At 73.0% G+C, this 57,340-nt stretch carries 51 protein-coding genes and 3 tRNA genes (2 of these 54 only partly in view); 37 read left to right on the top strand and 17 right to left on the bottom strand.

Features of this window, described 5'->3' with window-relative positions:
• The 3 genes in view from ACGFNI_RS15585 to ACGFNI_RS15575 are tightly spaced (at most 59 nt apart) and all read right to left on the bottom strand, a layout consistent with a single transcriptional unit that may run on beyond the window.
• Positions 1-85 carry the 5' end (the start) of a hypothetical protein gene (locus tag ACGFNI_RS15585; RefSeq protein WP_393684070.1) on the bottom strand. It extends 320 nt beyond the left edge of the window, so the window shows 85 of its 405 coding nt (coding positions 1-85); the start codon lies at positions 83-85; its stop codon lies off the left edge, out of view.
• A gap of 59 nt (positions 86-144) precedes the next feature.
• Positions 145-549 carry a TIGR03618 family F420-dependent PPOX class oxidoreductase gene (locus tag ACGFNI_RS15580; RefSeq protein ID WP_393684069.1) on the bottom strand — a complete coding sequence of 135 codons (405 nt, stop codon included), beginning with the start codon at positions 547-549 and terminating at the stop codon, positions 145-147.
• A 49-nt stretch (positions 550-598) separates the two neighbouring features.
• The gene (locus ACGFNI_RS15575; protein WP_393684634.1) at positions 599-1,171 is read right to left on the bottom strand and encodes a Uma2 family endonuclease; all 573 of its coding nucleotides are present in this window, start codon (positions 1,169-1,171) and stop codon (positions 599-601) included.
• 241 nt (positions 1,172-1,412) lie between these two features.
• Between ACGFNI_RS15575 and clpB the strand changes: the two genes are divergently transcribed.
• Entirely contained in the window at positions 1,413-4,070 is a 2,658-nt protein-coding gene (gene clpB, locus ACGFNI_RS15570; RefSeq protein ID WP_393684067.1) for an ATP-dependent chaperone ClpB, read from the top strand.
• A gap of 92 nt (positions 4,071-4,162) precedes the next feature.
• The gene (locus tag ACGFNI_RS15565) at positions 4,163-4,693 is read left to right on the top strand and encodes a YbjN domain-containing protein (protein ID WP_393684065.1); all 531 of its coding nucleotides are present in this window, start codon (positions 4,163-4,165) and stop codon (positions 4,691-4,693) included.
• 75 nt (positions 4,694-4,768) lie between these two features.
• Here ACGFNI_RS15565 and ACGFNI_RS15560 read toward each other — a convergent pair whose 3' ends face one another.
• Positions 4,769-5,953 (bottom strand): pyridoxal phosphate-dependent aminotransferase, encoded by a 1,185-nt coding sequence (locus ACGFNI_RS15560; protein WP_393684063.1) that lies wholly within the window; start codon positions 5,951-5,953, stop codon positions 4,769-4,771.
• A 169-nt stretch (positions 5,954-6,122) separates the two neighbouring features.
• On the opposite strand from ACGFNI_RS15560, the gene ACGFNI_RS15555 reads away from it, so the two are divergent.
• The 16 genes from ACGFNI_RS15555 to ACGFNI_RS15480 all read left to right on the top strand — a co-directional run bounded on the left by ACGFNI_RS15555 (position 6,123) and on the right by ACGFNI_RS15480 (position 23,446).
• Positions 6,123-6,374, top strand: a complete 252-nt coding sequence (locus ACGFNI_RS15555; protein ID WP_393684062.1) for a hypothetical protein — start codon at positions 6,123-6,125, stop codon at positions 6,372-6,374.
• A gap of 388 nt (positions 6,375-6,762) precedes the next feature.
• Entirely contained in the window at positions 6,763-7,281 is a 519-nt protein-coding gene (locus ACGFNI_RS15550; protein WP_393684060.1) for a DUF2617 family protein, read from the top strand.
• Positions 7,282-7,426: 145 nt separating this feature from the next.
• Positions 7,427-9,115 (top strand): polyamine aminopropyltransferase, encoded by a 1,689-nt coding sequence (locus ACGFNI_RS15545; RefSeq protein ID WP_393684059.1) that lies wholly within the window; start codon positions 7,427-7,429, stop codon positions 9,113-9,115.
• Between the two features lie 91 nt (positions 9,116-9,206).
• Positions 9,207-10,124, top strand: a complete 918-nt coding sequence (locus ACGFNI_RS15540) for an SRPBCC domain-containing protein (RefSeq protein ID WP_393684057.1) — start codon at positions 9,207-9,209, stop codon at positions 10,122-10,124.
• 80 nt (positions 10,125-10,204) lie between these two features.
• Positions 10,205-11,119 carry an aldose 1-epimerase gene (locus ACGFNI_RS15535; RefSeq protein WP_393684055.1) on the top strand — a complete coding sequence of 305 codons (915 nt, stop codon included), beginning with the start codon at positions 10,205-10,207 and terminating at the stop codon, positions 11,117-11,119.
• A gap of 90 nt (positions 11,120-11,209) precedes the next feature.
• A complete protein-coding gene (gene pyrE, locus ACGFNI_RS15530) occupies positions 11,210-11,752 on the top strand; it encodes an orotate phosphoribosyltransferase (RefSeq protein WP_393684053.1) in 543 nt (180 codons plus the stop codon).
• 167 nt (positions 11,753-11,919) lie between these two features.
• Positions 11,920-12,942, top strand: coding sequence for a class II fructose-bisphosphate aldolase (gene fbaA, locus ACGFNI_RS15525; RefSeq protein WP_393684051.1), 1,023 nt, complete (start codon positions 11,920-11,922; stop codon positions 12,940-12,942).
• Between the two features lie 135 nt (positions 12,943-13,077).
• Complete coding sequence (gene malX, locus ACGFNI_RS15520; RefSeq protein WP_393684050.1) at positions 13,078-14,823, top strand: maltose/glucose-specific PTS transporter subunit IIBC; 1,746 nt, start codon at positions 13,078-13,080, stop codon at positions 14,821-14,823.
• A 1-nt stretch (position 14,824) separates the two neighbouring features.
• A complete protein-coding gene (locus ACGFNI_RS15515) occupies positions 14,825-16,003 on the top strand; it encodes a MalY/PatB family protein (RefSeq protein WP_393684048.1) in 1,179 nt (392 codons plus the stop codon).
• A gap of 62 nt (positions 16,004-16,065) precedes the next feature.
• A complete protein-coding gene (locus tag ACGFNI_RS15510; RefSeq protein ID WP_393684047.1) occupies positions 16,066-17,598 on the top strand; it encodes an MFS transporter in 1,533 nt (510 codons plus the stop codon).
• 72 nt (positions 17,599-17,670) lie between these two features.
• A complete protein-coding gene (locus ACGFNI_RS15505; RefSeq protein WP_393684045.1) occupies positions 17,671-18,084 on the top strand; it encodes a DUF3151 domain-containing protein in 414 nt (137 codons plus the stop codon).
• A gap of 272 nt (positions 18,085-18,356) precedes the next feature.
• Positions 18,357-19,271 (top strand): tryptophan 2,3-dioxygenase family protein, encoded by a 915-nt coding sequence (locus tag ACGFNI_RS15500; RefSeq protein ID WP_393684043.1) that lies wholly within the window; start codon positions 18,357-18,359, stop codon positions 19,269-19,271.
• Positions 19,264-20,478 (top strand): kynureninase, encoded by a 1,215-nt coding sequence (kynU, locus tag ACGFNI_RS15495; protein WP_393684041.1) that lies wholly within the window; start codon positions 19,264-19,266, stop codon positions 20,476-20,478. The genes ACGFNI_RS15500 and kynU overlap by 8 nt, the downstream gene beginning before the upstream one ends.
• Positions 20,475-21,323, top strand: a complete 849-nt coding sequence (locus ACGFNI_RS15490; RefSeq protein WP_393684039.1) for an alpha/beta hydrolase — start codon at positions 20,475-20,477, stop codon at positions 21,321-21,323. Before kynU ends, ACGFNI_RS15490 begins: the two co-directional genes overlap by 4 nt.
• A 129-nt stretch (positions 21,324-21,452) precedes the next feature.
• Entirely contained in the window at positions 21,453-22,793 is a 1,341-nt protein-coding gene (locus tag ACGFNI_RS15485) for a sensor histidine kinase (RefSeq protein ID WP_393684037.1), read from the top strand.
• Positions 22,790-23,446: a response regulator transcription factor gene (locus ACGFNI_RS15480; RefSeq protein WP_227047091.1), complete on the top strand. Its 657-nt coding sequence runs from the start codon at positions 22,790-22,792 to the stop codon at positions 23,444-23,446. The genes ACGFNI_RS15485 and ACGFNI_RS15480 overlap by 4 nt, the downstream gene beginning before the upstream one ends.
• Positions 23,447-23,664: 218 nt before the next feature.
• Here the strand turns inward: ACGFNI_RS15480 and ACGFNI_RS15475 are convergent, their stop codons facing one another.
• Positions 23,665-25,311 (bottom strand): ABC transporter permease, encoded by a 1,647-nt coding sequence (locus ACGFNI_RS15475; protein WP_393684035.1) that lies wholly within the window; start codon positions 25,309-25,311, stop codon positions 23,665-23,667.
• Positions 25,308-26,255, bottom strand: a complete 948-nt coding sequence (locus ACGFNI_RS15470) for an ATP-binding cassette domain-containing protein (RefSeq protein ID WP_393684034.1) — start codon at positions 26,253-26,255, stop codon at positions 25,308-25,310. Before ACGFNI_RS15470 ends, ACGFNI_RS15475 begins: the two co-directional genes overlap by 4 nt.
• Before the next feature lie 94 nt (positions 26,256-26,349).
• On the opposite strand from ACGFNI_RS15470, the gene ACGFNI_RS15465 reads away from it, so the two are divergent.
• A complete protein-coding gene (locus ACGFNI_RS15465) occupies positions 26,350-26,862 on the top strand; it encodes a GbsR/MarR family transcriptional regulator (protein WP_393684032.1) in 513 nt (170 codons plus the stop codon).
• Positions 26,863-26,911: 49 nt separating this feature from the next.
• Here ACGFNI_RS15465 and ACGFNI_RS15460 read toward each other — a convergent pair whose 3' ends face one another.
• Positions 26,912-27,841, bottom strand: a complete 930-nt coding sequence (locus ACGFNI_RS15460) for a hypothetical protein (RefSeq protein WP_393684031.1) — start codon at positions 27,839-27,841, stop codon at positions 26,912-26,914.
• A 236-nt stretch (positions 27,842-28,077) separates the two neighbouring features.
• Here ACGFNI_RS15460 and ACGFNI_RS15455 point away from each other — a divergent pair, with 236 nt between their 5' ends.
• On the top strand, positions 28,078-29,364 hold the full coding sequence (locus tag ACGFNI_RS15455) for an adenylosuccinate synthase (protein ID WP_227047088.1): 1,287 nt from the start codon (positions 28,078-28,080) through the stop codon (positions 29,362-29,364).
• A 113-nt stretch (positions 29,365-29,477) separates the two neighbouring features.
• Here ACGFNI_RS15455 and ACGFNI_RS15450 read toward each other — a convergent pair whose 3' ends face one another.
• Positions 29,478-31,469 (bottom strand): serine/threonine-protein kinase, encoded by a 1,992-nt coding sequence (locus ACGFNI_RS15450; protein WP_393684029.1) that lies wholly within the window; start codon positions 31,467-31,469, stop codon positions 29,478-29,480.
• A gap of 425 nt (positions 31,470-31,894) precedes the next feature.
• On the opposite strand from ACGFNI_RS15450, the gene ACGFNI_RS15445 reads away from it, so the two are divergent.
• The gene (locus ACGFNI_RS15445) at positions 31,895-32,647 is read left to right on the top strand and encodes a DUF4956 domain-containing protein (RefSeq protein ID WP_393684027.1); all 753 of its coding nucleotides are present in this window, start codon (positions 31,895-31,897) and stop codon (positions 32,645-32,647) included.
• On the top strand, positions 32,644-33,438 hold the full coding sequence (locus ACGFNI_RS15440) for a polyphosphate polymerase domain-containing protein (RefSeq protein WP_393684025.1): 795 nt from the start codon (positions 32,644-32,646) through the stop codon (positions 33,436-33,438). Before ACGFNI_RS15445 ends, ACGFNI_RS15440 begins: the two co-directional genes overlap by 4 nt.
• Positions 33,439-33,487: 49 nt before the next feature.
• Here the strand turns inward: ACGFNI_RS15440 and ACGFNI_RS15435 are convergent, their stop codons facing one another.
• Positions 33,488-34,867, bottom strand: coding sequence for a sensor histidine kinase (locus ACGFNI_RS15435; protein WP_393684023.1), 1,380 nt, complete (start codon positions 34,865-34,867; stop codon positions 33,488-33,490).
• Positions 34,868-34,869: 2 nt separating this feature from the next.
• The gene (locus ACGFNI_RS15430; RefSeq protein WP_393684021.1) at positions 34,870-35,628 is read right to left on the bottom strand and encodes a response regulator transcription factor; all 759 of its coding nucleotides are present in this window, start codon (positions 35,626-35,628) and stop codon (positions 34,870-34,872) included.
• A gap of 121 nt (positions 35,629-35,749) precedes the next feature.
• Between ACGFNI_RS15430 and ACGFNI_RS15425 the strand changes: the two genes are divergently transcribed.
• The 4 genes from ACGFNI_RS15425 (at position 35,750) to ACGFNI_RS15410 (ending at position 39,388) form a co-directional block, all read left to right on the top strand.
• A complete protein-coding gene (locus tag ACGFNI_RS15425) occupies positions 35,750-36,253 on the top strand; it encodes a hypothetical protein (RefSeq protein WP_393684019.1) in 504 nt (167 codons plus the stop codon).
• Positions 36,254-36,416: 163 nt separating this feature from the next.
• The gene (locus ACGFNI_RS15420; protein ID WP_393684632.1) at positions 36,417-37,847 is read left to right on the top strand and encodes an aspartate aminotransferase family protein; all 1,431 of its coding nucleotides are present in this window, start codon (positions 36,417-36,419) and stop codon (positions 37,845-37,847) included.
• Between the two features lie 80 nt (positions 37,848-37,927).
• On the top strand, positions 37,928-38,605 hold the full coding sequence (locus ACGFNI_RS15415) for a GntR family transcriptional regulator (RefSeq protein ID WP_393684017.1): 678 nt from the start codon (positions 37,928-37,930) through the stop codon (positions 38,603-38,605).
• A gap of 132 nt (positions 38,606-38,737) precedes the next feature.
• Complete coding sequence (locus ACGFNI_RS15410; RefSeq protein ID WP_393684015.1) at positions 38,738-39,388, top strand: hypothetical protein; 651 nt, start codon at positions 38,738-38,740, stop codon at positions 39,386-39,388.
• Between the two features lie 30 nt (positions 39,389-39,418).
• On the opposite strand, the gene ACGFNI_RS15405 is transcribed toward ACGFNI_RS15410, so the two are convergent.
• Positions 39,419-40,210, bottom strand: a complete 792-nt coding sequence (locus ACGFNI_RS15405; protein ID WP_393684013.1) for an SLATT domain-containing protein — start codon at positions 40,208-40,210, stop codon at positions 39,419-39,421.
• 337 nt (positions 40,211-40,547) lie between these two features.
• Between ACGFNI_RS15405 and purD the strand changes: the two genes are divergently transcribed.
• The 3 genes from purD to ACGFNI_RS15390 all read left to right on the top strand — a co-directional run bounded on the left by purD (position 40,548) and on the right by ACGFNI_RS15390 (position 46,151).
• Positions 40,548-41,849: a phosphoribosylamine--glycine ligase gene (purD, locus tag ACGFNI_RS15400; RefSeq protein WP_393684011.1), complete on the top strand. Its 1,302-nt coding sequence runs from the start codon at positions 40,548-40,550 to the stop codon at positions 41,847-41,849.
• Positions 41,850-42,277: 428 nt separating this feature from the next.
• Positions 42,278-44,161, top strand: a complete 1,884-nt coding sequence (locus ACGFNI_RS15395) for a hypothetical protein (RefSeq protein ID WP_393684009.1) — start codon at positions 42,278-42,280, stop codon at positions 44,159-44,161.
• A 511-nt stretch (positions 44,162-44,672) separates the two neighbouring features.
• Positions 44,673-46,151, top strand: coding sequence for a N,N-dimethylformamidase beta subunit family domain-containing protein (locus ACGFNI_RS15390; protein ID WP_393684631.1), 1,479 nt, complete (start codon positions 44,673-44,675; stop codon positions 46,149-46,151).
• 28 nt (positions 46,152-46,179) lie between these two features.
• Here the strand turns inward: ACGFNI_RS15390 and ACGFNI_RS15385 are convergent, their stop codons facing one another.
• A complete protein-coding gene (locus ACGFNI_RS15385; RefSeq protein WP_393684007.1) occupies positions 46,180-47,094 on the bottom strand; it encodes a LysR family transcriptional regulator in 915 nt (304 codons plus the stop codon).
• Between the two features lie 100 nt (positions 47,095-47,194).
• On the opposite strand from ACGFNI_RS15385, the gene ACGFNI_RS15380 reads away from it, so the two are divergent.
• Positions 47,195-48,457, top strand: a complete 1,263-nt coding sequence (locus tag ACGFNI_RS15380; RefSeq protein WP_393684005.1) for an MFS transporter — start codon at positions 47,195-47,197, stop codon at positions 48,455-48,457.
• A gap of 67 nt (positions 48,458-48,524) precedes the next feature.
• Positions 48,525-49,424 carry a phosphoribosylaminoimidazolesuccinocarboxamide synthase gene (locus tag ACGFNI_RS15375; protein WP_393684003.1) on the top strand — a complete coding sequence of 300 codons (900 nt, stop codon included), beginning with the start codon at positions 48,525-48,527 and terminating at the stop codon, positions 49,422-49,424.
• Between the two features lie 60 nt (positions 49,425-49,484).
• On the opposite strand, the gene ACGFNI_RS15370 is transcribed toward ACGFNI_RS15375, so the two are convergent.
• From ACGFNI_RS15370 to ACGFNI_RS15355, 4 genes are all read right to left on the bottom strand, one after another.
• Positions 49,485-49,557 (bottom strand) — tRNA-Gly (locus ACGFNI_RS15370).
• A 394-nt stretch (positions 49,558-49,951) separates the two neighbouring features.
• Positions 49,952-50,024, bottom strand: a tRNA-Gly gene (locus tag ACGFNI_RS15365).
• Between the two features lie 90 nt (positions 50,025-50,114).
• Positions 50,115-50,186: transfer RNA gene (locus ACGFNI_RS15360), tRNA-Gly, on the bottom strand.
• Between the two features lie 118 nt (positions 50,187-50,304).
• Positions 50,305-50,625 carry an Lsr2 family protein gene (locus tag ACGFNI_RS15355; protein ID WP_393684001.1) on the bottom strand — a complete coding sequence of 107 codons (321 nt, stop codon included), beginning with the start codon at positions 50,623-50,625 and terminating at the stop codon, positions 50,305-50,307.
• Between the two features lie 299 nt (positions 50,626-50,924).
• Between ACGFNI_RS15355 and purS the strand changes: the two genes are divergently transcribed.
• The 3 genes from purS to purL are packed head-to-tail and all read left to right on the top strand — an operon-like array spanning position 50,925 to position 54,099.
• Positions 50,925-51,179, top strand: a complete 255-nt coding sequence (gene purS / locus ACGFNI_RS15350; protein ID WP_393683999.1) for a phosphoribosylformylglycinamidine synthase subunit PurS — start codon at positions 50,925-50,927, stop codon at positions 51,177-51,179.
• Positions 51,173-51,853, top strand: a complete 681-nt coding sequence (gene purQ, locus ACGFNI_RS15345) for a phosphoribosylformylglycinamidine synthase subunit PurQ (RefSeq protein ID WP_227049535.1) — start codon at positions 51,173-51,175, stop codon at positions 51,851-51,853. The genes purS and purQ overlap by 7 nt, the downstream gene beginning before the upstream one ends.
• Entirely contained in the window at positions 51,850-54,099 is a 2,250-nt protein-coding gene (gene purL / locus ACGFNI_RS15340) for a phosphoribosylformylglycinamidine synthase subunit PurL (protein ID WP_393683997.1), read from the top strand. Before purQ ends, purL begins: the two co-directional genes overlap by 4 nt.
• A 122-nt stretch (positions 54,100-54,221) precedes the next feature.
• Here the strand turns inward: purL and ACGFNI_RS15335 are convergent, their stop codons facing one another.
• Entirely contained in the window at positions 54,222-54,905 is a 684-nt protein-coding gene (locus ACGFNI_RS15335; RefSeq protein ID WP_393683995.1) for a DUF4232 domain-containing protein, read from the bottom strand.
• 203 nt (positions 54,906-55,108) lie between these two features.
• On the opposite strand from ACGFNI_RS15335, the gene ACGFNI_RS15330 reads away from it, so the two are divergent.
• The 3 genes in view from ACGFNI_RS15330 to ACGFNI_RS15320 are tightly spaced (at most 58 nt apart) and all read left to right on the top strand, a layout consistent with a single transcriptional unit that may run on beyond the window.
• A complete protein-coding gene (locus tag ACGFNI_RS15330; protein WP_393683993.1) occupies positions 55,109-55,627 on the top strand; it encodes an ArsR/SmtB family transcription factor in 519 nt (172 codons plus the stop codon).
• 31 nt (positions 55,628-55,658) lie between these two features.
• A complete protein-coding gene (locus ACGFNI_RS15325; protein WP_393683991.1) occupies positions 55,659-56,501 on the top strand; it encodes a peptidoglycan DD-metalloendopeptidase family protein in 843 nt (280 codons plus the stop codon).
• 58 nt (positions 56,502-56,559) lie between these two features.
• Positions 56,560-57,340, top strand: partial view of a sterol carrier family protein gene (locus tag ACGFNI_RS15320; protein ID WP_393683989.1) — the 5' portion only. The gene runs 35 nt beyond the window's last position; the window shows 781 of its 816 coding nt (coding positions 1-781); it begins with the start codon at positions 56,560-56,562; the stop codon falls past the right edge of the window.

Below are 57,340 nucleotides of genomic sequence, written 5' to 3'. Positions count from 1 at the left end.
CGCGGTCGTCGACCAGGAACGGTTCCTCGTCCAGCTCGGACAGCGGCATCAGGCAGGCGATCGCCGTGACACGGACCGCGTTCATCGTGCCCTCCGGGGCGTCGCGACGGTGGGGGCGACGATACCCCCGCCGGGGGCCCTGGCTCAGGCGCGGCCGAGCGCCTTGGTCACCGCGATCTCGATCATGACGCGGTCGGGGTTGGGGCCCGGCGTCCTGCCGTAGCGCTCGGCGTACCGGTGGACGGCGTCCGCCACCGCGTCGGCGTCCGTCCGCACCCGCGCGATGCCCTCAAGCGTCGCCCAGCGACCGCGGTCGACCTGGCACACCGCGACCCGCGCGCCGTCCGCGCCCGCGGCCCGGACGTTCTTGACCTTGGTGCTGCCCTTGCGGGTGATGATCCGCGCGATCCGCTCGCCCGCGTCGTAGGTGACGCCGACCGGGACGACGTGCGGGGTGCCGTCCGGGCGCAGGGTGGTCAGCGTCGGCATGAAGTACTCGCCCCAGAAGGTGAGGTACTCGGGGCTGAGGGCGGCGAGGTCGTGGGCCATGGGGGAAGCGTAATTGCGGCGGCGCGCCATGGGGAGGGCGCTCACGGGCTCAGAGGAAGTCGCCGGTCTCCAGGTCGAAGGAGAAGGGGGCGGGGAGGGCGATGGACTTGCCGAAGAGGGCGGTGTGGCGGGTCAGGTAGTCGCCTTTCTCCGGCTCGCTGAACAGGGTGGTCGCGGACTTGTCGCGGTCCACGAGGAGGTAGAGCGGGATGCCGGCGCGGGCGTAGCCGTGGCGTTTGGCGACGCGGTCCGCGTAGGGCTTGCTCGACGTCACCTCGACGACCATCGCAACGCCGTCGCTGGGCATCCAGGGGGGTGCTCCCTGGAAGAGGCGGAGAGCCTCCGGGGCGAAGGTGGCGTCGGGGATCACGTGGTCCGCGGGCCGGGCCCCGGTGCCGGAGAGGATGAGCCCTTTGTGTCCCGAGAGGTCCATGGGTGTTGCGGACTTCCGCAACACCTGTTTGAAGACGGTGCTCAGGTAGTACTCGTGGTCGCCGTCCGGCGGTGGCGTCGCAACGATTTCCCCCTCGATGAGCTCGGCCCTGAAGCCGCTTGGTGTGTCCAGGGCGAGAAACCCTTCGAGGAGGATGTCCGTCTGCGTAGGCATGGGCTCGTGTGCCATAGCCGTCATGCTGCACCTCCTTGTGCTGGAAGGCCAGCCTCCCCAACGGCCGCCGGTGGCGGAGCCTGGTCCGGCCCGGTTCACTCACACGTGTGGGCCCCTGCGTCCGGAAAAGTGCCGAGCGCAGGCCCCGAAACAACCTTGAGTGGAATAGACTCAACTTATCGCACGTTGGTGTGAGCAGACCGGCCTCGGGTCGGCCCCAGGATCACAGCACGAGTACGAGGAGGAACGCGCGAACGTGGACGCCGAGCTGACCAACAAGAGCCGGGAAGTGCTGAGCGCCGCCAACGAGCGGGCGGTGGCCGCCGGACATGCGGACATGACGTCCGCGCATCTGCTGCTCGCGCTCCTGGCGGGCCAGGCCGACAGCAACGCGAACATCACCGACCTGCTGGCCGCCGTCGGCGCGGACGCCGCAGCGCTGCGGTCGGGGGCCGAGCGCAGGCTCGCCGCGCTGCCCAGCGTGCAGGGCTCGACGGTCGCGCCGCCGCAGCCGGACCGCGAGCTGCTCGCCGTCATCACGGACGCCGCGCAGCGCGCCAAGGAACTGGGCGACGCCTACGTCTCCACCGAGCACCTGCTCATCGGCATCGCGGCCAAGGGCGGCGCCACCGGTGAGCTGCTGGAGCAGCAGGGCGCGTCCGCCAAGAAGCTGCTGGCGGCCTTCGAGGAGGCGCGCGACGGGCGCCGGGTGACCAACGCCGACCCGGAGGGCACGTACAAGGCGCTGGAGAAGTTCGGTACGGACCTCACGGCTGCGGCCCGTGACGGCAAGCTCGACCCGGTCATCGGCCGGGACCACGAGATCCGCCGCGTCGTGCAGGTGCTGTCCCGGCGGACGAAGAACAACCCGGTGCTGATCGGTGAGCCGGGTGTCGGCAAGACCGCGGTCGTCGAGGGTCTGGCCCAGCGCATCGTCAAGGGTGACGTGCCCGAGTCGCTGCGCAACAAGCGGCTGGTCGCGCTCGACCTGGGGGCGATGGTCGCCGGCGCGAAGTACCGCGGCGAGTTCGAGGAACGGCTCAAGACCGTACTCGCGGAGATCAAGTCCAGCGACGGCCAGGTCATCACCTTCATCGACGAGCTGCACACGGTCGTCGGCGCGGGCGCCGGCGGCGACTCCGCGATGGACGCGGGCAACATGCTCAAGCCGATGCTGGCCCGCGGCGAGCTGCGGATGGTCGGCGCGACCACCCTCGACGAGTACCGCGAGCGGATCGAGAAGGACCCGGCGCTGGAGCGGCGTTTCCAGCAGGTGCTGGTCGCCGAGCCGACCGTCGAGGACACGGTGGCCATCCTGCGCGGCCTCAAGGGGCGCTACGAGGCGCACCACAAGGTCGTCATCGCGGACTCCGCGCTGGTCGCGGCTGCCACCCTCTCCGACCGCTACATCACCTCCAGGTTCCTCCCCGACAAGGCCATCGACCTGGTCGACGAGGCCGCGTCGCGGCTGCGGATGGAGATCGACTCGTCGCCGGTCGAGATCGACGAGCTCCAGCGGTCCGTGGACCGGCTGCGCATGGAGGAGCTGGCGCTCAAGAACGAGACCGACGCCGGTTCCGTCCAGCGGCTGGAGAAGCTGCGCAAGGACCTCGCCGACAAGGAGGAGGAGCTGCGCGGCCTGACCGCCCGCTGGGAGAAGGAGAAGCAGGGCCTCAACCGCGTCGGTGAGCTGAAGGAGAAGCTCGACGAGCTGCGCGGCCAGGCCGACCGCGCGCAGCGCGACGGCGACTTCGACACCGCGTCCAAGCTGCTCTACGGCGAAATCCCCGGCCTGGAGCGGGAGTTGGAGGCAGCCGCCGAGGCGGAGGCCGAGCAGGAGGCGAGCAAGGGCGCCGACGACGGGAGCGCCACGGCGCCGATGGTCAAGGAGGAGGTCGGCCCCGACGACATCGCGGACGTGGTCGGCGCCTGGACCGGCATCCCCGCAGGCCGTCTCCTCGAAGGCGAGACGCAGAAGCTGCTGCGCATGGAGGAGGAGCTGGGCAAGCGGCTGATCGGTCAGCGCGAGGCCGTACGGTCCGTGTCGGACGCGGTGCGCCGCACCCGCGCGGGCATCGCCGACCCGGACCGCCCCACCGGCTCGTTCCTCTTCCTCGGCCCGACCGGCGTCGGCAAGACCGAACTGGCCAAGGCGCTCGCCGACTTCCTCTTCGACGACGAGCGGGCGATGGTCCGCATCGACATGAGCGAGTACGGCGAGAAGCACTCCGTCGCCCGGCTGGTCGGCGCCCCGCCCGGCTACGTCGGCTACGAGGAGGGCGGCCAGCTCACCGAGTCGGTACGCCGCCGCCCGTACTCCGTGGTGCTCCTGGACGAGGTCGAGAAGGCCCACCACGAGGTCTTCGACGTCCTCCTCCAGGTGCTGGACGACGGCCGGCTCACCGACGGCCAGGGCCGCACCGTCGACTTCCGCAACACCATCCTCATCCTGACCTCCAACCTCGGCTCGAACTTCCTGATGGACCCCCTGCTCAAGGAGGATCAGAAGAAGGAGAAGGTCCTGGAGACCGTCCGCGGCTCCTTCCGTCCGGAGTTCCTCAACCGCCTCGACGACGTGGTGGTCTTCCACCCGCTCGGCACGGACCAGCTCCAGCGGATCGCCCGGATCCAGCTCGACCACCTCCAGGGCCGCCTCGCCGACCGCAGGCTGACGCTGGACGTCACCGACCAGGCCCTGACCTGGCTCGCCTGGCTCGGCAGGGAACCGGTCGACGGCGCCCCGGCACCGGACCTGTCCTACGGGGCCCGCCCGCTGCGCCGCCTGGTCCAGACGGCCATCGGCGACCAGCTGGCGCGCGCCATCCTGGCGGGCGAGGTGCTGGACGGCGACACCGTGCGGGTGGACGTCGACGGCGACCACCTCTCCGTGGAGCCGGCCCGCGCGGCCGTCTGAGCGGCGCCACGCTCCGCCCCGCCCCGTTCGGCTTGCCAGGACGGGGCGGGCATGGCGGAGAATGGCGCAGACCATACGAAGGGAAATCCACGGTGAGCATCGACCCGTCCTCGATTCCGAATTTCGGGGGCCAGCCCGAACCGCAGCCGTCGGGGCCTGAGGGGCCCGTCGTGCCCGACCAGGACTTGGTCAAGCAGCTCCTCGACCAGATGGAGCTGAAGTACGTAGTCGACGAGGAAGGCGATCTCGCCGCCCCGTGGGAGCAGTTCCGCACGTACTTCATGTTCCGTGGGGAGGAGGAGCAGCAGATCTTCTCCGTCCGTACGTTCTACGACCGCCCGCACGGCATCGACGACAAGTCGAAGCTGCTGGAGGCGATCGACGACTGGAACCGCCGGACGCTGTGGCCCAAGGCCTACACCCACACCCACGACGACGGCACCGTCCGCCTGATCGGTGAGGCGTCGATGCTGATCGGCACCGGCGTCGCGCTCGAACACTTCGTGTCGAGCACCGTCAGCTGGGTCCGCGCGTCGATCGAGTTCGACAAGTGGATCGTCGAGCAGCTCGGCCTGGAGTCCGAGATCGAAGGCGACGAGAAGCCGGGCGACGACGAGGGCTGAGACCCTCTTGCCGACCACGGTGCGCGCGGGCCCCCGGAGCGATCTGCTCCGGGGGCCCGCGCGCGTCCGGGGCCGTCAGCCGGCCAGGGTCTTCAGCCGCGCCGCCGCGTCCTGGAGGACGTCGGTGCTCTTGCAGAACGCGAAGCGCACGAACGGGGCGCCCTCGTCCCGGTGGTCGTAGAAGACGGCGTTGGGGATGGCGACGACGCCGGCCCGCTCGGGCAGCGCCCGGCAGAAGGCGAAGCCGTCGTCGAAGCCGAGGGGGCGGATGTCGGTGGTGATGAAGTAGGTGCCGGCCGGGCGGTAGACGCCGAAACCGGCGTCGGCCAGGCCGCGGGCCAGGATGTCGCGCTTGGCGCGCAGGTCGTCCCGCAGCGCCGTGAAGTAGCCGTCGGGCAGCGCGAGCGCCTCGGCGACGGCGTACTGGAAGGGGCCGGCGGAGACGTAGGTGAGGAACTGCTTCGCCGAGCGGACGGCGCTGATCAGCTCGGGGGCCGCGGTGACCCAGCCGACCTTCCACCCGGTGAAGGAGAAGGTCTTGCCCGCCGAGCCGATGGTGACGGTCCGCCCGTGCATGCCGGGGAAGGACGCGAGGGGCAGGTGCTCGCCCTCGAAGACCAGGTGTTCGTAGACCTCGTCGGTGATCACGAGGAGGTCGCGTTCGCAGGCCAGGCGGGCGATCTCGGCCAGCTCGTCGCGGGACAGGACGGTCCCGGTGGGGTTGTGCGGGGTGTTGAGGAGGATGAGGCGGGTGCGGTCGGTGACGGCGTCGCGCAGTTCGTCCAGGTCGAGTGCGTAGGTGCCGCTCTCCGGGTCCGGGCGGAGGGTCACCGGGACGCGGGTGCCGCCGGCCATCGCGATGCAGGCGGCGTACGAGTCGTAGTACGGCTCCAGCGCGATGACCTCGTCGCCCGGCTCCAGCAGGGCCAGCAGCGAGGCGGCGATCGCTTCGGTGGCGCCCGCGGTGACCAGGACCTCGGTGTCGGGGTCGCAGGTCACGCCGAGGTGGCCGTAGAACCGCTGCTGGTGCGCGGCGACGGCGGTGCGCAGTTCGGGGACGCCGGGGCCCGGCGGGTACTGGTTGCCGCGGCCGTCGCGCAGCGCGCGCACCGCGGCCTCCCTGACCTCTTCGGGTCCGTCGGCGTCGGGGAAGCCCTGACCGAGGTTGAGGGAGTTGGTCCGTACGGCGAGCGCCGACATCTCGGCGAAGATCGTCGTGCCGAACTCGGCGAGGCGGCGGTTGAGCAGCGGTCGGTCCATGCGCGCCATCCTCCGCCGAACCTCTGGAGTTCCTCAACTGCGCATGGGGATCAGGAATGCCGGGAAGCAGCCCCGGACGAACAAAGAACACCGGTGTCATTCGCCTTGTGGCGGGGCGCCGGACGGGGCGGGTGCCTCGCTTCGGGGGAGCGGAAGGGGTGTGGGGCGGATGGGTTTCGTCGTCTTCATGGTGGTGGTCGTGGTGGTGCTGGGGCTGGTGTCCCTGCTGTCCCGCGGTGGTGCCGGAGCCGGTCGCGGGACGCGTGGGGCGGGCGGCAGCTGGTGGGTCGGCGGCGGCAGCGACGGCGGTCTCGGCGGCGGTCACCACGGACATCACGGCGGGCACCACGGGTGCGGTGGCGGTGGCGGCCATCACGGCTGCGGCGGTGGCGGGGGTTCATCCTGCGGCGGATCCGGCTGAGCCGGACGCGGGGGAGCGGGCGCCGGACGCCGGGCCGCGGGGGTTTTCACGGCGGCCCGCCCGGCGGTCCCGAGGGTGTCCGCAGGGCCGCACATGCGACTGGATCATGTCCGTGGCGCTCTCCGTTCGCGAGTCGCCGCTCTTTCTTCAACACCCGCTGAACGCTTGGGTGTTGAACAACTGAACTGTAGGGCCCTCTGAGGGATGGAAACCCGGCGAAGATGGGTAAAAACGCTGTGGACGGCAGGGCATTCGTGATTCCCTCTCCCTTGAGAATCCCCCAGTTCTCGGACCCCACGTGGGCACGAGCCGGCAGGCAGTCATATCCCTGATCCTTCTCCGGGGCGGGCCGGCCCACCATCCACTGCGTGCTTGCGGAGCCGAACCCATGCTCACGACCCTGACAACGGCCTATACCGATACCCGTGCATCAGATCTTGCCTGGGCGCTGGGCAGGGAACCCCTGCCGGCCCTGGCGGTACTCGACCTTCGACTAGACGACGCCCAGGTGCAGTTGAGGCTTCTGGGGGCCTCACATCAAGTACTGCTGGAAGAGGAGCGCGGCACCTGTTCCGAGACCGTCGCCTGCATGCCGGGCAGCAGTACGCCGCTCCCGCTCGGTGTGGCCAAGCGGCTGGGTGACTGGGAGTACGAATTCGCCGCGCATGTGGAGACACTGTCGCGCGGCTCGTTCGCGGGGCGCGCGCAGGAACTGCTCGCGCTGGTCGCCGAACACCCTCACGGCCTGGCCGGGACGTTCCCCGGCTCGCCGCACGCCTTCACCGCGATGCTGGCGCAGCGGCGGCAGGGCCAGGTGCGCTGGCGTACCTGGCATGCCTATCCCCAGGAGGGGCGCCTGGTCGCCACCCGTACCCGGGTGGGTGTGCGAGCCGTCGCGGCGGTCTGACCTGCGGCGCTCCGCAGGGGGCGCGACGGGGCGCGGAGGGCGTGGGCCCGCCCGCCCCTTCGCGCTCCAACTCCCGTGTGTAGAAAGCAGACTGCACTCGTGTGGGTGACAAATACGTACGTAATCGTCACGTAGCGTTCATTTCATGATCGACCTGCAAGAGACCGTCAGAACCGGCGCTTTCGTGCCGCCGGAGGTCACCCAGCCGGCGCGACTGCCGGTACCGTCCGGGCTCGGACGGCTGCTCGTACTCGCCGCGGTCTTCGTCTGCGCCGCCTGCGGCCTGGTGTACGAACTCGAACTGGTGGCGCTGGCCACCTACTTGGACGGCGACTCCGTCACCCAGTCATCCGTCGTGCTGTCGGTGATGGTCTTCGCCATGGGCATCGGCGCACTGCTCGCCAAACGGCTGCGCTGCCGGGCCGCGGTCGGCTTCGGCGCCGTGGAGTCCTGCCTCGCCCTGGTCGGCGGCTGCTCGGCGATGGCGCTGTACGCCTGCTTCGCCTGGTACGGCCAGTCCCGCGCCGCGCTCGTCGGCTTCTCGCTGGCCATCGGCGTGCTGGTCGGCGCCGAGGTGCCGCTGCTGATGACGCTGATCCAGCGGGTGCGCAGGCAGGACGCGGGCGGCGCGGTCGCCGACCTCTTCGCCGCCGACTACGTAGGAGCGCTCGTCGGCGGCCTGGCCTTTCCGTTTCTTCTGCTGCCGCTGCTCGGCCAGTTGACCGGCGCCCTGGTGACCGGCGCGGTCAACGCTGCGGCCGGCGGCGCGCTGGTGCTGTGGCTGTTCCGCCACGACCTGACCGTGCGGGCGCGCTGGATGCTGCTGGCCGTCAACGTCCTGGTGCTCGCGCTGCTCGCGGCGGCCGTGCTGCTGGCCGCGCCGTTCGAGCGCGCCGCCCGGCAGGCGGTGTACGGATCCGCCGCGCGGGTCGCCGTGCAGACCGGCGTCCAGGAGGTGGTGGTGACGGGAGGCGCGGGGGCCGCAGACGGTGCGGCGCATGGGAGGAAAGGTTCCGGCGCGCCGCTCGCGCTCTATCTGGACGGCCGGCTACAGGTCAGCGCCGACAACGAGTCCCGCTACCACCAGGCGCTGGTGCACCCGGCGATGGCCGGCGGGCCGCACGGCCGGGTGCTGGTGCTGGGCGGCGGCGACGGCCTGGCCGTCCGCGAGATCCTCCGCCACCGCGGGGTCCGTTCGGTGACCGTCGTCGAACTCGACGCGGAACTGGCCCGGTTGGCGCGCACGGACCCCGGCCTCGCCGCCCTCAACCGCCACGCGCTGGACGATCCCCGGGTGCGGCTGGTGACCGCGGACGCCTTCGACTGGCTGCGGCGCGAGGGCGCCCGCGGCAGGGGCCGCCGCTCGGCCCCGTACGACGTCATCGTCTCCGACCTCCCCGACCCCGGCGCGACCGCGGGCACCAAGCTCTACTCGCAGGAGTTCTACGGGCTCGCGGCGCGGGCGCTGGCCGGGGACGGGCGGATGGTGGTGCACGCCGGGCCGCCGGTGGCGCGGGCGCGGTGCTTCTGGACGGTGGACGCGACCTTGCGCTCGGTGGGGCTGCGGACCGTTCCCTACCGCTTCCCCGGACGGTTCGACGGCCACCGGACCGGACCCCGCGTCCCGGCCGTGGCAGGCACGCCGAGCGGGCTCGGCTGGTGGGGCTTCGTCCTGGCCGGGCGGCAGCCGCCGGACCTCGAAGCGGCGACGGCCACCACGAAGCTGCCGGCCGCCGCCCGTACCGACCTGCGTGCCGGAGCCCGCGCGCAGGCCCGCGACCGGATCGGCGGCCTGCCGCCCTCGACGCTGATGCACCCCCGCTACCAGGGCTGACAGGGGGCGCGCCGCGGGCACCGAGAAAGTTGTGCGGGGACGGGCACGGCTGTGCGGACGCTGGGTAGGCTCCCATGTCATGGAGCATGAGATGTACGTTCCGTTTCCCGCCGGGACCGTGCGGCAGGCTCTCACCGAGCCGCCGCGGGTGGCGCGCTGCGTCCCCGGAGTCCAGCTCGACGCCGATACCGTCCCGCTCCGCCCCCAGGGCCGGCTGCGGCTCCGCATCGGCGGCTCCACCATCACCTACCGCGGCTCGCTGGCCGTCTCCGCGGGTGCGGCGGGCGAGGAGCAGGGCGCCGCAGCCGTGACCATCGAGGCGCACGGCACGGAGGCGCGCGGCGACGGCACCGTGACGCTGACCCTCGACGTACGCCTCACTCCGGCCGCGGAGCCCGGCCCCGGCACCACGCTGCGGTGTTCCGGCACACTGCGCAGCGGGGGCCGGCTCGCCGGGGTCACCGGCCAGGCGGCACGGACGGCGGGCCGCCGGCTGCTGGACAAGTTCGCCGCCAACCTCGCCGCCGACCTGGCACAGCACCCGCTGCCGGACGCCGCGACGGATGCGGCCGATGGCACGAAGACGCCGACGGACGCGCACCCCGACCCCGCGGCCGACTCCGGCCCGTCCGACCCTCCGCACAGCGGCGTGTTCGACGTCGAGGTGCCGCCGCCGTCGCTCGACCCGCACAGCGACGCGGACGCCGCGGCGATGTATGACGGCACGGTCTTCGACGGCGAGAACTACGACGGGCAGACGTACGACGGGGAGACCTACGACGGCGAGGACGACGACGAGGACGCGCCCGCCGAGGCCGCGCACGCGCGGCGCACGATGATCGGACGCAGCGCGGAGGAGGTCGACCACGCCCCGCCGCGCGGGCGGTACGCGCCGGTCCCGGTGCCCGAGGCGCACGGCACCTCGGTGCTGCGCTGGGCGGCGCCGGCGGCGGCCGTGGTGCTGGCGTCGGCGGTGGTCGTCGGCCGGGTGCTGCGCCGCCGCCGCTGACGCGCGTCCGGCGGACGCGCACCTCCACCGTCCGCCCCATGGCGCGGCGGGCGGTGCCGCGCACCGTTAGGGTCGGTTCCGTGAGCACCGACAACCCCACGCAGAACGCGGCGCAGGCGCAGGACACCGGTGTACGGCTGGCCGCCGGAGACGCCGAGTTGACCGTCCATCCGGACACCGGCTGCCGGATCGGCAGCCTGCGCGTCGGCGGCGTCGAACTGCTGCGGCAGGGCGCGAAGTACGGCTGTTTCCCGATGGTTCCGTGGTGCGGCCGGATCGAGCACGGCCGGTTCCGTAACGGCGCCGAGCTGCACCGGATGCCGGTCAACTCCCCGCCGCACGCCATCCACGGCACCGGCCGCGACCTCCGCTGGAAGACCGCCCGCGCCGGCGCGGCATCGGCCGCCTTCACCTACGACCTCACCGACCCCGCGGCCCCCTGGCCGTACCCGGGAACCGTCACCCAGCTGGTCGAACTGGCCGATGACGGCGGCTCGCTCACCCTGACCATGGGGGTCGAGGCGATCGGCGACTCCTTCCCCGCACAGGCCGGCTGGCACCCCTGGTTCGTACGGCACCTCGGCGTGGCTCCGGGCGACGAGGCGGCCGGCGGCAGCAGCTCCGGCGTCCGGCTCGACTTCGACGCCGCCTGGCAGGAGGAGCGCGGGGACGACCACCTCCCCACCGGCCGCCGGATCGACCCCTCCCCTGACTCGCTGCTCCGGTCGAGCAGGGGCTACCCCGTTCCCGGCGTCTGGGACGACTGCTTCGGGATGCCGCAGGGCGTGGACGTGACGGTGACCTGGCCCGGCCGTCTGGAGCTGAAGATCACCAGCCGCGCGGAGTGGGTCGTGATCTACGACGAGCAGGAGGCGGCGGTCTGCGTCGAGCCGCAGTCCGGGCCGCCCAACGGCCTCAACACCCTGCCGCGCCTGGTCACCCCCATCGACCCGCTGGAGATCTCCACCACCTGGAGCTGGCGGAAGCTCGGCTGAGTCCCGTCCCCTGCCGCGCGCCGGCGGCCGTCCCGGTCACCGGCTCGTGCGGCGGCGGCCTCCCGGGAGCGCTCCTTTAAGCTCGTGCGCATGACCGAGGACGTACGCGGCGCGCTGCTGCAGCAGATCAAGGACAAGGCCGTGGTGCACGGCAAGGTGACGCTTTCCTCCGGCAAGGAAGCCGACTACTACATCGACCTGCGCCGGATCACCCTGGACGGCGCGGCCTCGCCGCTGGTCGGTCAGCTGATGCTGGACCTCACCGCCGACCTGGACTACGACGCGGTCGGCGGCCTGACGCTCGGCGCCGACCCCGTCGCGGCCTCGATGCTGCACGCCTCGGCCGCCCGCGGGCAGCACCTGGACGCGTTCGTCGTCCGCAAGGCGCAGAAGACGCACGGCATGCAGCGCCGTATCGAGGGCCCGGACATCACGGGCCGCCGGGTGCTGGTCGTCGAGGACACCTCCACCACCGGCGGCTCGCCGCTGACCGCGGTCGAGGCGGCCCGCGAGGCAGGCGCCGAGGTCGTCGCGGTCGCGACGATCGTCGACCGCGGTGCCGCTTCGGCCATCGCCGAGGCCGGACTGCCCTACCTCACCGGTTACCGGCTGGACGACCTCGGCCTCGCCTGACGCTGCCGGGGGTGGCGGTTTCACGTGAAACCGCCACCCCGCCGCGTCGTCCCGCCCCGCAGGTGACGCGGAGCAAACGACCGCGTCTGGGAAGATGAGGACGGCGATGCCGTCGCCCCCTGGTCAGGGCCAAGAACGCACACCCGTACTTCACAAGGAGCGGACAGATGCCCATCGCAACTCCCGAGGTCTACAACGAGATGCTCGACCGGGCGAAGGCGGGCAAGTTCGCCTACCCGGCCATCAACGTGACCTCGACGCAGACTCTGCACGCAGCGCTGCGTGGTTTCGCCGAGGCCGAGAGCGACGGCATCATCCAGATCTCCACCGGTGGTGCGGAGTTCCTGGGCGGACAGCACAACAAGGACATGGTGACCGGCGCCGTCGCGCTCGCCGAGTTCGCGCACGTCGTGGCCGCCAAGTACGACATCACCGTCGCGCTGCACACCGACCACTGCCCCAAGGACAAGCTGGACGGCTACGTCCGTCCGCTGATCGACGTCTCCGCCGAGCGGGTCGCCAAGGGCCAGAACCCGCTGTTCCAGTCGCACATGTGGGACGGCTCGGCCGAGACCCTGGCGGACAACCTGGCCATCGGCCAGGAACTGCTCGCCAAGGCCGCCGCCGCCAAGATCATCCTTGAGGTCGAGATCACCCCGACCGGTGGCGAGGAGGACGGCGTCACCCACGAGATCAACGACGAGCTGTACACCACCGTCGACGACGCGCTGCGCACCGCCGAGGCGCTCGGCCTGGGCGAGAAGGGCCGCTACCTGCTGGCCGCGTCCTTCGGCAACGTCCACGGCGTCTACAAGCCGGGCAACGTCGTGCTCCGCCCCGAGCTGCTCAAGGACCTCCAGGAGGGCGTGGGCGCCAAGTACGGCAAGACGTCACCGTTCGACTTCGTCTTCCACGGCGGCTCCGGCTCCACCGAGCAGGAGATCGCCACCGCGCTGGAGAACGGCGTGGTCAAGATGAACCTGGACACCGACACCCAGTACGCCTTCAGCCGCCCGATCGCGGACCACATGTTCCGCAACTACGACGGCGTCCTGAAGGTCGACGGCGAGGTCGGCAACAAGAAGGTCTACGACCCGCGCAGCTGGGGCAAGCTGGCCGAGGCCGGCATGGCCCGGCGGGTCACCGAGGCGTGCGCCAACCTGCGTTCCACGGGGACCAGGATCAAGTAAGCGCCCACCGCTGACGAAGGGCTCCGCATCCGTCCGGGATGCGGAGCCCTTCCGCGTACCCGATGGCGACCTGCGACCCTGTGGCTCCGCTCGGCGACGAGGGCGCCGGGCCCGGCGAAGGGCGTGGGAGAAGCCATGGGAGCAGCGCAGGACACGTCGGTACGGGACGCGGAAGGGCCGGGCGGCAGGCCGCCGCAGCCGTCCGGTGACGGCACGCCAGGAGACGGCCCGGCGCGGCGCGGCGGCCGGGCCAGGGCCGCGCTGTGGGACTTCCTCCAGGGGCTCGGCAAGACCTTCATGCTGCCGGTCGCGCTGCTGGCGTTCTGCGGCATCATGCTCGGCGTCGGCAGCTCGCTCTCCAGCGCGTCCGTCACCGGCAACCTGCCCTTCCTGAAGGCCGACGCCTGCCGGATCGTCTTCACGTGGATGGCGCACACCGGGCAGGTCGCCTTCACGTTCCTGCCGGTGCTCTTCGCCATGGCGATCCCGCTCGGCCTGGCCCGTCAGGACAAGGGCGTCGCGGCGTTCTCCGGCTTCGTCGGCTTCGCCTCGATGAACCTCGCGGTGAACTTCTTCCTGACCGCCAAGGGCGTCACATCCGACGCCGACAAGGCGCACTACGGCGTCGCCGAGGTGCTCGGCGTGGAATCGATCGACACCGGACTGCTCGGCGCGGTCGCGGTGGGCATCATCGTCGGCCTGCTCCACCGGCGCTTTCGCACCCAGCGGATGCCCGACGCGCTGGCCTTCTTCGGCGGGCTGCGGTGCGTGCCGATCGTCTCGGCGCTGGTGCTCAGCGTCCTCGGCCTGCTGGTGCCGCTGGTGTGGCCCACGCTCAACGGCTGGATAGCCGCTCTCGGCGAGGGCATCGGGCACACCGGCGTCTTCGGGCCGTTCTTCTTCGGCACCGGCGAGGTGCTGCTGCGGCCCGTCGGCCTGCACCACATCCTCGTCGCGATGTTCCGCTTCACCGACGCGGGCGGCGCGGGAGAGGTCTGCGGCAAGCACCTCAGCGGCGCCCTGAACCTCTTCTACGCCCAGCTCTCCTGCGCCACCCACTCCGGCGCCGCGGACACCGCCACACACTTCCTCTCCCAGGGCAAGATGCCCGCCTACCTGGGCGGACTGCCCGGTGCCGCGCTCGCGATGTACCACTGCGCGCGCCGGGCGATGCGCCCGCAGACCAAGGCGCTGCTGCTCTCCGGCGTGGTGGCCTGCGCGGTGGGCGGGGTGACCGAGCCGCTGGAGTTCCTCTTCCTGTTCCTCGCGCCCTGGCTGTATCTGCTGCACGCGCTCCTGGTCGGCCTCGGCTTCCTGACCGCGGCCGTACTCGGCGTCCGCATCGGCAACACCGACGGCAACCTGATCGACCTGTTCGTCTTCGGCGTCCTCCAGGGCACCACCACGAAGTGGTACCTCGTCCCCGTCATCGCCGCCGTCTGGTTCGGCGGGTACTACGTCCTCTTCCGGTGGGCGATCAAGCGGTTCGACCTGCGCACACCGGGCCGGGAAGAGCCGGACGAACCGGACGAAGGCGCCGCGGACGGCGCATCAGGCCCGGCCCCGAGCGCCTCAGGACCGGCCGACGGGCCCCGCACCGGGGACCAGGCGCCGCCCGCCGCACCGCTGGTGGCGGGGAAGTACGACCCGGCGGCGATCCTCGCGGCGCTCGGCGGGGCCGACAACGTCAGGTCGCTGGACAACTGCATCACCAGGCTGCGGACGTCCGTGGCGGACGCCGGTCTGCTGGACGAGGCGCGTCTGAAGAAGCTCGGCGCGGTGGGAGTGGTCACGCTCGACCGGCACACTGTGCAGGTGATCATCGGCCCCCAGGTGCAGTCCGTGAAGGACGCCATCGCCCTCCTCGTACCGGCGCGCTGACATGACGTCCGCACACGGCACCCGCTACGACTTCGACGCCCCCGTCGACCGGCACGGCACCTGGTGCACCCAGTGGGACTTCGTCGAAGACCGCTTCGGAAAGCCGGGACTGCTGCCGTTCACCATCTCCGACATGGACTTCGAGACCGCCCCCGAAGTGCTGGCCGCGCTCCGCGGCAGGCTGGAGCACGGCGTCCTCGGCTACAGCCGCTGGCGCCACGACGACTTCCTCTCCGCCATCTCCCACTGGTACGCCACGCGGTACGCCACCGCCATCGACGAGAACCGCATCGTCTACGGCCCCTCGGTGATCTACCAGGTGTCGCAGCTGCTGCGGATGTGGTCACGGCCCGGCGACGGCATCGTCGTCCACACCCCCGCCTACGACGCGTTCCCCAAAACCATCGCCGCGCACGGCAGGGAACTGCGCGGCTGCCCGCTGGGCGACGACGCCGAACTGGCGCGGCTGCTGGCGCTGCCCGACTCGTCGGTGCTGCTGCTGTGCTCCCCGCACAACCCGACAGGGCACGTCTGGACGCGGGCCGAGCTGACGCGGATGGCCGCCCTGTGCGCACGGCACGGCGTCGCGGTGATCAGCGACGAGATCCACTCCGACCTGGCGGGCGACGGCCATCCGCACCTGCCCTGGGCCCGGTTCGGCAGTGGCCGCTGGGCCCAGGTCACCTCCGCCTCCAAAGCGTTCAACATCCCCGCGCTGACCGGCTCCTACGCCCTCGTCGGCAGCGACGCGGACCGCGATGCGTATCTGCACCGGCTCAAGGACGCGGACGGACTGTCCTCGCCCGCCGTGCTCTCCGTCGTCGCCCACATCGCGGCCTACCGGCAGGGCGCGCCCTGGCTGGACGCGCTGCGCGGCTACCTGGACGGCACGCTGCGGAGCATCGCCGAGCGGCTCAACGGGGCCTTCCCCGAACTGGCCTGGGAGCCGCCGCAGGCCGGCTACCTGGCCTGGATCGACCTGCGCCCACTGGGCGTCGACGGAGCGGCGCTGCAACGCGAGCTGATCGAGCGCCAGGGCGTGGCGATCATGCCGGGGGAGACGTACGGGCCGGCCGGCGAGGGCTTCGTCCGGCTCAACGCGGGCTGCCCGCGCACCAAGGCCGAGGCCGGCACGGACGCGCTCGTGCGGGCGCTGACGGCGCTGCGCAGGCCCGGCTGAGCGGCCGGAATCCCCACGGGCCCCGGGGAGCGGCGGCCCCCGGATCCGGGCATGCTCACGGTATGAGTGAGCCGAGCCTGCCCGGCGGCGTCCGCCTGGCGTCCGCCCAGGGCCGCTGGGTGCTGCTGACCGCCGTACTCGGGTCGGGCATGGCGATGCTCGACAGCACCGTCGTCAACGTCGCGCTGCCCAGGATCGGCACGGACCTGAACGCGGATCTCGCGGTCCTGCAATGGACGGTGACCGCGTACATGCTCACCCTCGCCTCGCTGATCCTGCTCGGCGGTGCGCTGGGCGACCGCTACGGCAGGCGGCGCATCTTCGTGACCGGCGTGGTGTGGTTCGCCGTGGCCTCGCTGCTGTGCGGACTCGCGCCGACCTCGGGGGTGCTGATCGCGGCCCGCGCGCTCCAAGGCGTCGGCGGGGCACTGCTCACCCCGGGCTCGCTGGCGCTGATCCAGGCGGTGTTCCACCCGGACGACCGGGCGCGGGCGGTCGGCGCCTGGTCCGGACTCGGCGGCGTGGCATCGGCGGTCGGCCCGTTCGTCGGCGGCTGGCTGGTGGACGGGCCCGGCTGGCGCTGGGTGTTCCTCCTGAACGTGCCGCTGGCCGCGGTGTGCGTGCCCGTCGCGCTGCGGCACGTCCCGGAGACACGGGAGCGGGGCGCGGCCGGGCGCCGCGGGTTCGACGTGCCGGGCGCGGTGCTGGGAGCGCTGGCACTGGCCGGGGTGACCTACGCGCTGATCGCCGCGCCGGACCGGGGCGCCTCGGCCGGGGTGATCGTCCCCGGCCTCGCCGGGGTGCTGCTCGGCGTGATCTTCGTGCGGGTGGAGCGGCGGCGTCCTGACCCGATGCTGCCGCCCGCGATCTTCGCCGTACGGCAGTTCACCGCGATCAACGCCGTGACGGTGTGCGTCTACGCCGCGTTCGGCGGGTTCTTCTTCCTGTCGGTGCTCCAACTCCAGGTCGTGGCGGGCTATTCGGCGCTGGCGGCCGGCACGGCGCTGCTGCCGACGACCGTGCTGATGCTGCTGCTGTCCGCCCGCTCCGGCGAACTGGGCGCACGCATCGGGCCGCGCATCCCGCTCACCGTCGGCCCGGTACTGTGCGCCGGCGGCATGCTGCTGATGATGCGGGTGGGACCGGCGGCGTCGTATCCGGCCGATGTGCTGCCCGCGCTGCTGGTGCTGGGCGCCGGCATGGTGACGCTGGTCGCCCCGCTCACCTCGACCGTGCTCGCCTCGGTCGACGTGGACCGGGCCGGCCTCGCCAGCGGCATCAACAACGCGGCGGCACGCGCCGCCGGCCTGATCGCGGTGGCCGCGCTGCCGCTGCTGGCCGGGATGGGCCCCGAGGCGTACCGCTCCGCCGACGAGTTCGCGGCAACCTTCCGGCGCGCGATGCCGCTGTGCGCCGGTGTGCTGCTGGCCGGCGCGCTGATCGCCTGGCTGACGGTGCGCAGCGACGTACTGCACGGCACCGAGGCCCAGCCGCAGGAGCCCTGCCACGCGGAGTGCACCTACCACTGCGGGGTCAGCGCCCCGCCGCTCGACCCCGGCGAGGCACCGCACACGGCGGGCGGGGACGGGCGGTAGGTTCCGGCCACCGGCCGCGGCAGCGGGGCGGGTGTGCGAAGGACCCCCGCACGGAGCAGGCAGACTTGGAGCATGGCCATTCACGAGAACCTGCTCGGGGGACCGCCCCCGACCCACCTGCCCGACGACCCGGGCCCGCGCGAACTGCTCGCCTCCGGCGCGGCACCCGCCGACGTCGCCGCGAAGTACCCCACCTCGTCGCTGGCCTGGGCGCAGCTCGCCGACGACGCGTTCCAGGGCGGCCGGACCGTCGAGTCCTACGCCTACGCCCGCACCGGCTACCACCGCGGCCTGGACGCGCTGCGCCGGGCCGGCTGGAAGGGGCACGGCCCGGTGCCGTTCGAGCACGAGCCGAACCGCGGTTTCCTGCGCGCCCTGCACGCCCTCGCCCGCGCGGCGCAGGCGATCGGCGAGGACGAGGAGTACGAGCGCTGCGCGACGTTCCTGCGGGACTCCTCGCCCACCGCCGCGGACACGCTCTCCTGAAACCCGCCTCTCCCGAACCCCGCCGACGCGGGTGCCCCGGCCCGCGCGGCCGGGACATCCGCGGGGCGGCCGGGGCCCGCGTCCCCCAGGTGGCGCCTGCGCCCGGTGGTGAAGAAGCGGACAGTTGAGTGGAACCGGCTCTTGCGTGGCCGGTGTGCAAGGCCGATGATGCGAGAGGGGCGGGTCAACTCGCGCCCGAGGGGACCGGGGCTCCCGAGCCGACCAGGAAGGGGCGGACCGCTACCCGGAGTTCGCAGCCTGAGGAGTCCCTCATGTCGCATCCTTCGCCGTCCCGAAACGGGCACCCTTCGCCCTCCGGGACCGACGCTCCCGCAGCCGCAGCGCCCGATGAAGGCCCGCCCGGGACCGCGCCGTTCGCGCCCGACCTGAGCATCGGCAGCGTCACCACCACCCCGTACGAGGACTACGTCCAGGCCGGCGTCCTCACCCACCTGCAGCATCCGCTCTCCGACGACCCCGGCGAGATGGTCTTCCTGGTGACCACCCAGGTCATGGAGCTGTGGTTCACCGTCATCGTCCACGAGTGGCAGACCGCCGCCGACGCCCTGCGGCGCGACGACCTGGCGGTGGCACGGGACGCACTGGAGCGCTCCACCCACGAACTGGAAGCGCTGAACGCCGCGTGGAAGCCGCTCGCCCGCCTCACCCCCGCCCAGTTCAACGCCTACCGCAGCGCACTCGGCGAGGGATCGGGATTCCAGTCCGCGATGTACCGGCGGCTGGAGTTCCTGCTCGGTGAGAAGTCCGCGTCCATGCTGGTGCCGCACCGCGGCGCACCCCGCGAGTACGCCGAACTGGAGAAGGCACTCCAGGAACCGAGCCTGTGGGACGAGGTACTGCGGCTGCTGGCCCGCCGCGGCCACGCCGTGCCCGCCGCCGTCCTGGAACGCGACCCGGCCGAGCGCTACGAACCCGACCCGGCGGTCGAGGCCGTCTGGGCCGAGGTCTACGCCGGCCCGCAGGACTCCGAACTGGTCCTACTCGGCGAGACGCTCACGGACGTCGCCGAACTGGTCTGGCGATGGCGCAACGACCATCTCGTCGCGACCCGGCGGGCCATGGGCGCCAAGATGGGCACCGGCGGTTCCGCCGGTGTGGCCTGGCTGGAGAAGCGGGCCCGCAAGAACGTCTTCCCCGAGCTCTGGACGGCCCGCAGCCATGTCTGATCACCGCGCACAGGCCACGGCACACGATGCCGCCGACCCGCTCGCCCCGCTCCGCGAGCACTTCGTCCTCGACGACACCGTCTACCTCGACGGCAACTCGCTCGGCGCGCTGCCACGGGCGGTGCAAGACCGGCTGGCGGATGTCGTCGCCCGCGAATGGGGCGAGCTGCGGATCCGCTCCTGGACCGAAAGCGACTGGTGGACCGCCCCGGAACGGATCGGCGACCGCATCGCGCCGCTCATCGGGGCCGCCCCGGGACGCGTCGTGGTGGGCGACTCCACCAGCGTCAACATCTTCAAGGCGGTGGTCGCCGGGGTACGGATGGCGGGCCGCGGCTGCACGGAGATCCTCGTCGACGCCACGACCTTCCCGACCGACGGCTACATCGCCAGGTCGGCGGCCCGGATGACGGGCCTCGCGGTGCGGCCGGTGGAGCCCGCGCGGATCGCCGACGAAGTCACCGAACGCACCGCGCTGGCCCTGGTCAACCACGTCGACTACCGCACCGGCCGGCTCAACGACCTGCCCGCCATCACCACCGCCCTGCACTCCGCGGGCGCGCTGGCCGTCTGGGACCTCTGCCACAGCGCCGGGGCCCTGCCGGTCGGCCTGGACGCGCACGGCGTCGATCTCGCCGTCGGCTGCACGTACAAGTACCTCAACGGCGGGCCCGGCGCGCCCGCGTACCTGTACGTGCGCGAGAGCCTCCAGGAGCGCTTCGACTCGCCGCTGCCCGGCTGGAACTCCCACACCGAGCCGTTCGGGATGGAACCGGACTACGCCCCGGCCGACGGCATCGTGCGCGGCCGGGTCGGCACCCCCGACATCCTGTCGATGCTCGCGCTGGAAGCGGCGCTCGGCGTCTGGGACGGCGTCGCCATCGAGGACGTACGGACCAAGAGCCTGGCCCTGAGCGACTTCTTCCTCGACTGCGTCGCCGCATACGTACCGGCCGGGCGGGTCCGTTCCACCACGCCGTCCGAACACCGGCGGCGCGGCAGCCAGGTGTCCCTGGAATGCGCCGACGCGGGCGAGGTGATGGCGGAGCTGACCCGGCGCGGGGTGGTCGGGGACCACCGCCCCGGCGTGCTGCGCTTCGGGTTCACCCCGCTCTACACGTCGTTCGCGGACGTGGAACGCGCCGCCCGGGTGCTCGGCGAGATCCTGCGGGAGCGGCCGGAGGCGGAGGCGGGGGCCGGCGGGTGAGCGCGGCGGACGAGGAGGCGGCGCTGCTGGGACTCGCCCCGGTGGCGCCGGAGCGGACGGTGGCATACGGGCCGCATCCCGACCAGATCGTCGACCTGTACCCGCCCGCGGCCGGCGCGGCGCGCGGGCCGCTGGTCGTGCTGTTCCACGGCGGTTTCTGGCGGGCCGCCTACGACCGGCGCCACCTCTCGCCGCTCGCCGCCGCACTGGCCGGGCAGGGGCTGCCGGTCGCCCTCGCCGAGTACCGCAGGGTGGGCGCGGGCGGCGGCGGGACGCGCACGTTCGACGACGCGACGGCCGCGGTGACGGCTTCGGTGACGGCCGTACGGGACGCGCCGACCGGGGAAGCCACGACCGAAGGGACGGTGTCCGGCGGGACGGTGACCGGGGGCGCGGCGGCCGGTGCCCCGGGAGAGCGGCCGGTGCTCGTCGGGCATTCGGCGGGCGGCCACCTCGCGCTGCTCGCCGCCGCCCGGCTCGGCCCCGCCGCCGTCGGCCGGGTGGTCGCCGTCGCGCCGGTCGCCGACCTCGCGGGAGCACACCGGCTCGGCCTGAGCGACCACGCGGTGGCCGCACTGCTCGGCGAAGGACCCGGACTCGCGGAACGGATCGCCGCCGCCGACCCGGTGCGCCATCCGCCCGCGGGCGTCCCCGTGACGCTCCTGCACGGCGACGACGACCGCGAGGTGCCACCGGAGCTGTCCCGCCGCTTCACCGCCGCCTGCCACCCGGCGGCGACGCTGCACGAACTGCCGGGAGTGGGCCACTACGCCCCGGTCACCCCGGGGACACCGGCCTGCCGCACCCTGCTCGGCGCACTGCTCGCGGCGGCACACACCGGCTGACCACGGACGGAAGGCCAGGGCCCGGACCCCGCGGGCCCTGGCCCACCGTCCGTAGTACTTGAGGCGGACCCCGGCAGATCCCCACTGGTGAGGACGCCTTCGGCGGGGCTGCTGCTTACCGTTGGGTACGTGAACGAGACGACCCAGACGCAGGGCAGCCTGCGCTCCGAGGCCCGAATAGTCCGCGGCGCGCTGCACCGCCTTCGCCAGGACCTGTTCGTCGACGCCTTCGCCTTCCGCCCGATGCTGCCGCTCGACGACGCCCGGGTGAAGGGCTGGCGGCAGTGGGTGCCGGAGCGGCTGCGGCGGCACGTGCGCTGGGCTCCGCACATCGCGGTGACCCTCTTCGCCACGATGGTCTTCCTGCTGGGGCTCAGCTCGACCGGCGACATAAGCACCTTCCGGACGCTCTTCTCGGTCGGCTTCTGCCTGCTCGTCTCCGTCCCGATCGTGATCACCCTGTTCCGCCCGGTGGGGGCCTTCTGGCTGTCGTTCGCCGGGTTCTGTCTCGCCTTGATGGCCACCGCGGTCGATCTCGGCCCGTGGGCCGAGATGTCGTTCACCACGCACCTCGCGGTGATGACGCTGGTCGTGCTGCGCACCCGGCCGCGGCTCGCCCTGGAGATGTGGGTGGTCACCATCGGCGTCGGGGGCGCCCTGGCGATGCCGGCCGGAGTCTCCGACGGCGAGATGGTGCCGATGGCGCTCTTCTCGGCCGTCGTCCTGGTGTCGGCCGGCGCGATCCGCGCCTGGCGCGAGGAGCGCAAGCAGGTCGTCGAGACGCAGACGGTCACCGCCGAGGAGCGCTCCCGCCGCACCCTGCTGGAAGAACGCGCCACCATCGCCCGCGAACTGCACGACGTCGTCGCGCACCACATGTCGGTCATCGCCATTCAGGCCGAGGCCGCCCCCTATCGCGTCGAGCACACCCCGCCCGAGCTGGCCACCTCCTTCGCGACCATCCGCGAGAACGCGGTCGCCGCGCTCACCGAACTGCGCCGCATCCTCGGCGTCGTGCGCTCCGAGGACCCGGACGCGTTCGTGGAGAGCGACCCGGAGGCACCGCAGCCCACCCTGGCCCACCTCGAATCGCTGCTGGACAGCGTGCGCGGCGCGGGCCTGAACGTCGAAGCGGTGATCACCGGCGCGACCCGGCAGCTGCCGCAGGGCGTCGAGCTGTCCGCGTACCGGATCGTGCAGGAGGCGCTGAGCAACGCGCTGCGGCACTCGCCGGGCGCCGAGGCGCGGGTGGAGATCTCCTATGTGCTGGGCGGCATCGGGCTGCGTATCGTCAACGGCAAGCCCAGCCGGCTCGCCACCCCCTCACCGGGGGCGGGCCACGGTGTGCTCGGGATGCGCGAACGCGTCCAGATGCTGGGCGGGGAAATGACCGCCGACCACACCGAGGACGGCGGCTTCGAGGTCGCGGCATTCCTTCCGGTGTCCGCGACGGGGGAGGCAACGGCATGATCCGGGTACTGATCGTTGACGACCAGGTGATGGTCCGCGAGGGCTTCTCCGTTCTGCTCAACGCCATGCCGGACATCGAGGTGATCGGCGAGGCGGTCGACGGGCGGCAGGCGGTGTCGAAGGTCGCGGAGCTGCGTCCCGACGTGGTCCTGATGGACATCCGGATGCCTGAGATGAACGGCCTGGAGGCGACCCGCGAGATCGTCGCCGCCGACGCGGACGCCAAGGTCCTGGTGCTGACCACGTTCGACCTGGACGAGTACGTCTACCAGGCGCTCAGGTCCGGCGCGAGCGGCTTCCTGCTCAAGGACGCGTCGGCCGGACAGCTCGCCGAGGGCGTCCGCATCGTCGCCTCCGGCGAGGCGCTGCTCGCCCCCACCGTGACCAAGCGGCTGATCTCGGAGTTCTCCCGGCTGGGCACACCCCGTGCGCCCGCCCAGGAACGCATCGGCGATCTGACGGAGCGTGAGACGGAGGTGCTGGTCCTGGTCGCCCAGGGCCTGTCGAACGGCGAGATCGCCGAGCATCTGGTGGTGGCCGAATCGACGGTGAAGACCCACGTCAGCCGGATACTCGTGAAACTCGGCCTGCGCGACCGCACCCAGGCAGCGGTCTTCGCCTATGAGGCGCGGTTGGTTACGCCGGGGGGTTGAGGGGTGGGGGTTTGGGGGTGAGGTGAGGGAGGCGGGGACGAGCGGGGGGAGCGGGGTGAGCGGGGCCGGGGTGGCGGTTCCGTCCACAGCTTGTGGATAACTTTGCGGGTGGCTGCCTTGGGGCTCCGCTCCCCCCTGGCCCCGCCCCCTCCCCCCTCCCCGCCCCTCCTCCCTCCCCTCCCTCACCCCATGTCGCGCCTTCACTCCACGTCCCGCCCTCACCCCATATCGCGTCGGCGCAGGCCGGCCAGGCCCACGGCGGTGGTTGCCGCGGAGACGGCGAGGAGCCAGAGGAACGGGCTCGCCGTCGCATCGGCTCCGGGCAGCTTGGGGAGATGGCTGAACGGGGAGAGGTTCATCGCCCACTGCGGGAACTCCAGGGCGGGGCCTATCCAGCCGATGGCCAGGCAGGCACCGACCGGAGCCCAGACCGCGGGGGCCGCCTTCGGCAGCAGGCCGAGGACCAGCACCGCCAGGCCGGTCAGCGTCCAGACCGCCGGTATCTGGGCGAGGGCGGCGGCAAGCACGGGGCCGGTGCGCCCGCCGATGTCGCCGGTCGTGGCGCCGTAGCTGACGCCCAGGGCCAGGCCGCCGAAGGCGAGCACGACGGCCGTCCCGAGGTAGGCGATGGCGAGGTGGCCGCCCGCCCAGCGCAGCCTGCTGACCGCGCCGGCCAGTACGGGCTCGGCCCGGTCACCGGTCTCCTCGGCACGCAGCCGGAGCACCGAGCCCGTTGCGTAGATCACCGCCACCATGCCCAGCATGCCGGTCATGGTGGCCAAGAAGACGTCGGTCAGGCCCTGTTGGCCGCCCATCCGCTCGAATATCTCGCGGGCCCTGCGGTTGTCCCCGACCATGTCGGCGGCGCCGTCGGCGATGCCGCCGAAGACGCTGCCCGCGGCGAGGAATCCGGCCGTCCAGCCCAGCAGCGTCGCGCGCTGGAGCCGCCAGGCCAGGCCGACGGCGCCGCTCAGGGAGGCCGGCGCGCGGGCCGGTCCCGGCCGGGCGGGCAGGAAACTCATCCCGAGGTCCCGGCGGGCGGTGAGGGCGTAGGCGGCGCCCACGGCCAGGGCGGCTGCGGCGAGGAAGAGAAGGGCCACCCACCAGCGTTCGCCCGCGTACGGGCGGAGGTTCTCGGCCCAGCCGAAGGGCGAGACCCACGTCAGGGGTGAGGACGCGTCCGCGGTGCCGGCGTCGCCCGCGGCGCGCAGGACGAAGGCGAGGCCGACGGCCGCGCCGGTGAGGCCCTTGGCCAACCGGGCGCTCTCGGTCAGCTGAGCGGCGACGGCGGCGAGACCGGCGAAGAGCAGCCCGCTGCCGCCGACGGCCACCCCCAACGCCAGTGAACCGGCCGCAGGTTCGCCGGATCCGGCCAGCCCCGCGGTGATCAGCGCCGCCAGGCCGGCGTTGGCGATCAGGGCGGCCAGCAAGGCGGCCGTCAAGGGTGCCCGGCGCCCGACCATCGCCGCGGACAGCAGTTCCTGACGGCCGGTCTCCTCTTCCTCGCGGGTGTGGCGTACGACGATCAGCAGGCTCATCACCGCGGCGAGCACCGCGCCGAGGCCGCCCATCCGCCAGGCGACCAGACCGCCGACGGAGTCGCTGAACACCGGTCCGTACAGGGCACGCATCGAGCCGTTGGCGCTCATCGAGGCCGCGAGGCCCGCGCGTTGGGCGGCGGTGTCGTAGAGGGACGCGAAGGACGAGCTCGTGCTCGCGACGGCCAGGCCGAGCAGGAGCACCCACGCGGGGATCATCAGCCGGTCGCGGCGCAGGGCCAGCCGCAACAGGGCGCCGGTGCCCGCCAGATGACGGGGGCCTGCGGCGCGGGAGGCGGGCCGGGCCGGTGTCGTCAGGGTGGTCATCGCGCGACCGCCTCTGCGGAGTGGGTGGCGTCCTGGTAGTGGCGCAGGAACAGCTCTTCCAGGGTGGGCGGGGTGCTGGTCAGGCTACGGACGCCGGAGGCGCCGAGCGAGCGCAGTACGGCGTCGAGCTTGTCGGTGTCGACCTGGAGCCGGACGCGGTGGGAACGGCCCCCGGCGACCGGCTGCTGGACGAGGTCGTGCACGCCGGGCAGCCGGGCAAGTCCGTCGGGCGGTCCGGCCAGTTCGGCGATGACGGAGGTGCGGGTGAGGTGGCGCAGCTCGCCGAGTGAGCCGGACTCGACGGTCCTGCCCTTGCGGATGATGCTGACGCGGTCGCAGAGCGCCTCGACCTCGGACAGCACGTGGCTGGAGAGCAGGACCGTACGGCCGCGGTCGCGTGCCTCCGCGACGCAGGTCTGGAAGACCTCCTCCATGAGCGGGTCGAGGCCGGAGGTCGGCTCGTCGAGTATCAGCAGATCGACGTCGGAGGCGAAGGCGGCGACCAGGGCGACCTTCTGGCGGTTGCCCTTGGAGTACGTCCGACCCTTCTTCGTGGGATCCAGCTCGAAGCGTTCCAGCAGTTCGGCCCGGCGGGCGGCGTTCAGACCGCCGCGCAGCCGCCCGAAGAGGTCGATGACCTCGCCGCCGGAGAGGTTGCGCCACAGGGTGACGTCTCCGGGGACGTAGGCGATGTGGCGGTGCAGTTCCACCGCGTCGTGCCAGGGGTCCTTGCCCAGGAGCCGGGCGGTGCCGCGGTCGGCGCGCAGCAGGCCCAGCAGGACCCGGATGGTGGTGGACTTCCCCGCGCCGTTGGGTCCGAGGAAGCCGTGCACCTCACCGGCTTCGACATCGAGGTCGAGGCCGTCCAGCGCGTGGGTGCGGCCGAATGACTTGTGGAGCCCGGCCACCCGGATCGCGGGAGCGGGGACGGTTGCCTGCTTCATGGTTTCGAAGGTACGCTAGTTTCACAAATTTGTGAAGTTAAGAAACCGTATAAAGTTGGGGTGGGTGGCTCTGATCAGGGGAGATGATGCGGAAATGACCGAGAAGCGAGAGCAGGACGCGGGCACGCGCGACGACGAGGCGGTCTCGACGTTCGTCGAGCGGTTCGCCGCACAGATGGTCGACGCGGGCATGCAGCGCATGTCCGCCCGGGTCTTCGCCTGCCTGCTGGCCTCCGACTCCGGCGTCCTGACCTCCGCCGAGCTGGGCGAGCGCCTCCAGGTCAGCCCCGCCGCCGTCTCCGGCGCGATCCGCTATCTCTCCCAGGTCGACATGGTCAGCCGCGAGCGCGAGCCGGGCTCCCGCCGCGACCGCTACCGCGTGCACAGCGACCAGTGGTACGAGGCACTGGCCCGCCGCGACAGCGTCGTCACCCGCTGGGAATCCACCCTGCGGGAAGGCGTCGAAAGCCTCGGCGAGGATTCCCCCGCGGGCCGCCGGATGCGCGAGACCCTCGCCTTCTTCGAGTTCCTGCACGCGGAACTGCCCGGCCTGCTGGGACGCTGGCGCGAGCACCGCGACCAGCTGCGGGCCGACCAGGCCGGCTGATCACGAGGTGCCCGCCCCGGCGGCGGAGCCGCAGGCCGCGCCCCGCCGGTCACTGCCGGGGCAGGGTCAACCGCCACGCCCCCGGCTGGACCGTCCAGGTGCGGGTCCTGACCGGCCCGCCCGCCAGCGCGTCCGCGAAGTAGCGGAAGTCGGGGCCCGACACCGTCACCGCCTGCGCGCGGGCGCGCACCGGCCGGTCGGAGCCGGGCCAGTGCACCACGACCTCGGCCAGCCCGTCGGCGGACCCGCCCGCGGGCCGCGGCCCGTCCGCCGCGCCGTCGGCACCCCGCCCGCCCGGCACCACGGAGACCCGGCGCACCGGCCGGTCCAGGTCGGCGAGTACCACGCCGTCCGCCTCGATCCGCAGCCGCTGCGCCGGAACGCGGGCACGCCTGACCCCCAGACCCCCGGTCGGCACCGCCAGCAGGGACAGGGCCGTACGGGCGGTGCGCGCGGCCGGCTCCCACCACGGATGGTGCCCGTCGCCGTCCGGCGCGGAGCCGTCCCCTGCGGCCGGCTGACGGGCCGCCCCCGGCGCCTGCGCCCCGTGTGCGCGGCCGGGCTCGCCGACCCCGCAGGGCAGGTGCAGACCGCCCAGCACAATGCCGTCGCTGTCGTCCGTGAGCAGGTCGAGCGTGCGCGCGTCGCCGTCCAGCACCGCGCGCGCCGCGGCCACCGTGCCGGCCGGTACGCCCAGCGCGTGGCTCAGCGCGACGGCCTCCGGGGCGCCGACCGGGATCGCCGACACGGCGACGTGCGCCAGCTCGCGTTCCCTGTGCAGCAGCCGCACGGCACGCAGCAGCGCGAGGTCGTCGCCGACGACCACCGGGCGCCGCTGGCCGCGCCGGGAGAGCGCGCGGGCGAACTCATCCGGGCCGCCGGGAAGGCAGATTTTCGCCTCCGTGGCCGCGCACAGGACGTCCTTCGCGATGCGTACGGACTCGCCGTCCGCGCTGCGAGCGGCGGGGTCGATGACCACGAGCAGGGGGTTCCCCCGGACGGGGTCCGATGAAGAGTGCCCAGAAGGCTGCGCCGACACCTCGGTCCTTCCTCAGGTAGCATCTCGGTGCAAGAGCCCCTTGCGCTATTGCGCCAGGGGCTTCGTCTATTCCGGGGCACCGGTTCGACGGCTGCAGTGATGACGTACGCGTGCGACCGCATGCTCACGCCATCCACGCACGTTGGACATGCCCCGCCCGGAAGGGGTGTACGCCTGTGCCCGCACTTGTGCTGCTCGGTGCTCAGTGGGGTGATGAGGGCAAGGGAAAGGCCACCGATCTGCTCGGTGGGTCCGTTGACTATGTGGTGCGCTACCAGGGCGGCAACAACGCCGGCCACACGGTTGTCGTAGGCGACCAGAAGTACGCGCTGCACCTTCTCCCTTCCGGAATCCTCTCGCCGGGGTGCACCCCGGTCATCGGCAACGGCGTCGTCGTCGACCCTGCGGTCCTGCTCTCCGAGCTGAGCGGACTCAACGAGCGCGGCGTCGACACGTCCAAGCTGCTGATCAGCGGTAACGCTCACCTGATCACGCCGTACAACATCACCGTCGACAAGGTGACCGAGCGCTTCCTCGGAAAGCGCAAGATCGGCACCACCGGCCGCGGCATCGGCCCGACCTACGCCGACAAGATCAACCGCACCGGCATCCGCGTGCAGGACCTCTTCGACGAGTCGATTCTGCACCAGAAGGTCGAGGCGGCCCTCGACTTCAAGAACCAGGTGCTGGCCAAGCTCTACAACCACCGTGCGATCGTCGCGGAGCAGGTTGTCGAGGAGATGCTCAGCTACGCCGACCAGCTCAAGGGCTTCGTCGCCGACACCACGCTGCTGCTGAACAACGCCATCGACGACGGCAAGGTCGTCCTCTTCGAGGGCGGCCAGGGCACGCTCCTGGATGTCGACCACGGCACGTACCCCTTCGTCACCTCGTCGAACCCGACCGCGGGCGGCGCCTGCACCGGTGCCGGTGTCGGACCGACGAAGATCAACCGCGTCATCGGCATCCTCAAGGCGTACACCACCCGGGTCGGCGCGGGCCCGTTCCCGACCGAGCTGTTCGACAAGGACGGCGAGGCGCTGCGCACCATCGGCGGCGAGCGCGGTGTCACCACCGGCCGTGACCGGCGCTGCGGCTGGTTCGACGCGGTCATCGCCCGCTACGCGACCCGCGTCAACGGCCTGACCGACTTCTTCCTCACCAAGCTCGACGTGCTCACCGGCTGGGAGCAGATCCCGGTCTGCGTGGCCTACGAGATCGACGGCAAGCGCGTCGAGGAACTGCCCTACAGCCAGAGCGACTTCCACCACGCGAAGCCGGTCTACGAGATGCTGCCGGGCTGGTCCGAGGACATCACCAAGGCGAAGTCCTTCTCCGACCTGCCGAAGAACGCCCAGGCGTACGTCAAGGCGCTGGAAGAGATGTCGGGCGCGCCGATCTCCGCGATCGGCGTCGGCCCCGGCCGTGACGAGACGATCGAGATCAACTCGTTCCTCTCCTGACGTGACGCTCCGGGGCCTGCTCCCCGGAGACAGCAGGTGACCCGGCCGGCGGATCTCGTGTCCGCCGGCCGGGTCATGTTTCACGTGGAACATCGCGCGGCCCGCCGCGCGCCTCAGCCCGTCCGGGAGTACGTCCGCGGGCTCGGATCCCGGCCCGGGAACTCGCGGCGCAGGCTGCCGTCGCCGTTGAGGCGGAGCACGGACGTGCGGCTCGGGCGGCAGTCCGGAGCGGGCCGGTCGACGACCGTCGGCCCGACCGTCAGCTTTCCCTCGGCCGAGTACAGGTCGGCGTGCGCGGTGCAGCGGCCCTGCCCGTCCCCCTCGGTGACGAGCGTGACGACGCTGCTGCCCACCGGCGCCCGCTTGATCGTCAGCCGCTGGCTCCGCACACCGTCGTCGTTCTGCCGCTGCCAGGTGCCGAGATAGCCGTCCGGGACGATCTCCGCCGCCCGCTCGGAGCGGTGCAGCGTCGCGGTGCGGCCGGCCGCCGCCCATTCCAGGGTGCCGCGGGGGCCGGGGCGCAGGGTGTGCTCACCGAGCGCGGCACAGCGGCCCACCGGTACGGACTTGACCACCTTCGTGTCGAGGCGCAGCCGCTCCCGGCCGTCCTCGTCCGTCACCGACACCAGCTTGGCGTCGCTGCGGCACTCGTACGTCCGGCCCAGGCTGGTGCTGTTCGCGACCACCTCGCCGACCTTGCCGTGCGAGATCACGAACCGGCGCTGCTGGCCGGTGGGGGTACCGTCCCGCAGCACGTCGCCCGTCCAGATGCCGACGTAACGGCCGGAGATGTCCGACGAGTCGTCGCCGTCCGCGCCGCTGCCGCTCAGCAGTGGGACGGCGAGCGCGGCGGCGGCCACCACGACCGCGGCGGCGCCGAGGACGACCATGCGGCGACGGCGTCTTGGCGCGCCGCCGGCCGGGCGCACGTCGGCCGGGAAGGGACGCTCGTACGGGACTGCTGCGGTGGCCGGGTCGTACGGCGCCGCGGCCGTGGCGTGCGGGGGCGGCGGGCCGTCGGAAGCCGCCGCAGCGGGCCCGAACGGCTCCCCTGCCGTCGGCCACACCGGGGGCGCCGGGGCAGGGGCGGGGGCCGTGTGCCCGGGGCCGCGCTCCACGGGGCGAGCGGTGCGCCAGGGAGGATGGCCGCCCGGCGGGGTGTCCGTGTCGAGCAGCCGTACGGCGTGCCGGCCCAGGTACGCGATCAGTTCGGCGGGCAGCCACGGGGACTTGGCGCCACCCGCCGCACCGCCGTCGCCCACCGGGCCGAGCCGGGACAGCAGCTCCCGGGTTGTGGGCCTGGCCTCGGGATCCTTGGCCAGGCAGGCGTGGATGAGGTCACGCACCGGCCCGTCAGGCGCCGTCGTCAGGTCCGGATCCTCCTGGGCGATCTTGAACATCACCGCGTGCACGCCGGAGGCGACGCTGCCGAACGGCGTCCGCCCGGTGGCCGCGTACGCCAGCACAGACCCCAGACAGAACACATCGCTCGCCGGGCCGACCCGGAGCCCCTGGACCTGCTCGGGCGACATGAAGCTGGGGGAGCCGACGACCGTGCCGAACGTGGTCTGCGTCTGCTCGCCGACCGCGTCCAGCGCCCGCGCGATCCCGAAGTCGATCACCCGGGGCCCGTCGATGGTCAGCAGCACATTGGACGGCTTGAGGTCGCGGTGCACCAGACCGACGCCGTGGATGTCGACCAGCGCGCAGGACAGTCCGTACGCGAGGTGCCGCAGGGAGTGCTCAGGCAGCGGGCCGTACAGGCCCGTCCGGCCGTAGCCGCCGCCGACCACCTCGCTGAGGGCGGGACCTGCGATGTAGCCGGTGGCGACCCAGGGGATCTCGGCCTCGGTGTCGGCGTCAAGCACCGGAGCGGTCCAGTGGCCGCCGACCCGGCGCGCGGCGGCGACCTCGGCCCGGAAGCGGTCCCGGAACTCCTCCTCGGCCGCCAGCTCGGTCTTGACGAGTTTCACGGCGACGGTCCTGCCGCCCTCCGAACGCGCGAGGTAGACCCGGCCCATCCCGCCGGTCCCGAGACGGCTCAGCAGCCGGTAGTCCCCGATCCACTGCGGATCGCCGTCCATCAGCCCGCGCAGGCCCTCCATCCGCGCGCCCTCCCGTGTCCGTTCCCGATGCTGCCGCCCGCTGCCGGACCGCCGGCCGTCCCGCCGTTCGGGCCGGCTCCCGCCGTCCTCCGAGCGTAGGCGCCGTCGGATCGCACAACGGCCGACGGATCGTTACGAGGGGAGAACGATCGGGCGGGAGCGGGGGTGTCGGCCCGCCACCCTCCTGACCGGGGGATTCCCCGGCCGGGTACCTGGAGGACCGGAGGACGGGCGTCCTCGGAGGCACGCGGAGTGACCGGAGCGGCCCGCCCTGGCTGCCCCGGTCGCTCCTTAACCCGGGAAGGGGGCGGGGTTAACCCGGCGGTTCCTAACGTTCCTGGCGTACCGGAGAACGGTCCGGGAGCGACGGCCGGAGGAGCCGGAGCCGCGGACGACGCGGACGAAGCGGAAAGTGGTGGGATGCCTTGACGTACGGGGAGCTGGCGGCGCGGCTGGCGATGGATCTGGCCGCGGTGAGCGTGCTGACCTTCGCCGTGTACTACCCACGGCACCATCGCCGGGACCTGGTGCCGGCCTACCTGGCGCTGAACGTGGCGCTGTTCTCGGTGGTCGCGGCGCTGTCCCAGGTCGGGACGGGCGGCGGCACCGCGCTCGGCTTCGGGCTCTTCGGGGTCCTGTCGATCATCCGGCTGCGCTCGGACTCCGTCCAGCACGAGGAGGTCGCCTACTACTTCACGACCCTGGTGCTCGGCCTGCTGTGCGCGCTGCCGCACCTGCCGCTCGCCGTGGCCGGGACGCTGGCCGCGCTGCTGCTGCTCGTCATCCACGTCGCCGACCACCCCCGGCTGCTGTCCGGCACCCGCCGCACGCTCATCACGCTGGACATGGTGCACCGCGACGAGGCCGGGATCCGCGCCGACCTTGCGCGGCGGCTCGGCGAACCGCTGCAGTGGACCGTCCAGGAAGTGGACTATGTCCGGGACTTGATGGTTCTCGACGTGCGTTTCCGGGCACCGGAACTTTCCGGGCGGGCAGAACGTAGAACGCAGACCAGCGCTTCGGCGACCCGTTCCCTGCCAGGACCCGCCACCGACTCCGACACCGGTTCCCCGACGACCACTGCACCGGCCGCCGGCACCGCACCGGCCGCCGCGCCGGGCGCTGCCCGGTCCCGCACGATCGCCCGCCCCCACCCGACCGCTCAGGAGACCGTGTGAATCCCGCCGTACGCGCCATCGCCCGCGCCGCCATGGCCGCGCGCCCCGTGCCGCTCGCCGACGTCCAGGCCCGCGCCGAACTGCTCGCCCGCTTCGACAACAGCTACCTGGTTCCGGTCGACGTGTTCGCCGAGTTCGCCGCCGCGCTCACCGACCGGAAGCGGCCGGGCGGCCCGTTCGCCGCGCTGTGCATCAACGGCCGCCGCTGGTTCCGCTACCACTCCGTCTACTACGACACCCCCGACCTGCGCTCCTTCCACGACCACCGGCAGCGCCGCAGACTCCGCTTCAAGATCCGCGAGCGGCTCTACGAGGACACCGGGGAGCGGCAGTTCGAGATCAAGCTCAAGGGCCGCCGCGGCGAAACGGTCAAGCACCGCAGGCCGCTGCTGCCCGGCGACGCCGCCCTCGGCCACGGCCCGCGCGACTTCCTCTCCGCCGTGCTCGACCGCTCCTACGGCATCGAGGCCCCCGTGGACCTGGGCCGCTCCATCGCCACCGACTACCAGCGGACCACCTTCGTCGCCGACGGCCAGCGCATCACCTGCGACGCGGACCTCATCGGCCGCGACCTGACGACCGGCGACACCGTACGGGCCGACGGCGGCCTGGTACTCGTCGAGACCAAGACCACCGGCCATCTGACCGAGGCCGACCGGCTGCTGCACGGCTACGGCATACGGGCCGCCGAATTCACCAAGTACTGCGGGGCGCTGTCCGCCCTGCGCCCCGACCTGACGGCCAACCACTGGCAGCGCGCGGTACGGACGGCTTTCCCCTCGGCCGCCTGACGGAAGCGGGCGCCCGCCCGAGGCGCCCGCCGCGGCGGTCCCGGCGCGCTCAGGCCGGGGCCGCCGCGGTCTCCACCGGCCCGCGGGCCGCCACGCCGCCGAAGGACGCCGTGATGCGGGCGCCGCCGCCCGCCGCGCCGCCGAACTCCACCGCGCCGCCGGACTCCCGGGCCGCGCGGCGGACGATGTCCAGGCCGAGGCCCGTGGACCCGCCGCCGCTGCGGCCCCGGGCGGGCACATGGCCATCGGGGAACCCCGGCCCGTCGTCATCGACGGTGAGCAGGCCGCCGCCGGACACCCGGTCGGCGGCCCGTGCCACCGTCAGGCGCATGCCGGCGCCTTCCGGCGTGTGGTCGAAGACGTTGCCGATCAACGCGTCGACCGCAGCGGCCAGTTCGGCCTCGTCGGCCCGTACGAGCACCGGACCGTCGCCCGGCGCCGGAGCGGCGCATTCCAGGGTCCGGCCCTGGTCCTCGGCCAGCGGCAGCCAGAAGTCAGCGCGGGCCCGGGTGACGGCGGCCAGATCGGCCCGCGGCAGACCCGAACCGTCCTCCCGCAGCGGTTTGCGGGCCGTCCTGATCACGTCGTCGACACTGCGCTCCAGCGCCGCCACGTCCGCCGCGATCCGTTCCGCCTCCGCCGGATCGCGCAGCCCCTCGGCATCCAGGCGCAGCGCGGCGACGGGGGTGCGGAGGCGGTGCGCCAGGTCCGCCGCGTTCTCGCGTTCGGCGGTCAGAAAGCCGTGTATGCGCTCGGCGAGATGGTTCAGCTGGCGTGCGACCAGGCGGAGTTCGGGCGGCCCCGACGGCTCGGCGCGGGCGGTCAGATCGCCGCCGGCCAGCCGGTCGGCGACCGCGGCGAGCCGGCGCGTGGAGCGCACGAGGCGGGCGCCGAGCCGGTCGGCGAACAGCAGGCCCAGCAGCATCAGACCGGCCCCGATCCCCGCGAACGCCAGCGAGGAGGCCAGCGTGCCGGCGTACAACTGCTCGTCGGAAAGCGCCACATGGACGACCGCGGTGCCGCCCGCCACCCCCTGGACGGGAACCAGGACGGTGCGCCCGCCCCCGGACGGCTCGTAGGTGAAGGCCCGCCCGTAGCGCGCCAGCCGTACCGCGTCGGTAACAGGCGCGGGGGAGCCGAGTACGGAGCCGTCCCCGAGGATGACCGAAGTGAGCGGGAGGCCGGGGCCGTTCGCCGAGGTGACCAGGGTCGCCGCGGCGCGGCGGGCGGCAGGGGCGGGGGAGCGCGATCCGGAGCCCTCGGCGAGCGCCTGGCCGAGGCCGGTGGCCAGCGAATGGGCGCGGGATGTCGCGTCGGCGGTCGCCCGGTCCGCGGCGTGGCTGCGGGCCAGGAGGGACAGCGGGACGAGGAGCGCGGCCAGTACGAGCGCGGTGGTGGCCGCCGTGACGAGGAGGATGCTGCGGCGCACGGCTACGCCTCTCCGGCGGTTCCGGTGCGCGGCGCGGCCCCGGCGTCCCCGGCGTCCCCGGTGTCCCCGGTGTCCCCGGCGGCCTCCGGCGCCGACAGCTTCACGCCGACCGTACGGACCGTGTGCAGGTAGCGGGGCCGCTGTGCCGTCTCGCCCAACTTCCTGCGCAGCCACGAGAGATGGACGTCCACCGTCTTGTCGGCGCCGCCGAGCGGCTGCTGCCACACCTCAGCGAGCAGCTCGCGCCGGGAGACCACCTGCCCGGCGCGGCGGCCGAGGTAGGCGAGCAGGTCGAACTCGCGCGGGGTGAGATCCAGCGCCCGGCCCGCGAGCGTCACCTCGCGCGACGCGGTGTCCAGGGCCAGATCGCCGACCCGGAGGGCGGGCTCAGGCTCGGCGGCCCCCAGCCGGCGCAGCACCGCCTTGATCCGGGCATCGAGCTGAGCCGCCCCGAACGGCTTGACGATGTAGTCGTCGGCGCCGTCGCCCAGCACCGCGACCATGTCGGGCTCCTCGTCCCGCGCGGTGGCGACGATCACCGGCACCTCGCTGACGGCGCGCAGCATCCGCAGCACCTGCGCGCCGTCCACGTCCGGCAGCCCCAGGTCGAGTACGACGAGGTCAGGACGGTCGGTCACGGCCGCGTCGAGTCCTGACATCCCGGTCGCGGCGGTGGCGACGGCATGGCCGCGGTCGCGCAGGGCACGCACCAGCGCACCGCGCAGCTGAGGGTCGTCCTCGACGACAAGAAGATGGGGCATGCAACCACCGTAGACACCCCGTACGGCGCGGGAAGGCCGGCCGCCGGGCTTTGAACCGGCCTTAACCGGGCGTTAGGGAACGGTGCGGGAGGCTGGTGCACAAGCGAGAGAGGCGGCGGCGATGGCATGGCGCGGAGCGGCGACCACGGCGGTCTGGGTGTGCGCGGTGGCCACGGCCAGCGGGTTCGGCGCCTGGTCCCTGGCCCGCACCGACAGCGGCACGGCGCAGCTGCGCGCGGCCCCGCTGGACGAGTCAGCCGTACGCCAGAAACTCGCCGCGGCCCGCTCCGCCGCCGCCGAACCGCACCGGCCACCCGACCCGGCCGTCGCATCCACCCCGCCGAACCCGCCCGCCTCGTCCGCCCCGCCGTCCGCCGCCGGGACCGTACGCGTCACCGGCGGCAGCATCACCGCCGAGTGCCGCACCGGCGGCCGGGTCTACCTGACGGCCTGGAGCCCCACGGCCGGCTACCACGTGGACGACGACGTGCTGCGCGGACCGGCCGCCACCGCCGCCATCGAGTTCGAGCCGCTCGACGACGACGGCCCGGACGACCGCCCGTACCAGGTCCGCTGCGCCGACGGCCGCCTCCGGGCGGAGCCGGCCCCCGACCACGACGACTGACGGCGTACGGCATCGGCACAACACCGACATTCTGTCGGCGCGCGCGGAGACTGCCGTACACACTGTCGGTACCGGCCGGCGGTCCCCGATCCGTAGGCTGCAGGCGTCCGCCGTCCCTGTCCCGGCGGAGCCGAGCGACCGATCCGAGGTACCGACCGTGACCATGACGCCTCCCGCCTCCGCCGCCGACCCCGCCGCCGACCCCGCCGCCGATAAGAGCAGCGGCGCACAGCGCCTCCCGGGAAGGGCGGTGGTGGGCGACGGGCGGGCTGTGAAGGCCGCCGACCGCGCGCACGTCTTCCACTCCTGGTCCGCGCAGGGCCTCATCGACCCGCTCGCGGTCGCCGGCGCCGAAGGCTCGTACTTCTGGGATTACGACGGCAACCGCTACCTCGACTTCTCCTCCCAGCTGGTCAACACCAACATCGGCCACCAGCACCCCAAGGTCGTCGCCGCCATCCAGGAGCAGGCCGCGAAGCTGTGCACCATCGCCCCCGGCTTCGCCGTCGACGTACGCTCCGAGGCCGCCCGGCTGATCGCCGAGCGCACCCCGGGTGACCTCGACAAGATCTTCTTCACCAACGGCGGCGCCGAAGCCGTGGAGAACGCCGTCCGGATGGCCCGGCTGCACACCGGCCGCCCCAAGGTGCTCTCCGCCTACCGCTCGTACCACGGCGCCACCGCCGCCGCGATCAACCTCACCGGCGACCCGCGCCGCTGGCCTTCCGACACCGCGTCCGCCGGTGTCGTGCACTTCTGGGGCCCGTTCCTCTACCGCTCGCCCTTCCACGCCGAGAGCGAGGCGCAGGAGTGCGAGCGCGCCCTCGCCCACCTCGAACAGACCCTCGCCTTCGAGGGCCCGCAGACCGTCGCCGCGATCATCCTGGAGACCATCCCCGGCACCGCGGGCATCATGGTCCCGCCGCCCGGCTACCTCGCCGGCGTCCGCGAGATCTGCGACCGGCACGGCATCGTCTTCATCCTCGACGAGGTGATGGCGGGCTTCGGCCGCACCGGCCACTGGTTCGCCGCCGACCACTTCGGCGTCACCCCCGACCTGCTGACCTTCGCCAAGGGCGTCAACTCCGGCTACGTACCGCTCGGCGGCGTCGCGATCAGCGCCGAGATCGCCGCCACCTTCGAGACCCGCCCCTACCCCGGCGGCCTCACCTACTCAGGGCACCCGCTGGCCTGCGCATCCGCCGTCGCCACGATCAACGCGATGGCCGATGAGCGGATCGTGGAGAACGCCGCGGAGATCGGCGAGACGGTCATCGGCCCCGCCCTCCGCGAGATCGCCGGGCGGCACCCGTCCGTCGGCGAGGTCCGCGGCCTGGGCGCCTTCTGGGCCCTGGAACTGGTCAAGGACAAGGAGACCCGCGAGCCGCTGGTGCCGTACAACGCGTCGGGCGCCGCCAACACCCCGATGGCCGAGTTCGCCGCGGCCTGCAAGCGCGGCGGCCTGTGGCCGTTCGTCAACATGAACCGGACGCACGTCGTCCCGGCCTGCACGGTCACCGCGGCCGAGGCCAAGGAGGGCCTCGCCGTCCTCGACGAGGCCCTGACGACGGCCGACGCGCACACCACGGCCTGACCGGAGGCGGCCCTCGCCTATCGTGTGCGGGGGCCGCCTGCCACCCGTGCGGCCCGTTGTCGTCGAAGGGGACCGACGCGATGGCCGCCGCCGGAGCCAGCACAGTCATACGGCGCAGCACCCTGCGCCAGCAGATCGCCGACGCGCTGCGCGACGAAGTGCTGGCCGGACGCCTGCCGTGCGGCCACCAGTTCACCGTCAAGGAGATCGCCGAACAGTACGGCGTCTCCGCGACACCGGTCCGTGAGGCGCTGCTCGACCTGTGCGCCCAGGGCCTGCTCGACATCGAACAGCACCGCGGCTTCCGGGTGTGCGCCTTCACCGCCGACGACTACCGCGCCATGGTCGAGGCCCGCACCCTGGTCGTCGAAGGCATCTTCCGCAGCACCGCCGAACGCGCCCTGCGCCGCGCGTCCGCCGAGGTGCTGGTCTCGATCAGGCGCCGGGCCGAAGCCGCCGAACGGGCCGCGTGCTCCGGCGACCTCGACGTCCTCATCGGCTACGACCTGCGGTTCTGGCGGGAACTCGGCAGCCTCGTCGGCAACCCGTACATCAGCGACTTCCTGGACCGGGTCCGGGTACAGACCTGGATGTTCGCGGTGCCCCTGCTGCGCGGTGAGGACGACCTGCGCGGCCACCTCTGGCACGAGCACCGCGCGCTGGCCGACGCCGTCGTACGGCACGATCTGGCCGCGGCCCAACGGCTGGTCACCGAGTACAACGAGCACTCCCTCACCCTCGTCGGGGAGCGCGGCTAGCACTACGCTGTCCCGACCCGGCCGTCAGGGCGGCAGCCGGGCCCCGCCCGCGACCGCCGCCCCCGCACCCCCGTCCCCTCTGCATCTGCGCCGCCCGAGCCAGTGGCCCCGACCGGAAGCGAGCACTCACTCGTGGCATGTGACCTGTGGCTGGTACCTCTCGTCGACGTGCTGTGCCACAGCCCCGACAACCCCTTCTCCGAAGAGATCGCCTCCTACGACAAGGCCCTGACGGAGGCAGGACTGCCGCCGGTCCCGGTCTTCAGCTACATGCCGGGCCTCTCCGGTGACGTCGCCCCGGTCGCCGGCTTCGACTACGACGCGCTGCACTTCCTGCGCCGCGCCTACCTCCTGCGCCTGTGCGGCCTGGAGGTCACACCGGTCGACGAACTGGGCGGCGACTACGAGCAGTTGCTGGAGATGTTCGAGTCCACCGCCCAGCAGTCCCACCTGGTGTGGCACTACGACCACGCGGGCGCGTACGTCCCGGTGGACTTCCCGCACCCGCTCACCGACGACGAACTCCTCGAAGGCGGCGGCCCGTTGGGATCCTCGCAGGGACTGCTGCGCGAACTCGAACTGGTCGCGCCATCCCTGGGCATCGATCCGGCCAATCCCCCGGCCCCGCCCGACCCGCCGGCCGGCCCCACCACCCTGGAGGAGCGGTCGGGCGCCGCACCCGTGGACGACGGCCCGTTCGCCCGGGAGCGGCACGTCTGGCTCGGCCTGCACGCCGCCGCCACCCGGAGCCTGGGCCAAGGCTCCATGATCGTCTTCAGCTGAGCCGTACGGCGGCGGCCCCGGACGGCCACCTCAGCGCGGGGGCTCCGGAGGCCGCTGCCGCGGCATGTTCGGCCGCGCACCCGGCGGCAGTGTGAAACGTCCTGACTGCCCCTGGCCCTCCGTCCGCTGCGCCGCCCCGGACCGCGGCAGCTGCGGCGCGGGCCCGGCCCTGAACTCCGCCATCCAGTCGGCGGTCTCGGACCGTACGAGGTCGGCGATGTCCTCGTGGAACCTGCGCAGCACCCCCAGACAGCGCTCCGCCGCCTCGCTCGCCGTGCCGTCCGCCGGACCGAGCACCTCGCGGACGCTCTCCGACGCCCAGTCGAACTGCAACGCCTCCAGCCTGCGGTGGATCGCCTGCGCGGTCGCCATGTCCCGCATCCAGCCGGCCGTCACCCCGAAATAGCGGTCGCAGCCGACGCAGACCGCGGCTATCAGCAGCAGCAGATAGCCCCAGGGGGCCGCGCCGTGCCACGCCCCGGCCAGGTCGAGCAGCGGCAGCGCCGCGCCCGCCGACACCCCGGCGGCGGCACCGGTGCGCAGCGCCCGCGCGCCGCGGCGCTTGCCCAGCCGGTCGTGCAGGTACCAGTCGGCGGCGCGCAGCGCGCCCTCCTCCGTCCACTGGTAGAGCGCGTCCAGACGGTCGGCCGGCTCACCCCAGTCGCCGAGCGGGAAGGCGCGGCCGGTGAGGTCTTCGGGCTCCGGGCCCCGGCCACGGCCGGGAATCAGCGCTGCCGCCCGCTCCCAGGTGCGCCGCGGCCCGCGGCCCCGTCCGCCTTCCTCCCCGGGCGGCCCCTCGGGCTGCATCTCCGGCTGACTCACCCGTGAAACTCCCTCTGTACGGATATGTGCGGCGCGTGCGACGCGTGGGACCTGCCGTGTGGATCAGGCCCCGGGCGGCGGCGAAAACGCGCAGCCCCTTCCTACCGCCGAACGGTGGGGCTTGCCCCCAAGAGCACGGTATTCCCGCCCGGAAGTGCGGTCCGATCCGGTATAGGGCCCTGGCGCCACTCACCCTAAAGAGTTGCCGTCACGGGCGGCGCCGTGTTGCCGCGCGCCTTCGGCCGTACGACCGGGGGAGCGGGGCCGCCGGCGCCGTGGCGGCGGCCGTGCAGGGGCGCCGACCCGGCCGGGGCAGGCAGGCGACTAGGCTGCCCCCGTGAAGGTCCTCGTCATCGGCGGCGGCGCCCGCGAACACGCCCTGTGCCGCTCCCTGTCCCTCGACCCCGACGTCACCGCGCTGCACTGCGCTCCCGGCAACGCCGGTATCGCCGAGGTGGCCGAACTGCACGGGGTCAATGCCCTCGACGGCCGGGCCGTCGCCGAACTCGCCTCCGGTCTGGAGGCCGATCTGGTCGTCGTCGGACCCGAAGCCCCGCTGGTGGCGGGGGTCGCCGACGCGGTGCGCGCCCGCGGCATCCCGGTCTTCGGCCCGTCCGCCCAGGCAGCCCAGCTGGAGGGCTCCAAGGCGTTCGCCAAGGACGTGATGGCCGCCGCGGCCGTCCCGACCGCGCGCAGCTACGTCTGCACCACCCCCGAAGAGATCGACACCGCGCTGGACGCCTTCGGCGCTCCGTACGTCGTCAAGGACGACGGGCTCGCGGCCGGCAAGGGCGTCGTCGTCACCGGCGACGTCGACGCGGCCCGCGCGCACGCCCTGGCCTGCGTGGCGCAGCGCCGCGACGCCGCGGACGGCGGCCGGGCGGTCATCGAGGAGTTCCTCGACGGCCCTGAGGTCTCCCTCTTCGCGGTCACCGACGGCGAGACCGTCGTCCCCCTGCGGCCCGCCCAGGACTTCAAGCGCGCCTACGACGGCGACGCGGGCCCGAACACCGGCGGCATGGGCGCGTACAGCCCGCTGCCGTGGGCCGACCCGAAGCTGGTCGACGAGGTCATGGACACCGTCCTGCAGCCCACCGTCGACGAGCTGCGCCGCCGCGGCACCCCGTTCTCCGGGCTGCTCTACGCGGGCCTCGCGATCACCTCGCGCGGCGTGCGCGTGATCGAGTTCAACGCGCGCTTCGGCGACCCGGAGACCCAGGTCGTCCTCGCCCGCCTCAAGACACCGCTGGCCGGACTGCTGCACGCCGCGGCGACCGGCACCCTGGCCGCCCTCCCGCCGCTGCGCTGGAGCGAGGACGCGGCGGTCACCGTCGTCATCGCCTCGCACAACTACCCGGACACCCCGCGCACCGGAGACCCCATCGACGGCCTCGCGGACGTCGCGGCGCAGGACGCCCCCGAGGCGTACGTGCTGCACGCGGGCACCCGGCAGGACGCGTCGGGCGCGGTACTCAGCGCGGGCGGCCGGGTGCTGTCCGTGACCGCGACCGGCGCCGACCTCGGCATCGCCCGCGAGCGCGCCTACCGCGCCGTCGGCCGGATCTCGCTGGACGGATCCCAGCACCGCACGGACATCGCGGCCAAGGCGGCGGCGGACGGCGGGGCCGGGCAGGCGTAGCCGTCCCCACACGGGCAGCGGCCCCGGTGGCACGTCAGGTCATGGCGTGTTATCGGGGCCTTCGTGCGTTTTCGTGTGGCCCGGCGGGTGCCGCGGGCTCGGGTTCCCGGCTTTACCCAAAGCCATTCCATCGAGTGACCGGTACGACTTCCGGCTGACGGGAGCCGAACCCCCAACTAGGGTGCCGCGCAAGCGTCCTGTGGCCGTGGTGCCGGAATCCGGTGCGGTGGCCACGGTGGCGTCCGGCAAGTGGGTCACCGGCATTGCGATGTCAGTGGCCGGTGCCACAGTGGTGGGGGAGCGAGCAATGACTCCGGCAGGCGTCCGCGCACGCCGGATGCGTGGCGAGCTCCCCGCAGTCTCGTCATTTCCCGTCCCGTGATCTCTCCGTCCGTCTCCACGCAGGACAGCAGGGGGTGTGCAGGCTCGTGGCTGATCCGGAAACAGGCGTCGGCGCTCTTGCGGCGCGGTCCCGCGCACTCGCCGTGCTGCGCATCCGCAGCGTGGCGCTGGGCGCGGCCGTGCTGCCCGCCGCCGCGGCGGTGGTCCTGCTCGTCGGCGGCGCCACGGGCCATCTCGGCGGCCCGGACGCGGCTGCGGGCTCAGGCTGGGGCATCGCGCGCCTGGCGGTGAGCGGCGTCGCGCTGCTGGTGCTGCTGCTCGCGGCCCTGGTCGGCGCGGTCATCAGCGGGGCGAGACCGGCGCTCAGCCCCTCCGTGCCGGTCAGTGAGCGAGCGGCGCCCGACCTCTACCGCCTCGTCCGCGACCTCGCCGACACCCTCGACGTCCCGGCGCCGTCCGCGATAGCGCTCACCCCGGACTGCGACAGCTGGCTGGAGGACCGCACGCACCGCGCGCACGGCCCGCCCCGGCGCGGTCCGCGGCGGTCCCCGGCGGCGCCGGTGCTGGTCATCGGGTCACCGTTCCTGTGGTGGATGCGGGTCGGCGAGCTGCGCGCCCTGCTCGCCCCGGTGGTGGCGGGCACCAGCCCCTCCGCCGACCCCGACATAGCCGCGGCCCGCCGCTTCATCCGTGGCCTGGACGCCGCCGTAGCGGTCTCGGCGCGCGCCAAGGGCCTGCGCGCCCCGGCGCTCCGCTTCGTCGGCCGGGCCGCCCGGCTGATGCTGCGGGCCTGCCGCGAGCACGCCACGATCATGGAGCGGGGCGTGGCCGCCGCCGCATCCGAACGAGCCCAGGCCATCGATCACGGCCTGCGCACGGTCGCCCAGGAACAGGTCGGCCTGGCGTACGCGGGCTGGGACCGGCTGCTGACCCGCGTGGCACTGCCCGCCTGGCGCCTGGGCCGCTGGCCCTCCTGCCTGGACGTGGGCGTGGTCTGCGCGCTCACCGAACTCTCCCGCCGCGACCGCCTCGCCGACGGCTTCACCGCCCGGCTCGGCGAACGCCCCGCCTGCGATCTCCTGGAGGAGCCGGGCGCCGTCGACAGCGCCGCCTCCCTGCTGGCCGCCCGGCTCTTCCACGGCGGCCCCACCGGAGCGGGCCCCGACTGGTCCCCGGTCGACTGGAGCCAGTACCCGGCAGAGGTCGTGGACCGCACCTGGCGCCTGGAGGCCGCCCGGCTGCACCGCGTCCTGGACGACCTGCCCGCCACGGACGAGGCACAGGGCGAGCGCACCCGCGGCGCCATGGCGGGCGCCGGCCGGCCGCTGCCGGGAGCGACAGCCAGGTCCGTGCCGGGAACCCTGCCCGGAGAGGCCGTCCGCCCGGCCGCGGCAGCCCAGGCCGCGGGCTCGGGCAGCACCGCCGTGGGCCCGGCAGGCCGGCCGGGCGCCGTGACCGCCCCCGCCCGCGCGGGCGGCACCGCGACCGCCCGCAGGCCCGCCGGCGGACCGACGCTGGCGCGGGTCATCGACCGGCTGGCCCACGACGACCTGGCCGGCGATCTGGTCGCCGCCCGGCTGGGCGAGGAACTGGAACGCGAGGAACACGAGGAAGCCGCCCGGCAGGCCGCCCGCGGCCCCGCCGCACAGGAGACACCGCCCGACGTGTCCTGGGGCGACGGTCTGGCCGACGGCGGCCTCCCGCTGTTCCCGCTCCAGCCGCCGCGCACGGACCGCGAACTGCTCGCCGAGCACGTCACCGCGATGGTCTGCTGCGCCGCCGTGGACACCGCGGGCGCCGCCCCCGGCCTGGACTGGCTGGACGGCCCGGCCCTCCTGGTGGACGGCGCCCGCCGCGCCGACTTCGGCAGCCCGGTCCGCAGCCTGGTCGATGAGGGCGACGCCGAACCGCTCCGCGACTGGCTCACCGCCGTCGGCGTACGCCCGGAGAAGCCGGTCCGCCTGGTGTGACGCCCCGCCCGTACGCGCACCACCCCGTACGGGGCCCGGCACCCGCCACGGCCAGGCACCACGTCAGGGCCGGACGGCCTCCGAGGCCCCCGGCCCGCCACGTCCCGGCCGGCCTTCGCCCCGGGCCCGCGCCCGCCACCCGCGCCGCCGTCCCCGCGCCGCGTCCCCGCCGCTCCGCCCCGCCCACCCGTCGGAGCCCCGCCGGTTCGTACGCACGTTCCTCGCGCCCGCCCGCTTCCGCGCTGTTCACCGCCTCGTGCGGATGAATGTGCCCATTCCGTTCACGTTTCGGTGGTCTGTGTCGTTGAATTCGCGACGAAGGGTGACGAAGTGGGTGCTTAATGTGATGTGCTGGGAACGGCCGCGTTTGTTCGGGTGAACACGGTGGAGCCGCCCCCGCACGCGCGCAGACGTACTGCACACAAGCCCTGCGGAGACGGCCCGCTGCGGAACACCGCGGCACACGGACACGGCCGGCCAGGCCCACGGGGGACGCGGAGGGGAGCGGATGGTGGGGACGGATCAGATCAGGCGCTGGGAATCAGGCGCCCTCGCCCACGCGGTCACGGACCCGTTCGGACAGGGACCACTGCCCTGGCTGCGCGGCAGCGAGAACTACTTCGACTCCGGACACGTCGTGCCCTGGTACGTCGACCCGGCCGTCGCACAGGGCGACCTGCGGGTGCCGCCGCCGCGCAAGCACAACGGCCCCCGCACCGCCGACGACGTCCACCGCCAGATCAAGGGCTTCGCCTCCACCGGCGCGGTCGCCCCGGGCGAGGCCATCGACTTCCGGGTCTCCGTGGACCCGCCCCAGCCCTTCAGCATCGACATCTACCGCATCGGCCACTACGGCGGCGCCGGCGCCTTCAAGATCACCACCAGCCCGCGGCTCTCCGGCATCGTCCAGCCCGCCCCGCTCGCCGCCGAGCGCACGGTCTCCTGCCACCACTGGTGGCTGTCCTGGCGCCTGCACGTACCCGAGTACTGGAACCTCGGCGCGTACGTCGCCGTCCTCACCACCGCCGACGGCTACCGCAGTCACATCCCCTTCACGGTCCGCGACGACCACCCCGCCGACCTCCTGCTGCTCCTGCCCGACATCACCTGGCAGGCGTACAACCTCTACCCCGAGGACGGGCACACCGGCGCCAGCCTCTACCACGCCTGGGACGAGAAGGGCGCGCTCCTGGGTGAGCAGGACGCCGCCACCACCGTCTCCTTCGACCGCCCGTACGCGGGCGCAGGACTGCCCCTGCACGTCGGCCACGCCTACGACTTCATCCGCTGGGCCGAGCGCTACGGCTACGACCTGGCCTACGCCGACGCCCGCGACCTGCACGCCGGACGCGTCGACCCCTCCCGCTACCGCGGCCTGGTCTTCCCCGGCCACGACGAGTACTGGTCGCAGCCCATGCGCCGCACCGTCGAGCGCGCCCGCGACGGCGGCACGTCCCTGGTCTTCCTGTCCGCCAACACCATGTACTGGAAGGTCGAACTCTCCCCTTCGCCCTCGGGCTCCGAATCCCTGCTCAGCTGCCGCAAGCGCCAGGGCCCAGGACGCCCCGCCCTCTGGCGCGACGCGGGCGACCCCGAGCAGCGGCTGATGGGCATCCAGTACGCGGGCCGGGTGCCCGAGCCCGCACCCCTCGTCGTCCGCAACGGCGGACACTGGCTGTGGGAGGCCACCGGCGCCCACGAAGGCGATCAGCTCGCCGACCTGGTCGCGGGCGAGGCCGACCGCTACTTCCCGCGCACCAGCCTGCCCGAGCACACCCAGCGCATCCTGCTCGCCCACTCCCCGTACCGGGACTCCGAGGGCGCCAGGCGCCATCAGGAGACCTCGCTCTACCGCGCCCCCAGTGGCGCCCTGGTCTTCGCCTCCGGGACGTTCGCCTGGTCACCCGCGCTGGACCGCCCCGGGCACATCGACCCCCGCATCCAGCGCGCCACGGCCAACCTCCTCGACCGGATCTGCAAGCGCGACTGACCCGCCAGAGCCCCGGCCGGCCCGCGCCTCACCCGGGCCCGGCCTCCGCGTACGGCCCCAACTCCCGCGCCAGCGCCACCGTCAGCGCCCGGAAGATCCGCACCTCCGGGTGGGGATCGCCGGTACGGGTCGCCAGCACGCTCTGCGCCGGGGGCGCGTCAAGCACCGGCACGTACACCGTGCCGGGCCAGGGGTAGTACCGGGCGAAGGACGCGAGCCCCGAGCCCGCACCGCGCCCCGCGGCGATGCTCGTCAGCACGTCCTGCGGGGTCAACGCGCAGTCGGGCGCGCGCCGTTCGCCCGCGTCGAAGTACAGGTAGTCGGTGAAAGGACGCGGCGTGTGCCGGGGCAGCCGCAGATACGGCAGGTCGATGATGTCGGCGACGCGCAGCCCCTCCTGGACGGCGTCCGCGAACACCGAAGCCGCCGAGACCCCCACGATCCGGCGCTCGGTCGTCAGCACGTCCACCTCGATGCCGTCGGCCTCGACCGCGGGACGGACGAACGCCACGTCCACGCGCCTCTCGCGCAGCGCGCTGCAGTGCTCGGTGAAATTCAGCTGCACCAGATGGACCGGCACGTCGGGCCTGGCCCTGCGGAAGGCGTTGACGGCCGCCGGGGTCACCTCGGCGGAACCGTGCCCCATCACCCCGACCCGCAGGCCGTGCGGTGCCGTCACCTCGCGGGCGGCCTCGGACACGTCCTCCATCGCCGCGTCCGCCGCGGCCAGCAGGGTCCTGGCGTGCGAGGCCAGCCGCCGCCCCGCGGTGGTCGGCACCGCCCGGCCGCCGCCACGGTCGAGCAGCCGGGTGCCGAACTCCCGCTCCAGCTGCTGGATGTGCCCGGTCACCGCGGCCGGCGACAGGAACAGCCGCGACGCCGCCCGGCCGAAGTGCCCCTCCTCGACCACCGCCAAGAACGAAGCCAGCCGCCGCAGATCCATACACCCACGATAATTCCCGCCACCTGCCGGTGCCCCGGGCCGTTCACGATTCCTGAACGCGGGCGGCGCCGGACCCCGCCGGGCCCGTACAACGTCCTTCATGACCACGCAGCACCCCAGGACCGCCGCCCCCGCCCTACCGCAGGCTTCCCCGGCGTCCCCGCACACCCCGGCAACCGCCCGCCGCCACTGGCTGCGCGCGGGCTGGCTGATGACCGCGTCCGGCTGGAGCGCCAACCAGTTCTCCGCCCTCCTCGGTGCCTACCGCTCCGACCTGGGCCTGACCGACGCCACCACCACCGGGCTCTTCGGCGTCTACGTACTCGGCCTGATCCCCGGCCTCCTCCTGGGTGGCCCGGCCGCGGACCGGCACGGCCGCCGCCCCGTCGCCTTCGTCTCGCTCGCCGTCTCCGTCGTCGCGACCTGCCTGCTGATGGCCGGCCCCCTCAACGCGTGGCTGCTGTGGCCCGGCCGCTTCCTCACCGGACTCGGCGCCGGCGCCCTGCTCACCGCGGGCAGCGTCTGGATCAAGGAACTCTCGTCCGCGCCGCACGGCACGGCCCCCACCCCGGGAGCCGCCGCCCGCCGCTCCGGCCTCTTCCTCTCCGCCGGCTTCGCCTCCGGCGGCCTGGCCGCATCCGTCATCGCCCAATGGGCCCCGCACCCCATGGTCCTGGCGTACGTCCCGCACCTCCTCCTGGCCGCCACGGCCGCCCTCAGCGCGACGGGCGCCCCGGAAACCGCCACCCCCAGGGCGCCGGCGACCACCGCCCCGAAGCACTCGGCCGCCCCCGCGTCACCCGCCGCCGCCAGGGTCTTCCGCCGCCTCGTGGTCCCCGTCGCCCCCTGGGTCTTCGCCGCCCCCACCATCGCCTTCGCCACCCTCCCCGGCCTGGTCGACACCCACCTGGACGGCTGGCGCACGGTCTACGCGGGCATCACCACCGCCGTCACCCCCGGCGCCGGCCTCCTGGTCGCCCCGCTCGCCCGCCGCCTCGCCGCCCGGCACCGCATCGCCACCGCACTGTGCGGACTCGCCGCCATCGCCGTCGGCCTGCTGGTCGCCGCGCTCGCGGTGGCCCACACCCAGCCCGCGGTGGCGCTGGCGGCGGCGGCCCTGATCGGCGGCGGCTACGGCCTGTGCGTGGCGTACGGCCTCACCGAGGTCGCCGCCCTCGCCCCGCCGCACGGCCTGGCCCGCCTCACCGCCCGCTTCTGGGCGCTGTGCTACCTGGGCTTCTGTACCCCGTACGCGATCACCGTGCTCACCCGCTTCTGGTCGCCGCAGGCGATCCTCACCGGCGTCGCGGCCCTGGCCGCACTCTCGCTCGCCACCGTCGCGCGCCACGGCACCCGACCCTGAGGCACCGCCGGACCCCGGCATACGGGAGAATCGGCACGACCCCTGGATCAACCTACGCGGAGGCAGCGTGTCCGGTTTCGTAGAAAAGCCCGAGCCCGTGCAGGTGCCGGGGCTCACCCACCTCCACACCGGCAAGGTGCGCGACCTCTACCGGAACGCCGCGGGCGACCTGGTCATGGTGGCCAGCGACCGCACCTCCGCCTACGACTGGGTGCTCCCCACCGAGATCCCGGACAAGGGCCGCGTACTGACCCGGCTGTCCCTGTGGTGGTTCGAGCAACTCGCCGACCTCGCGCCCCACCACGTGCTCTCCACCGACGTCCCGGCCGGCGCTCCCGCCGACTGGGCCGGCCGCACCCTGGTCTGCAAGTCCCTGCGGATGGTCCCCGTCGAGTGCGTGGCCCGCGGCTACCTCACCGGATCCGGCCTCACCGAGTACGAGGAGTCCCGTACGGTCTGCGGCCTGGCACTCCCCGAAGGTCTGGCCAACGGCTCCGAACTCCCGGCGCCGATCTTCACCCCGGCGACCAAGGCCGCCGTCGGCGAACACGACGAGAACGTCTCCTACGAGGAGGTCGCCCGCCAGGTCGGCCCCGAGGTCGCCGCCCAGCTGCGCCAGACCACCCTCGCCGTCTACGGCAGGGCCCGCGACATCGCCCGCGAGCGCGGCCTCATCCTGGCGGACACCAAGTTCGAGTTCGGCTATCAGGACGACCGGCTGACCCTCGCGGACGAGGTGCTCACCCCGGACTCCTCCCGCTTCTGGCCCGCCGACCAGTGGCAGCCGGGCCGCGCCCAGCCGTCCTTCGACAAGCAGTTCGTCCGCGACTGGCTGACCTCCCCGGCCTCCGGCTGGGACCGCACCGGCGAACGCCCGCCGCCCGCCCTGCCGCAGGACATCGTCGACGCCACCCGCGCCAAGTACATCGAGGCGTACGAGCGCCTCACCGGCCTCAGCTGGGTGTGACCGCGCAAGCACACAGAAAGGCCCCGGCCGGTATTCCTACCGGCCGGGGCCTTTTCGCTGAGCGGACGACGAGGCTCGAACTCGCGACCTCAACCTTGGCAAGGTTGCGCTCTACCAACTGAGCTACGTCCGCATGCGCCGTATCCGGCGACCGTTTCCGGCCCCCGCTGTGCGGTGCGGGCACCACTATAGCCAACCCCGGAGCCCCGACGGGCCGCACCGCCGGGCGACACCGCCCGCCAGGACCCGCCGCCCGCGGCACCGGCCCGCGCCCGGCGCACCCGCCCGTGCCCCAACTCCCGCCGCGCGGACCGCAGCTGGCCCGCCCCGGCCGTTTCGCCGCCCGCGCGCGACCCGGCGGGGATGTGTCCACCACCACAGCGGGCCGCAGGCCGCGGACGGCGAGCCCACGGCTCCGAACGGAACGGACGCCGGGTGCATCAGGTGCCGGACGAAAGAGGGATCCGGCGATTCGCGCACGGAACGACAAAGACCCCGGTCGCAATGACCGGGGTCTTCATTCACTGAGCGGACGACGAGGCTCGAACTCGCGACCTCAACCTTGGCAAGGTTGCGCTCTACCAACTGAGCTACGTCCGCAGGCATCCACCCGGCTTTCACCGAGCGGCGCGACAGCTACTCTACCTGATCCCAAAGGCCCGTTGAGCCAAAAGACCGGAGAACTGTCAGAGCGGGTGACAGGGATTGCACACTGCGCCTCCCCCTTGGAAAGGGGGCGCTCTACTACTGAGCTACACCCGCGTGACTCCGTGAGGTCCGGCCCTGCGGCCTCGCCCCTCGGCGTGCTCCAGACTCTAACTGATCAGTGGGGGTGCAGTGCAAGTCGGCTGTGCGAGGGCCGCGCGGGCCGGCAAGTCGGTTAGTGATTGGCCGCGTTGAACGCCTCGTAGACCTTCTTGGGGATGCGACCGCGCGGCGGCACGTCCATCTGGTGCGAGCGGGCCCAGGCGCGGACCGCCGCCGGGTCGGGGGTCACCGAAGTCCGGTGGTACGCCTTGCCGGACTTGGATCGCTTACGGCCCGCTTCGACGAACGGGGCGAGGGCGCCGCGCAGTTTCTTCGCATTGGCGGGATTGAGGTCGATCTCGTACGTCTTCCCGTCCAATCCGAAGGCGACCGTCTCTGCGGCTTCTCCTCCGTCGATGTCATCGGAGAGCGTTACTACTACGCGCTGCGCCACGGATATCGGTCCTTTCGTGCAGCAGCCCCGTGTTGACGTGGGGTGATGCTCCGGATCCTGCTGATCTGAATCAATGCTTTTTCATTTGTACAGCGACGGGCAATGCATTGTGAAGCCCAGTTAATTTTCTCAGCGTGTCATCCCGCAATCCGGACTCTAGATCTTTTCGAGGATTTTCCCCGGCGCTCACTCCCGCTGATACCGGACCGTGATGGAGCGTGCACATATCTACTCGCGTAGATTTTCGAACACGGTACTGTGAGGGAACCGCCTTACGCACCACACCACCGGGAGTGCCAGTGGCACGCGTCGTAGTCGACGTCATGCTCAAGCCGGAGATCCTCGACCCGCAGGGGCAGGCGGTGCAGCGCGCACTGCCACGCCTGGGATTCGAGGGGATCGCCGACGTCCGCCAGGGCAAGCGTTTCGAACTTGAGGTGGAGGGACCGGTCGACGACGCCGCCCTCGCCCGTATCCGCGAGATGGCTGAGACCTTCCTCGCCAACACCGTCATCGAAGACTTCACCGTCCGGGTCGACGGGGCCGGATCATGACGCGCATCGGCGTCGTCACGTTCCCCGGCACGCTCGATGACCGTGACACCCAGCGCGCGGTCCGCGTCGCCGGAGCCGAAGCCGTGCCGCTGTGGCACCGCGACAAGGACCTCAAGCAGGTCGACGCCGTGGTGCTGCCCGGCGGATTCTCGTACGGCGACTACCTGCGGGCCGGGGCCATCTCCCGTTTCTCGCCGGTGATGGAGACCGTTATCGAGCAGGCCAGGGGCGGCATGCCGGTGCTGGGTATCTGCAATGGTTTCCAGGTGCTCACCGAGAGCCACCTGCTGCCCGGCGCGATGCTGCGCAACGAGAGCCTGCACTTCGTCTGCCGTGAGCAGAAGCTGCGGGTGGAGAACGCGGGCACGGCCTGGACGGCGGACTACTCCGCGGGCCAGGAGATCCACATTCCCCTGAAGAACATCGACGGCCGCTACACCGCCGACGAGCGCACCCTCGACATGCTGGAGGCCGAGGGCCGGGTCGCGTTCCGCTACCTGGACGTGAACCCCAACGGCTCGCAGCGTGACATCGCCGGCATCACCAACGAGGCCGGCAACGTCGTGGGCCTCATGCCGCACCCCGAGCACGCGGTCGAGCCGCTCATCGGGACCGCGGGCACCGACGGCCTCGGGTTCTTCACCTCGATTCTCAAGAAGTTGGTCGCAGCATGACGCTCGATACGGTCGCGCACGCCGCGAAGACGCCGGACACCGAGCAGCCCTGGGCCGAACTGGGCCTGAAGAAGGACGAGTACGAGCGGGTCCGCGAGATCCTCGGCCGCCGCCCGACCGGCGCCGAGCTGGCCATGTACTCCGTCATGTGGTCCGAGCACTGCTCGTACAAGTCCAGCAAGGTCCACCTCCGCCAGTTCGGCGAGAAGGCGCCCGAGACGGACGCGCTGCTCGTCGGCATCGGCGAGAACGCCGGTGTCGTCGACGTCGGCCAGGGCTACGCCGTCACCTTCAAGGTGGAGTCGCACAACCACCCGTCGTACGTCGAGCCGTACCAGGGCGCCGCGACCGGCGTCGGCGGCATCGTGCGCGACATCATCGCGATGGGCGCCCGCCCGGTCGCGGTCGTCGACCCGCTCAGGTTCGGTGCGGCCGACCACCCCGACACCAAGCGCGTGCTGCCGGGCGTCGTCTCCGGCATCGGCGGCTACGGCAACTGCCTGGGCCTGCCCAACATCGGCGGCGAGGTCGTCTTCGACGCCTGCTACCAGGGCAACCCGCTGGTCAACGCCGGATGCATCGGCGTGATGAAGCACGAGGACATCCACCTCGCCAAGGCGTCGGGCGCCGGCAACAAGGTCATCCTCTACGGCGCCCGCACCGGCGGCGACGGCATCGGCGGCGCCTCCATCCTGGCCTCCGAGACCTTCGACGACGCGAAGCCGTCGAAGCGCCCCGCCGTCCAGGTCGGCGACCCCTTCCAGGAGAAGCTGCTCATCGAGTGCACCCTGGAGGCGTACGCCGAGAAGCTGGTCGTCGGCATCCAGGACTTCGGCGCCGCCGGCCTTTCCTGCGCCACCAGCGAGCTGGCGTCCAACGGCTCCGGCGGCATGACCGTCGTCCTCGACGACGTCCCGCTGCGCGACTCCACCCTCTCGCCCGAGGAAATCCTCATGAGCGAGTCGCAGGAGCGCATGTGCGCGGTGGTCGAGCCGGAGAAGGTCGCCCGCTTCCTGGAGATCTGCGAGAAGTGGGACGTCATCGCGACGGTCGTCGGCGAGGTGACCGACGGCGACCGGCTGGAGATCTTCTGGAAGGGCGAGAAGATCGTCGACGTCGACCCGCGCACGGTCGCCCACGAAGGCCCGGTCTACGAGCGCCCGCTGGCCCGCCCGTCCTGGCAGGACGCGCTCCAGGCCGACGACGCGAACAAGCTGGCCCGCCCGGCGAACGCCGACGAGCTGCGCGCGCAGGTCCTGCGGCTGGTCTCCTCCCCGAACCAGGCGTCCAAGGCGTGGATCACCGACCAGTACGACCGCTTCGTGCAGGGCAACACCGTGCTCGCCCAGCCCGAGGACTCCGGCATGGTGCGCATCGACGAGGAGACCAACCTCGGCGTCGCCCTCGCCACCGACGGCAACGGCCGCTTCGCCAAGCTCGACCCGTACACCGGCGCGCAGCTGGCGCTGGCCGAGGCGTACCGCAACGTGGCGACGTCCGGTGCCAAGCCGCTCGCCGTCTCGGACTGCCTGAACTTCGGCTCGCCCGAGGACCCGGCCGTCATGTGGCAGTTCTCCGAGGCCATCCGCGGTCTTGCGGACGGCTGCCAGCAGCTCGGCACGCCGGTCACCGGCGGCAACGTCTCGCTCTACAACCAGACAGGCGACGTCGCGATCCACCCCACCCCGGTGGTCGCCGTCCTCGGTGTGATCGACGACGTCACCCGCCGCACCCCGGTCGCGTTCGCGGACGAGGGTCACCTCATCTACCTCCTGGGTGACACCGAGGAGGAGCTGGGCGGCTCGGCGTGGTCGCAGGTCGTCCACGACCACCTGGGCGGACTGCCGCCGAAGGTGGACCTGGAGCGCGAGCGGCTGCTCGCCGAGATCCTGATCTCGGCCTCCCGCGACGGCATGGTCGACGCGGCGCACGACCTGTCCGACGGCGGCCTGATCCAGGCGCTGGTCGAGTCCTGCCTCCAGGGCGGCAAGGGCGCGCGGGTGGTCGTGCCGGACGGCGCCGACCCCTTCGTGCTGCTCTTCTCCGAGTCCGCAGGCCGTGCGGTCGTCGCGGTGCCGCGCAGCGAGGAGCTGCGCTTCACGGACATGTGCGGCGCGCGGGGCCTGCCGGCCACCCGCATCGGCGTCATCGACGGCGAAGAGATCGACGTCCAGGGCCAGTTCAGCATCCCGCTGAGCGAGCTGAAGGACGCGCACGAGGCGACGATCCCGAACCTGATCGCCTAGGAACGAAATCCGCCTGGGAACGAAATCGCCCGGGAACGGACACGACGAACGGGCCGGTCGCTGGTGCGACCGGCCCGTTCGCGTGGTGGCGCCGTGGTGGGGGACACGGCGCGGCGGCCGTCCTACTGGAGTGCGGCGGCCTGGTCCGCCTGCCAGTAGCTGACGGTGGTGTCGTCGCTGATGCCGAGGCCGGCGCCACCGGGCGCGTTGACCGTCGCCTGGCCGTCGATCGGGCCCATGTCCTTGCCGCTCAGGCCGACGGTGAGGCTCTTCTCGCGGTGCAGGTTCTTCCCGTCCGGCGGGAGGGCGATGGCGGCGTACGCCGACTTGCCCGGGGACAGGGTCACCACGGCCTGGGGCTTGCTCTCCTCGTTGGCGCCGATGGCCGACTGCGCGCCGGAGTACCCGACGGTCGGGAAACCGTAGAGGTTGCAGCTGCCGCCGGCGGTGTTGGTGGCCTTGAGGAGGGCGGCCGGCAGGGTGCCGCCGGTGCTCACCACCTCGATCTTCATGCCGCTGGTGGAGCAGGTGGCGTCGGCCGCGTTGTCGCCGCCCTTGCCGCCCGATGTGCCGGTCGTGCCGCCGTTGCCGCCGGAGCCGCCGGTCGTGCCCGCGCCGTCCTCCTTCGACGGCGTGCCGGTCCTGCCGCTGTCGCCGCCGGCGTCCGAGCCCTTGTCCGCGGATGAGCTCGCGCTCTTGCCGGCGCTCGGCGCGGCGGCGTCGGTGCCGTCCGGGCCGCAGGCGGCGGTGGCGAACACCGTTGCGCCGGCGACGGCGACAAAGGCGAGGGTGCGACGTATGTGCATGGGGGGATCCCTACTGAGCTCGGTGTGACAACACGCCGCACTATGCCAAGAGTTGAGTGCCTCATCCCCGTGCGCCTCGCCCTGCCCCCGCAGTGATCTGTTTCACAGAAATCGGGCCCGACCTGCGCCGACGCCCGACGAACGACCACCTAACGACACATACCCGCTTGTTCGTTCTTACGTAATTACGTAATCTCATGCCCATGGATCTCGAACAGCGGGTGGCCGCGCTGGAGCGGCGCCTGGCCGCACTGGAGCGGCCCGCCGCCGGTGGCACCGAACCGGCACCCGTCCCCGGAAGCGACCCGGACGAACTGTGGGCGCTGCGTGGCCTCCAGACCCAGCTCGCGGGCCTGGGCGCCGAGAACGGCGGCGTGCTGTACACCGGCGCCGTACGGATCCCGGCTGGGCAGACCTACGAGTGGCAGTACGCGCTCACCACGGACACCGTGCTGGACGGCGACTGGGCGGACGCGGCCGACGTCTTCGCGGCGCTCGGGCAGCCCGTACGGCTGCGGCTGCTGCGCGCGGTGCTCGACGGGCGCGGCACCGCCGCCGAACTCACCGCGCTCGACGGGACGGGCACCACCGGCCAGATCTACCACCACCTGCGGCAGTTGACGGCCGCCGGCTGGCTGCGCACGGCCGCCCGTGGGCGCCACGAAGTGCCGGCCGACCGCGTCGTGCCGCTCCTGGTGATGCTGACCGCCGCCGGGCACTGAGCCCGGCCGACTTCAGGGGGAACAGAACCGGATGACACCCACCACTCTGCGGAAACTCCTTCAGCACACCGCCCGCGCCTGCCTGTTCGCGTTCCTGGCGGTCGTCATCGCGGGCTTCTTCGCCACCGTCCCGTACTGGGTGGGCTGGATACCCCTCGGCCTCTGGATGCTGTGCGTGTTCGGCGGCCACCGCCTGGCGGTGCGCGCCGGGACCGAAGCCGCCGCGGCACCGGAACGCGCGGCGGTGGCGGTCGGCGTGCCGGTCACCGGCCGCTGGACGGCCCTCAACAGCCCGGCGGACAAGGTCCCGAGCCACGGCACCCGGGCGTACGGCCAGACCTACGCCATCGACATCGTGGCCGAGCCGGAGCCGGGCGCCAGGCCCGCCTTCGGCTGGTGGCCCCCGGCCCGCCGCAACGCCGACTTCCCGGCGTTCGGCGCACCGCTGCTCGCCGTCGCCGACGCCACCGTCGTACGCGCCGACGCCCGCCGCCGCGACCACCTCAGCCGTACGTCCTGGCCGGCCCTGGTGTACCTCTTCGTCGTCGAGGGCGTGTTCCGCACGCTCGGCGGCGCGGGCGCCGTCGTCGGCAACCACGTCGTCCTCGATCTGGGCGACGGCACGTACGCGCTCTACGCCCACGTCCGGCGCGGCTCGCTCACCGTCAGGGCGGGCGACCGAGTACGGAGCGGGCAGCCGCTCGGCCAGTGCGGCAACTCCGGCAACAGCACCGAGCCGCACGTCCACTTCCAGCTGATGAGCACCGCCGACCCGGACACCGCCGACGGCATCCCCTTCACCTGGCACGGCATCGGCGTCCCGCACAACGGCGAGACATTCGATGCGGCGCCCGCGGGGATTCCCGGGCGCTGAGCCGGGCCGGGGCGGCGGGGCCGGGCCGTTGTCAGTGGTGCCGCCTACGCTGGTTCCCATGTCGCCCGCCGCCCGCAAAACGCGCACCCGCCGTTACGACCCGGCCAAGACCAGGGCCGCCGTCACGGCGCAGTTCGCGCACGTCCGCGAGGCCGTACGCGGCCTGAGCGCCGAGCAGTTGGCGCTGCCGACCCGGCTCGGCGGGTGGACGGTGCGGGAGCTGGTCGCGCATCTGGCGATGGCGGTCGGGAGCGTGGTGCGGCTCCTGGAGGAACCGGCACCGGCGCGGCAGGAGACGGCGCTGCTGGACTGGCCGTCCGCCACCGCGCCGACGGCATCAGGAATCGACGACGACACCCGCGCCCTGGCCGCGACCGGCGAACCGGACACCCCGCAGGGCCTGGAGGCACTGCTGGCCCGCGCCGCCGACCGGCTCGCCGGGATACTTCCCGAGGCGCCGGACGACCGGCTGGTGGCGAGCCGGGCGGGCGCCATGCGGCTGGACGACTACCTCGTCACCCGCTGCGTGGAGCTGGTCGTGCACACCGACGATCTGGCGGCGGCGACCTGCACCGAGATCCCCTACGACCGCCAGGCGCTGGCCACCGCCACCCGGCTGCTCGCGGACGCGCTGGCGGTCAAGGCGCCCGGCGGCTCGGTCGAGGTCCGGGTGCCGCCGTTCGCGGTGGTGCAGTGCGTGGCGGGCCCCAAGCACACCCGCGGCACCCCGCCGAACGTCGTCGAGACCGACCCGCTGACCTGGCTCCGGCTGGCCACCGGACGGGCGGTGTGGGCCGACGAACTGGCCGCGGCCACCGTCACGGCCAGTGGGGAGCGCG

Source organism: Streptomyces sp. NPDC048644 (genome assembly GCF_043199105.1).
Taxonomy (GTDB): Bacteria; Actinomycetota; Actinomycetes; order Streptomycetales; family Streptomycetaceae; genus Streptomyces.
Note: the sequence above shows the minus strand (reverse complement) of the source record. Positions and strands in the feature narration are given on the sequence as shown.

Coding starts and splice junctions, on each gene's coding strand:
- ACGFNI_RS15515 (WP_393684048.1), top strand. CDS start 14,825: ATGACGTCCGCACACGGCACCCGCTACGACTTCGACGCCCCCGTCGAC.
- ACGFNI_RS15545 (WP_393684059.1), top strand. CDS start 7,427: ATGATCGACCTGCAAGAGACCGTCAGAACCGGCGCTTTCGTGCCGCCG.
- ACGFNI_RS15500 (WP_393684043.1), top strand. CDS start 18,357: ATGTCGCATCCTTCGCCGTCCCGAAACGGGCACCCTTCGCCCTCCGGG.
- ACGFNI_RS15560 (WP_393684063.1), bottom strand. CDS start 5,953: ATGGACCGACCGCTGCTCAACCGCCGCCTCGCCGAGTTCGGCACGACG.
- ACGFNI_RS15580 (WP_393684069.1), bottom strand. CDS start 549: ATGGCCCACGACCTCGCCGCCCTCAGCCCCGAGTACCTCACCTTCTGG.
- ACGFNI_RS15380 (WP_393684005.1), top strand. CDS start 47,195: ATGACCACGCAGCACCCCAGGACCGCCGCCCCCGCCCTACCGCAGGCT.
- fbaA (WP_393684051.1), top strand. CDS start 11,920: ATGCCCATCGCAACTCCCGAGGTCTACAACGAGATGCTCGACCGGGCG.
- ACGFNI_RS15450 (WP_393684029.1), bottom strand. CDS start 31,469: ATGGAGGGCCTGCGCGGGCTGATGGACGGCGATCCGCAGTGGATCGGG.
- ACGFNI_RS15325 (WP_393683991.1), top strand. CDS start 55,659: ATGACACCCACCACTCTGCGGAAACTCCTTCAGCACACCGCCCGCGCC.
- ACGFNI_RS15470 (WP_393684034.1), bottom strand. CDS start 26,255: ATGAAGCAGGCAACCGTCCCCGCTCCCGCGATCCGGGTGGCCGGGCTC.
- kynU (WP_393684041.1), top strand. CDS start 19,264: ATGTCTGATCACCGCGCACAGGCCACGGCACACGATGCCGCCGACCCG.
- ACGFNI_RS15505 (WP_393684045.1), top strand. CDS start 17,671: ATGGCCATTCACGAGAACCTGCTCGGGGGACCGCCCCCGACCCACCTG.
- ACGFNI_RS15420 (WP_393684632.1), top strand. CDS start 36,417: ATGACGCCTCCCGCCTCCGCCGCCGACCCCGCCGCCGACCCCGCCGCC.
- ACGFNI_RS15335 (WP_393683995.1), bottom strand. CDS start 54,905: ATGCACATACGTCGCACCCTCGCCTTTGTCGCCGTCGCCGGCGCAACG.
- ACGFNI_RS15465 (WP_393684032.1), top strand. CDS start 26,350: ATGACCGAGAAGCGAGAGCAGGACGCGGGCACGCGCGACGACGAGGCG.
- malX (WP_393684050.1), top strand. CDS start 13,078: ATGGGAGCAGCGCAGGACACGTCGGTACGGGACGCGGAAGGGCCGGGC.
- pyrE (WP_393684053.1), top strand. CDS start 11,210: ATGACCGAGGACGTACGCGGCGCGCTGCTGCAGCAGATCAAGGACAAG.
- purL (WP_393683997.1), top strand. CDS start 51,850: ATGACGCTCGATACGGTCGCGCACGCCGCGAAGACGCCGGACACCGAG.
- ACGFNI_RS15385 (WP_393684007.1), bottom strand. CDS start 47,094: ATGGATCTGCGGCGGCTGGCTTCGTTCTTGGCGGTGGTCGAGGAGGGG.
- ACGFNI_RS15425 (WP_393684019.1), top strand. CDS start 35,750: ATGGCATGGCGCGGAGCGGCGACCACGGCGGTCTGGGTGTGCGCGGTG.
- ACGFNI_RS15415 (WP_393684017.1), top strand. CDS start 37,928: ATGGCCGCCGCCGGAGCCAGCACAGTCATACGGCGCAGCACCCTGCGC.
- ACGFNI_RS15430 (WP_393684021.1), bottom strand. CDS start 35,628: ATGCCCCATCTTCTTGTCGTCGAGGACGACCCTCAGCTGCGCGGTGCG.
- ACGFNI_RS15330 (WP_393683993.1), top strand. CDS start 55,109: ATGGATCTCGAACAGCGGGTGGCCGCGCTGGAGCGGCGCCTGGCCGCA.
- ACGFNI_RS15510 (WP_393684047.1), top strand. CDS start 16,066: ATGAGTGAGCCGAGCCTGCCCGGCGGCGTCCGCCTGGCGTCCGCCCAG.
- ACGFNI_RS15540 (WP_393684057.1), top strand. CDS start 9,207: ATGTACGTTCCGTTTCCCGCCGGGACCGTGCGGCAGGCTCTCACCGAG.
- ACGFNI_RS15550 (WP_393684060.1), top strand. CDS start 6,763: ATGCTCACGACCCTGACAACGGCCTATACCGATACCCGTGCATCAGAT.
- ACGFNI_RS15555 (WP_393684062.1), top strand. CDS start 6,123: ATGGGTTTCGTCGTCTTCATGGTGGTGGTCGTGGTGGTGCTGGGGCTG.
- ACGFNI_RS15575 (WP_393684634.1), bottom strand. CDS start 1,171: ATGGCACACGAGCCCATGCCTACGCAGACGGACATCCTCCTCGAAGGG.
- ACGFNI_RS15475 (WP_393684035.1), bottom strand. CDS start 25,311: ATGACCACCCTGACGACACCGGCCCGGCCCGCCTCCCGCGCCGCAGGC.
- ACGFNI_RS15480 (WP_227047091.1), top strand. CDS start 22,790: ATGATCCGGGTACTGATCGTTGACGACCAGGTGATGGTCCGCGAGGGC.